49 protein-coding genes and 4 tRNA genes (2 of these 53 only partly in view) are annotated in these 57245 nt (G+C 72.1%); 40 read left to right on the top strand and 13 right to left on the bottom strand.

Going from position 1 to position 57245, the window contains the following annotated elements:
- Nucleotides 1-524, bottom strand: the 5' portion of a protein-coding gene (locus tag ACH0BZ_RS01080; protein WP_406896007.1) for a DUF664 domain-containing protein. 94 nt of this gene lie to the left of the window's left edge; only the first 524 of its 618 coding nucleotides appear in the window; its start codon is at nt 522-524; the stop codon falls past the left edge of the window.
- Between the two features lie 67 nt (nt 525-591).
- Complete coding sequence (locus tag ACH0BZ_RS01085) at nt 592-1155, bottom strand: DinB family protein (protein WP_406896008.1); 564 nt, start codon at nt 1153-1155, stop codon at nt 592-594.
- 145 nt (nt 1156-1300) lie between these two features.
- On the opposite strand from ACH0BZ_RS01085, the gene ACH0BZ_RS01090 reads away from it, so the two are divergent.
- From ACH0BZ_RS01090 to ACH0BZ_RS01115, 6 genes are all read left to right on the top strand, one after another.
- On the top strand, nt 1301-2695 hold the full coding sequence (locus tag ACH0BZ_RS01090) for a lipase family protein (RefSeq protein ID WP_406896009.1): 1395 nt from the start codon (nt 1301-1303) through the stop codon (nt 2693-2695).
- 72 nt (nt 2696-2767) lie between these two features.
- Nucleotides 2768-3763 (top strand): helix-turn-helix transcriptional regulator, encoded by a 996-nt coding sequence (locus ACH0BZ_RS01095; RefSeq protein WP_406896010.1) that lies wholly within the window; start codon nt 2768-2770, stop codon nt 3761-3763.
- Entirely contained in the window at nt 3760-5487 is a 1728-nt protein-coding gene (gene menD, locus ACH0BZ_RS01100; RefSeq protein WP_406896012.1) for a 2-succinyl-5-enolpyruvyl-6-hydroxy-3-cyclohexene-1-carboxylic-acid synthase, read from the top strand. Before ACH0BZ_RS01095 ends, menD begins: the two co-directional genes overlap by 4 nt.
- On the top strand, nt 5484-5945 hold the full coding sequence (locus ACH0BZ_RS01105) for a hypothetical protein (protein WP_406896013.1): 462 nt from the start codon (nt 5484-5486) through the stop codon (nt 5943-5945). Before menD ends, ACH0BZ_RS01105 begins: the two co-directional genes overlap by 4 nt.
- Nucleotides 5946-5982: 37 nt before the next feature.
- Nucleotides 5983-7233 carry a glycosyltransferase family 4 protein gene (locus ACH0BZ_RS01110; RefSeq protein WP_406896015.1) on the top strand — a complete coding sequence of 417 codons (1251 nt, stop codon included), beginning with the start codon at nt 5983-5985 and terminating at the stop codon, nt 7231-7233.
- A gap of 39 nt (nt 7234-7272) precedes the next feature.
- Nucleotides 7273-7962, top strand: coding sequence for a demethylmenaquinone methyltransferase (locus ACH0BZ_RS01115; protein ID WP_406896016.1), 690 nt, complete (start codon nt 7273-7275; stop codon nt 7960-7962).
- Between the two features lie 293 nt (nt 7963-8255).
- Here ACH0BZ_RS01115 and ACH0BZ_RS01120 read toward each other — a convergent pair whose 3' ends face one another.
- Complete coding sequence (locus tag ACH0BZ_RS01120) at nt 8256-9542, bottom strand: geranylgeranyl reductase family protein (RefSeq protein WP_406896017.1); 1287 nt, start codon at nt 9540-9542, stop codon at nt 8256-8258.
- Between the two features lie 170 nt (nt 9543-9712).
- Here ACH0BZ_RS01120 and ACH0BZ_RS01125 point away from each other — a divergent pair, with 170 nt between their 5' ends.
- Nucleotides 9713-10774 carry a polyprenyl synthetase family protein gene (locus ACH0BZ_RS01125; protein ID WP_406896018.1) on the top strand — a complete coding sequence of 354 codons (1062 nt, stop codon included), beginning with the start codon at nt 9713-9715 and terminating at the stop codon, nt 10772-10774.
- A gap of 312 nt (nt 10775-11086) precedes the next feature.
- On the opposite strand, the gene ACH0BZ_RS01130 is transcribed toward ACH0BZ_RS01125, so the two are convergent.
- From ACH0BZ_RS01130 to ACH0BZ_RS01150, 5 genes are all read right to left on the bottom strand, one after another.
- Entirely contained in the window at nt 11087-12241 is a 1155-nt protein-coding gene (locus ACH0BZ_RS01130; RefSeq protein WP_406896019.1) for a sulfate/molybdate ABC transporter ATP-binding protein, read from the bottom strand.
- On the bottom strand, nt 12238-13026 hold the full coding sequence (locus ACH0BZ_RS01135) for an ABC transporter permease (protein ID WP_406896020.1): 789 nt from the start codon (nt 13024-13026) through the stop codon (nt 12238-12240). The genes ACH0BZ_RS01130 and ACH0BZ_RS01135 overlap by 4 nt, the downstream gene beginning before the upstream one ends.
- Complete coding sequence (gene modA / locus ACH0BZ_RS01140) at nt 13023-13823, bottom strand: molybdate ABC transporter substrate-binding protein (protein WP_406896021.1); 801 nt, start codon at nt 13821-13823, stop codon at nt 13023-13025. The genes ACH0BZ_RS01135 and modA overlap by 4 nt, the downstream gene beginning before the upstream one ends.
- Nucleotides 13820-14212, bottom strand: a complete 393-nt coding sequence (locus ACH0BZ_RS01145) for a molybdopterin-binding protein (RefSeq protein ID WP_406896023.1) — start codon at nt 14210-14212, stop codon at nt 13820-13822. The genes modA and ACH0BZ_RS01145 overlap by 4 nt, the downstream gene beginning before the upstream one ends.
- Nucleotides 14213-14370: 158 nt before the next feature.
- Complete coding sequence (locus ACH0BZ_RS01150) at nt 14371-14865, bottom strand: YajQ family cyclic di-GMP-binding protein (protein WP_406896024.1); 495 nt, start codon at nt 14863-14865, stop codon at nt 14371-14373.
- A gap of 111 nt (nt 14866-14976) precedes the next feature.
- Here ACH0BZ_RS01150 and ACH0BZ_RS01155 point away from each other — a divergent pair.
- The 6 genes from ACH0BZ_RS01155 to ACH0BZ_RS01180 all read left to right on the top strand — a co-directional run bounded on the left by ACH0BZ_RS01155 (nt 14977) and on the right by ACH0BZ_RS01180 (nt 20405).
- Nucleotides 14977-15058: transfer RNA gene (locus tag ACH0BZ_RS01155), tRNA-Tyr, on the top strand.
- A 206-nt stretch (nt 15059-15264) separates the two neighbouring features.
- On the top strand, nt 15265-16317 hold the full coding sequence (locus ACH0BZ_RS01160; RefSeq protein ID WP_406896025.1) for a polyprenyl synthetase family protein: 1053 nt from the start codon (nt 15265-15267) through the stop codon (nt 16315-16317).
- Nucleotides 16314-17174, top strand: coding sequence for a phytoene/squalene synthase family protein (locus ACH0BZ_RS01165; RefSeq protein ID WP_406896026.1), 861 nt, complete (start codon nt 16314-16316; stop codon nt 17172-17174). The genes ACH0BZ_RS01160 and ACH0BZ_RS01165 overlap by 4 nt, the downstream gene beginning before the upstream one ends.
- Nucleotides 17171-18823 carry a phytoene desaturase family protein gene (crtI, locus tag ACH0BZ_RS01170; protein WP_406896027.1) on the top strand — a complete coding sequence of 551 codons (1653 nt, stop codon included), beginning with the start codon at nt 17171-17173 and terminating at the stop codon, nt 18821-18823. The genes ACH0BZ_RS01165 and crtI overlap by 4 nt, the downstream gene beginning before the upstream one ends.
- Complete coding sequence (locus ACH0BZ_RS01175; RefSeq protein ID WP_406896028.1) at nt 18820-19155, top strand: lycopene cyclase domain-containing protein; 336 nt, start codon at nt 18820-18822, stop codon at nt 19153-19155. Before crtI ends, ACH0BZ_RS01175 begins: the two co-directional genes overlap by 4 nt.
- The gene (locus tag ACH0BZ_RS01180) at nt 19152-20405 is read left to right on the top strand and encodes a prenyltransferase (RefSeq protein ID WP_406896029.1); all 1254 of its coding nucleotides are present in this window, start codon (nt 19152-19154) and stop codon (nt 20403-20405) included. The genes ACH0BZ_RS01175 and ACH0BZ_RS01180 overlap by 4 nt, the downstream gene beginning before the upstream one ends.
- Nucleotides 20406-20411: 6 nt before the next feature.
- On the opposite strand, the gene ACH0BZ_RS01185 is transcribed toward ACH0BZ_RS01180, so the two are convergent.
- A complete protein-coding gene (locus tag ACH0BZ_RS01185; protein WP_406896031.1) occupies nt 20412-21134 on the bottom strand; it encodes a glycosyltransferase family 2 protein in 723 nt (240 codons plus the stop codon).
- Between the two features lie 117 nt (nt 21135-21251).
- On the opposite strand from ACH0BZ_RS01185, the gene ACH0BZ_RS01190 reads away from it, so the two are divergent.
- Nucleotides 21252-21324: transfer RNA gene (locus ACH0BZ_RS01190), tRNA-Thr, on the top strand.
- Nucleotides 21325-21344: 20 nt separating this feature from the next.
- Nucleotides 21345-21418, top strand: a tRNA-Met gene (locus tag ACH0BZ_RS01195).
- Nucleotides 21419-21731: 313 nt separating this feature from the next.
- Here ACH0BZ_RS01195 and ACH0BZ_RS01200 read toward each other — a convergent pair.
- Nucleotides 21732-23816, bottom strand: a complete 2085-nt coding sequence (locus ACH0BZ_RS01200; protein ID WP_406896032.1) for a bifunctional metallophosphatase/5'-nucleotidase — start codon at nt 23814-23816, stop codon at nt 21732-21734.
- A 290-nt stretch (nt 23817-24106) separates the two neighbouring features.
- Between ACH0BZ_RS01200 and ACH0BZ_RS01205 the strand changes: the two genes are divergently transcribed.
- On the top strand, nt 24107-25420 hold the full coding sequence (locus ACH0BZ_RS01205; RefSeq protein ID WP_406896033.1) for a glycosyltransferase 87 family protein: 1314 nt from the start codon (nt 24107-24109) through the stop codon (nt 25418-25420).
- Between the two features lie 318 nt (nt 25421-25738).
- On the opposite strand, the gene ACH0BZ_RS01210 is transcribed toward ACH0BZ_RS01205, so the two are convergent.
- Nucleotides 25739-27445, bottom strand: coding sequence for an acetolactate synthase (locus ACH0BZ_RS01210; RefSeq protein WP_406896034.1), 1707 nt, complete (start codon nt 27443-27445; stop codon nt 25739-25741).
- Nucleotides 27446-27550: 105 nt separating this feature from the next.
- Between ACH0BZ_RS01210 and hadA the strand changes: the two genes are divergently transcribed.
- The 7 genes from hadA to rplA all read left to right on the top strand — a co-directional run bounded on the left by hadA (nt 27551) and on the right by rplA (nt 31480).
- Nucleotides 27551-27988 (top strand): (3R)-hydroxyacyl-ACP dehydratase subunit HadA, encoded by a 438-nt coding sequence (hadA, locus tag ACH0BZ_RS01215; RefSeq protein WP_406896035.1) that lies wholly within the window; start codon nt 27551-27553, stop codon nt 27986-27988.
- Entirely contained in the window at nt 27985-28398 is a 414-nt protein-coding gene (locus ACH0BZ_RS01220) for a MaoC/PaaZ C-terminal domain-containing protein (protein WP_406896037.1), read from the top strand. Before hadA ends, ACH0BZ_RS01220 begins: the two co-directional genes overlap by 4 nt.
- A 165-nt stretch (nt 28399-28563) precedes the next feature.
- Nucleotides 28564-28636: transfer RNA gene (locus ACH0BZ_RS01225), tRNA-Trp, on the top strand.
- A gap of 34 nt (nt 28637-28670) precedes the next feature.
- Nucleotides 28671-29012 carry a preprotein translocase subunit SecE gene (secE, locus tag ACH0BZ_RS01230; protein WP_406896038.1) on the top strand — a complete coding sequence of 114 codons (342 nt, stop codon included), beginning with the start codon at nt 28671-28673 and terminating at the stop codon, nt 29010-29012.
- 112 nt (nt 29013-29124) lie between these two features.
- Nucleotides 29125-29973 carry a transcription termination/antitermination protein NusG gene (gene nusG, locus ACH0BZ_RS01235; RefSeq protein ID WP_406896329.1) on the top strand — a complete coding sequence of 283 codons (849 nt, stop codon included), beginning with the start codon at nt 29125-29127 and terminating at the stop codon, nt 29971-29973.
- A gap of 215 nt (nt 29974-30188) precedes the next feature.
- The gene (gene rplK / locus ACH0BZ_RS01240) at nt 30189-30623 is read left to right on the top strand and encodes a 50S ribosomal protein L11 (protein WP_406896039.1); all 435 of its coding nucleotides are present in this window, start codon (nt 30189-30191) and stop codon (nt 30621-30623) included.
- Between the two features lie 131 nt (nt 30624-30754).
- The gene (gene rplA, locus ACH0BZ_RS01245) at nt 30755-31480 is read left to right on the top strand and encodes a 50S ribosomal protein L1 (protein WP_406896040.1); all 726 of its coding nucleotides are present in this window, start codon (nt 30755-30757) and stop codon (nt 31478-31480) included.
- 174 nt (nt 31481-31654) lie between these two features.
- Here rplA and ACH0BZ_RS01250 read toward each other — a convergent pair whose 3' ends face one another.
- Nucleotides 31655-32638, bottom strand: coding sequence for a type IV toxin-antitoxin system AbiEi family antitoxin domain-containing protein (locus ACH0BZ_RS01250; RefSeq protein ID WP_406896041.1), 984 nt, complete (start codon nt 32636-32638; stop codon nt 31655-31657).
- Between the two features lie 308 nt (nt 32639-32946).
- On the opposite strand from ACH0BZ_RS01250, the gene ACH0BZ_RS01255 reads away from it, so the two are divergent.
- Nucleotides 32947-33780 (top strand): 1-acyl-sn-glycerol-3-phosphate acyltransferase, encoded by an 834-nt coding sequence (locus ACH0BZ_RS01255; RefSeq protein ID WP_406896042.1) that lies wholly within the window; start codon nt 32947-32949, stop codon nt 33778-33780.
- On the opposite strand, the gene ACH0BZ_RS01260 is transcribed toward ACH0BZ_RS01255, so the two are convergent.
- A complete protein-coding gene (locus tag ACH0BZ_RS01260) occupies nt 33743-34723 on the bottom strand; it encodes a diacylglycerol/lipid kinase family protein (RefSeq protein WP_406896043.1) in 981 nt (326 codons plus the stop codon). The genes ACH0BZ_RS01255 and ACH0BZ_RS01260 overlap by 38 nt on opposite strands.
- Before the next feature lie 358 nt (nt 34724-35081).
- Between ACH0BZ_RS01260 and rplJ the strand changes: the two genes are divergently transcribed.
- The 16 genes from rplJ to ACH0BZ_RS01340 all read left to right on the top strand — a co-directional run.
- Complete coding sequence (gene rplJ, locus ACH0BZ_RS01265; RefSeq protein ID WP_406896044.1) at nt 35082-35594, top strand: 50S ribosomal protein L10; 513 nt, start codon at nt 35082-35084, stop codon at nt 35592-35594.
- A gap of 61 nt (nt 35595-35655) precedes the next feature.
- Nucleotides 35656-36048 (top strand): 50S ribosomal protein L7/L12, encoded by a 393-nt coding sequence (gene rplL, locus ACH0BZ_RS01270; protein ID WP_406896046.1) that lies wholly within the window; start codon nt 35656-35658, stop codon nt 36046-36048.
- A gap of 213 nt (nt 36049-36261) precedes the next feature.
- Entirely contained in the window at nt 36262-37368 is a 1107-nt protein-coding gene (locus ACH0BZ_RS01275; RefSeq protein ID WP_406896047.1) for an ABC transporter ATP-binding protein, read from the top strand.
- 27 nt (nt 37369-37395) lie between these two features.
- Nucleotides 37396-38226 (top strand): MlaE family ABC transporter permease, encoded by an 831-nt coding sequence (locus ACH0BZ_RS01280; protein WP_406896048.1) that lies wholly within the window; start codon nt 37396-37398, stop codon nt 38224-38226.
- A complete protein-coding gene (locus tag ACH0BZ_RS01285) occupies nt 38226-39083 on the top strand; it encodes an MlaE family ABC transporter permease (protein WP_406896049.1) in 858 nt (285 codons plus the stop codon). Before ACH0BZ_RS01280 ends, ACH0BZ_RS01285 begins: the two co-directional genes overlap by 1 nt.
- The gene (locus tag ACH0BZ_RS01290; protein WP_406896050.1) at nt 39080-40516 is read left to right on the top strand and encodes an MCE family protein; all 1437 of its coding nucleotides are present in this window, start codon (nt 39080-39082) and stop codon (nt 40514-40516) included. Before ACH0BZ_RS01285 ends, ACH0BZ_RS01290 begins: the two co-directional genes overlap by 4 nt.
- Complete coding sequence (locus ACH0BZ_RS01295) at nt 40513-41604, top strand: MCE family protein (protein ID WP_406896051.1); 1092 nt, start codon at nt 40513-40515, stop codon at nt 41602-41604. Before ACH0BZ_RS01290 ends, ACH0BZ_RS01295 begins: the two co-directional genes overlap by 4 nt.
- Nucleotides 41601-42623 (top strand): MCE family protein, encoded by a 1023-nt coding sequence (locus ACH0BZ_RS01300; RefSeq protein ID WP_406896052.1) that lies wholly within the window; start codon nt 41601-41603, stop codon nt 42621-42623. The genes ACH0BZ_RS01295 and ACH0BZ_RS01300 overlap by 4 nt, the downstream gene beginning before the upstream one ends.
- Nucleotides 42623-43861 carry an MCE family protein gene (locus tag ACH0BZ_RS01305; RefSeq protein ID WP_406896053.1) on the top strand — a complete coding sequence of 413 codons (1239 nt, stop codon included), beginning with the start codon at nt 42623-42625 and terminating at the stop codon, nt 43859-43861. The genes ACH0BZ_RS01300 and ACH0BZ_RS01305 overlap by 1 nt, the downstream gene beginning before the upstream one ends.
- Nucleotides 43858-45111, top strand: coding sequence for an MCE family protein (locus tag ACH0BZ_RS01310; RefSeq protein WP_406896054.1), 1254 nt, complete (start codon nt 43858-43860; stop codon nt 45109-45111). The genes ACH0BZ_RS01305 and ACH0BZ_RS01310 overlap by 4 nt, the downstream gene beginning before the upstream one ends.
- Nucleotides 45108-46352 carry an MCE family protein gene (locus tag ACH0BZ_RS01315; protein ID WP_406896056.1) on the top strand — a complete coding sequence of 415 codons (1245 nt, stop codon included), beginning with the start codon at nt 45108-45110 and terminating at the stop codon, nt 46350-46352. Before ACH0BZ_RS01310 ends, ACH0BZ_RS01315 begins: the two co-directional genes overlap by 4 nt.
- A 53-nt stretch (nt 46353-46405) precedes the next feature.
- A complete protein-coding gene (locus ACH0BZ_RS01320) occupies nt 46406-47092 on the top strand; it encodes a hypothetical protein (RefSeq protein WP_406896058.1) in 687 nt (228 codons plus the stop codon).
- Nucleotides 47093-47110: 18 nt separating this feature from the next.
- The gene (locus ACH0BZ_RS01325; RefSeq protein WP_406896059.1) at nt 47111-47833 is read left to right on the top strand and encodes a hypothetical protein; all 723 of its coding nucleotides are present in this window, start codon (nt 47111-47113) and stop codon (nt 47831-47833) included.
- A 437-nt stretch (nt 47834-48270) separates the two neighbouring features.
- On the top strand, nt 48271-51783 hold the full coding sequence (locus tag ACH0BZ_RS01330; protein ID WP_406896060.1) for a DNA-directed RNA polymerase subunit beta: 3513 nt from the start codon (nt 48271-48273) through the stop codon (nt 51781-51783).
- Between the two features lie 128 nt (nt 51784-51911).
- On the top strand, nt 51912-55871 hold the full coding sequence (locus ACH0BZ_RS01335; protein WP_406896061.1) for a DNA-directed RNA polymerase subunit beta': 3960 nt from the start codon (nt 51912-51914) through the stop codon (nt 55869-55871).
- Between the two features lie 441 nt (nt 55872-56312).
- Nucleotides 56313-57245, top strand: the 5' portion of a protein-coding gene (locus ACH0BZ_RS01340; protein WP_406896062.1) for a glycosyltransferase family 4 protein. 456 nt of this gene lie beyond the right edge of the window; 933 of the gene's 1389 nt are visible here — the first part of the coding sequence; the start codon lies at nt 56313-56315; its stop codon lies off the right edge, out of view.

Consider the following 57245-nt stretch of genomic DNA (forward strand, 5'->3'; position numbering starts at 1 on the left):
ATCGTCCGGCCGTCGAGGGCCTCGCGGAGGATGTCGGCGTGGCCCGAGTGACGCGAGATCTCGGTGAGGACGTGCTCGACCACCCAGCGCCCCGTGACTTCGAGGAGGTCCGGCGGGAACCAGGGCATGTCGTCCGGCACGGGGATCGGGGCGTCGAGGTCGGCCCCGCGGAGATGGTCGAGCCCGGCGGCGCACCGACGGTCGAACTCGGCGAGGACGTCGTGGGCCGTGGCGTCCGGCGCGACGTCGTTGATCGTCTCGGCGCGCTGCCAGCGCTCGAGGAGGGACGTGCCGGTGTCGTATCCCGCGGGACCGGCGGCGGCCCGGCCCAGCCAGTGCTCGGCGACCTCGCCGATGTGGAGCAGCAGCCAGCCCAGGGTGAGCTCGCTGGAGGGAATCGGTCGGGCGCGTAGCTGGTCGGCGGTGAGGCCGTGCACGGTCGAGCGGGCGTTGGCCAGCGTGTGCTCGACCCAGGCGACGAGGTGCTCGGACTCGGTGGGGGCGACGGGAGCGAAGAACGACATGACGGGACCTCTCTGGGTGGTGGAGCGACTGTGCGGTGGGGTGGTGGAGCGGTGGCGGGCGGGGGCGTCAGCGGGTGGTGGCGTACAGGTCGCGGAGCAGGCACATCTCGGCGCCGTGGTGGATCACCTCGCGGTGGATGTGCAGGACGAGCGTGGCCATGGGGGCGTCGGCCCACGGGCCCTCCGCGGGGCCGACCGGGGCGGCGAGCGCGTCGTCGTCGAGACCCCGGACGCCCGCCGTCCACGCGGCGTAGGCCTCGTCGAGCTGGGCGAGGCCGCCGGCGGCGTCGCCGGCGTAGTCGAACGTCATGTAGTCCACCGGCGGGCCGCCGAAGTGGGAGTGGACGCGCGCGCCGAAGACGCCCACCACGACGTGCGCCAGGCGCCACGCGATGGTCGAGAACGGCGCCGGGGAGGGCTCGGGAAAGGCGAAGTCGATCGTGTGGTCGCCGACCCCGGCCTGCACCGGCGCGGTGCCCGTGCCCCGCGGGCGCACATCCCAGGTGAGCTCGGCGGGGGCGGGGGAGAAGTGGTACTCGGCGTCGGTGAGTCCCTCCAGACGCGGGCGCAACTGCCTCGTCCAGTGGAACTCGAGCTGGTCGGCGAGCCGAGCGGTCCAGTCGATGGTCATGGTGTCCTCCTCGGGGAGGCCTGTGATCCGTGTCGGGCACAGCGTCGCACCCGATGCGGACGATTTCGGTCCGCTGAGCCACCGGAGTCCGCCGCGGCGTGTGTTCCGCGTCACATCCGATGAGTGTCGGGTGTACACATGGACCATGAGCCTCCGCCTGCCGCGTGCGGCTGCACGCGTCGTCGTCACCGCCCTCGTCCTTCCCGCGGCCCTGGCCGCGCAGGCGGTCTCCGCACCCGCCACGCCCACGTCGTCCGCCGCCACCGCGTCCGCTGCCACCGCGCCGCCGTCGACGCCGGGGATCGGGGGTGCGGTCCACGACCTGGTCCCCGCGCCGGACATGCCGGACGCGGCGCCGGGGGCCACGGACGAGGCGTCGCTCGAGGCACTGCGGCGGGCCACGCTGCCGGAACCGACCGGGGACGCCTTCTTCGACGCGGTCCCGCCCGGGACGACCGCGGCGGCACCGGGCGAGGTGCTCGCGACACGCGACGTCACGGCCACGGCCGGTGCCCTCGCGGGCGCGCCGATCGCGCGGGCGGACCAGTTCGTCGTCCGCTCCACCGAACCGGACGGCGACCCGACCCGCGCCACCGCGACCCTGCTGCACCCCGCGGCGCCGTGGACGGGGAAGGGGCCGCGGCCGGTGCTCGTCAACGCGATCGCGATCGACTCACTCGGCACCCGCTGCACCCCGGGCTACTCGCTGGCCCACGGCCCCGGCCCCTACACGAGCCTCACGGACAACCTGCCGCCCACCACCGCGGTCGCGCTCGACCACGGCTACGCGGTCCTCGTCCCCGATCACCAGGGACCCGAGATGGCGTACGCCGACCCGATCGTGGCCGGCCACGCGATCCTCGACACGATCCGCGGCATGCGCGCGGTCGCGCCCGAGTACGCGGACTCGGGCGTGGGGATGACCGGCTACTCGGGAGGGGCGATCGCCGCGCTGGGCGCCGCCAAGCTCGCCGACTCCTACGCCCCCGATCTGGCCGACACGCTCGCGGCGGTGGCGATCGGGGGCGTGCCCGCCGACTTCGAGATGCTGCTCGACTCGATGAGCGGCAACCTCGCCGTGGGGCTGCTCACCGCGGCGGTGTTCGGGCTCTCGCGGCACAACCCGGAGCTGCTCGGCCTGGCCAACAATCTGGCCCTGCACATGGCGACGTCCCCGCTCAAGGACCAGTGCCTGGCGCCGCTGGCAGCCATGGGCGCGACGCTCGCCCCCATCGAGGCCCTGGCCCGCGGTGACGACGCGCTCACCTCGCCCGAGGCCCGGGCGCTTTTCGCCCGCACCCGCATGGCCGACGTCCCGGTGACCCGGCCGCTGCTCGTCTACCAGGGCGCCCACGAGTTCTGGGTGCCCACCGCCGGCACCCGCGCCCTCGTGGCCGAGCAGTGTGCGCTGGGTGCGACCGTGGACTACCGGGAGGTGCCCGGCGAGCATCTCGTGGCCATGGCCACCGGCTTTGGCGACTCCCTGACGTGGCTCGACCGCACCCTCCGCGGCGAACCGCCGGCCTCGAGCTGCGCATAGCGGCCGGGGCGAGGCGGGGCGGCCGGGGCGAAGCGGACGGTTCCTGTCCGCTGTGGGTGGGAGACTCGCCCCATGGACGGCGACCGCACCCCCACGACGCAGCGCGTGCTGAGCCTGCTCGACCTGCTGCAGCGGCGCGCGGTGTGGTCCGGCGCCGAACTGGCGGCCGAGCTCGGTGTGACGACGAGGTCCGTCCGCCGCGACGTCGACCGCCTCCGGGACCTCGGCTATCCCGTCGAGTCCGAGCGCGGTGCGGGCGGCGGCTACCGGCTCGGCTCGGGCCGCCGCCTGCCGCCGCTGCTGCTCGATGACGCCGAGGCCGTGGCCGTCGCGATCGCGCTGCGGCTGGCCGCCGGGGGCGCGGTCGCGGGGGTCGGCGAGCACGCGCTGCACGCGCTCACCAAGCTCGACCAGGTGATGCCCGGGCGGCTCAGGGAGAAGGTGGCCGCTGTCACCGAGTCCACCGTCGCCGTGGCCGGGCACGACGCGCCCGTGGACCCCGCGCTCCTGCTGGAGCTGGGGCACGCGGTCCGCGGCACCGAGCGCGTCCGCCTGGACTACCGCGACCGCCTGGGGCGAGAGACCGAGCGGCGGGTGGAGCCGTACCGGATCGTCGTCCTGGGCCGCCGCTGGTACCTGCTGGCCCACGACCTCGACCGCGACGACTGGCGCACCTTCCGCCTCGACCGGATCGGCGCCGCCCACCGCACCGGATGGCGGTTCGCGCCCCGCGCGGACGTGCCGGACCCGGGCGAGCACGTCCAGCGCTCGGTCACCGGCACGCAGTACGCGCACCTCGCGCGGGTGGTGGTGGAGGCACCGATTACGGAGGTCGCCGAGCTGTTCCCGCCGGCCTACGCCACGCTCACCGAGGTGCGCCCGGCCGGGCACCCGGACGGCCCGGCGTGTCTGCTCGAGTCCGGCGCCGACGACCTCGACGTGCTCGCCTGGTACCTCGCGCGGCTGCCGGCGCCGTTCCGGGTGGAGTCCCCGCCCGGGCTCACCGACCGGCTCGCGGCGCTGGCGGACCGACTGGCCGGGGCGGCCGGACTACCCTGGGCACGATGACCCCGAGCGCCCCCAACCCGAGCACCGCCCAGGCGCGCGTCGTGGTGGACGAACTGATCCGCCACGACGTGCGCGACGTCGTGCTGTGCCCGGGCTCCCGCAGCGCCCCCCTCGCGCTCGCGCTGGCGGCCGCCGAGCGGGCCGGCCGGATCCGGCTGCACGTCCGGATCGACGAGCGCGGGGCGGGCTTCCTCGCGCTGGGCCTGGCGCTCGCGTCGCGGCGGCCGGTCCCCGTCGTCGTCACCTCCGGCACCGCCGTGGCCAACCTCCACCCGGCGATGGTCGAGGCCGCGCACTCCGGGGTGCCGGTGCTCGCGCTCACCGCCAACCGGCCGCCCGAGCTGCGCGGCACCGGCGCCAACCAGACCATCGACCAGGTGGGGATCTTCGGCCCCCACGCCCGCGCCGTGGTCGAGCTGGGGGTGGCGGGCGACGCCGACGTCGAGCACCGGCACTGGCGCGCGGCGATCGGCCGGGCCGTGCTCACCGCCACCGCCCCGACCGACCCGGGGCCGGTCCAGGTGGACCTGGCGTTCCGGGAGCCCCTGGTGCCCGAGCCGGGCGACGAGGGATCCGGGGGCGCCGGGGGTGACGACGACGAGGCGGACCGCGGCGGGCGGGCCGGCGGCATCCCGGAGGGCCGGCCGGACGGGCGCCCGTGGGTCAACCGCGCCGGGGCCGGCGTCGACTCCGTGCCCGCGGACTCCGCCGTCGCCGTCGACCTCACCCGGCCCACCCTCGTCGTGGCCGGCGCCGGCGCGCAGCCCGTCGCCGGCCTCATGGGCGTGCCGACCGTCGCCGAGCCCGGTGCGCCCGCGCCGCTGCACCCGGTCCACCCGCTGGCGGTGCCGGCGCTGCGCCCGGAGCAGGTGGTGGTGCTGGGACGGCCCACGCTGCACCGGGCCGTCTCGCGCCTCATGGCGGACCCGGACGTGGACCTCGTGGTCCTCGACGCCGGCCCGCGCTCGCCCAACCCCACCGGCAGCGCCGCCGAGTTGGCCGACTCGGTGCTCACCGGCTGGGGCGTGGACGAGGCGTGGACCGCCCGCACCGGCGACGCCGACGCGCGCGCCCGCGCCGCCGTGGACCTCCGGCTCGACCAGCACCTCGCCGACGGCGGCCCGACCGGCCTGCACGTGGCCCGCGCGGTGGCCCGCGGTGTGGCGCCCGGCGACCGCCTGGTGGTGGGCGCGTCCAACGCGATCCGCGACCTGTCCTTCGTGGGCCCGCTCGACCCCGACGTCACCGTGTACGCCAACCGCGGCGCCTCGGGGATCGACGGCACGGTGTCCACCGCGGTCGGGGTCGCGCTGGCGTCGAGCGGTCGCACCGTCGCCCTGCTCGGCGACCTGACCTTCCTCCACGACGTCGTGGGCCTGTGCACGGGCCCGCTCGAGTCCCGGCCCGAGGACCTGACGATCGTCGTGGCCGACGACGACGGCAGCGGCATCTTCGCCCTCCTCGAGCAGGGCGATCCCCGCTTCGCCACCGACTTCGACCGCGTCTTCGGCACCCCGCACGGCGCCGACCTCGCCGCCCTCTGCGCGGGCTTCGGGGCCGAGTTCGCCGACGTGGACCTGCCCGGCCTCGAGTCGCTGCTCGCCGACCGCGCACCCGCCGGGCTCCGCGTGGTGCGCGTGGCCACGAGCCGCGCCGGCCTGCGGGACCTGCACGCGGCGCTTCGGGCCGACGCCGTTGACGCGGCGCCGGAGGGCGGTCGGTGAGCCGGCCGCCGAAAGCGGCGCTCGCGCGTCGCGTCGTGCGGATCGTGGCCGTCGTCCTGGCGGGGTTCTCGGTCGTATCGTCGGCGCTCATCCTCCTCGCCTGCGTGGTCAACGACCTGCGGATCGACCAGGACATGGGCAGCGCCACCGCCACCGTCGCCGAGGTCACCGACCGCCGCGCCGCGGTGGTGTTCGACGCCGGGGACGGACACCTCGTGCGCCCCATGACCGGGGTGTTCTACCCGGTGGGCCTCGCCGAGGGGCAGCGCGTCCAGGTGGAGTTCCGGCGCGCCAACCCCGACCTGGTCCGCGTGTCCGGGCGGAGCTGGACCCTGGCCGTGATCCCCGCGCTGAGTGTCCCGGCCGTCGTCGTGCCCCTGGCCGCGCTCGCGTACGCCGCCGCGTCACCGAGGGTTCACCAGCCGTCACCGCGAATTGCCCCCGCCGACGTGCGGTGATCACCGGCCGGTGACCCGCGCCGGAGACAGTGGTCGCGTGCGCGTAGCCATCGTCACCGAATCGTTCCTGCCGAACGTCAACGGCGTCACCAACTCGGTCCTGCGGGTCCTCGAGTACGCGCGACGCCACGGCCACGACTGCCTCGTGGTGGCCCCCAGCGGCACCGTCGGCTTCTGGCAGGGCGCCGCCGACGCCGTCAAGGCGCATCCGCTGGTCAGCGCCGTCGCCCCGCTGCTCGGTACCCCCGACTCCCTCACCGTGGAGCGTGACCACCACCTCGGCTACCCCGTCCACCGCGTCACCGCGGTCAAGGTGCCGATGGTCTCCTCGCTGCCGGTCGGCGCGCCCAGCCCCAGCGTGTACAACGCGCTCAAGGCGTTCGGTCCCGACGTCGTCCACCTCGCCTCGCCGTTCGTCCTCGGCGCCGCCGGTGCCGCCGCCGCACGCGCGCTCGACGTGCCCTGCGTGGCCGTCTACCAGACCGACGTGGCCGGCTTCTCCGAGTCCTACGGCGCCGGCGTCCTGGCCGAGGCCGCCTGGGCGTGGACCCGCACCCTGCACGCCTCGTGCGCACGGACCCTCGCGCCGTCCACCGCCGCCATGGAGGACCTCGCCGCCCACGGCATCCCGCGCCTGCACCGCTGGGGCCGCGGCGTCGACGCGGTCCGCTTCGCCCCCTCCCGCCGTAGCGCGGCGCTGCATTCGCTGTGGTCGCCCGAGGGGCGGCCGGTGGTCGGGTTCGTCGGCCGCCTCGCCCCGGAGAAGCACGTCGAGCGCCTGCAGGCGCTGGCCGACCGCTCCGGCCCGGGCGGGGACCTGCAGCTCGTCCTGGTGGGTGACGGCCCCGAACGCCCCGCGCTCCAGCGGGCCATGCCCCACGCGATCTTCACCGGCGAACTCCACGGCGAGCAGCTCGCCCAGGCGTACGCCACCCTCGACGTGTTCTGCCACGCCGGTGAGTTCGAGACCTTCTGCCAGGCCATCCAGGAGGCGCAGGCCTCCGGCGTGCCCGTCGTGGGCCCGGACCAGGGCGGGCCGCGCGACCTCGTGCAGCCCGGCGTCAACGGGGTCCTGCTGGCGCCCGAGCGCTACGCCGCCGAGGTCTCCGCCGCGGTGGACGGCCTGCTCGCCGACCGCGACCGCTACTCCCGCGACGCCCGCGCCACCGTGGTGGGCCGCACCTGGGACGCCCTCTGCGGCCAGCTGTTCGACCACTACCACGCCGCCGGTGCCCGCTCCCGCTCCGGCCGCGTGGGCCTGGGACGGGCGTCGCACCGCGTGGCCTGAACGGGAACGCCGCACGCACGAGCGGGTAGCGTCAGGGGCGTGTCCCGCGCCTCCCTCGACAAGCAGCCCCGCGACGTCGCGTCGATGTTCGACGGCGTCGCCCGCCGCTACGACCTGACCAACACTGTCCTGTCCGGCGGCATGGACCACGTGTGGCGGCGCCGCGCCCGCTTACTGCTCGGGCCGCGGCCGGGGGAGAGGATCCTCGACCTGGCCGCCGGCACCGCCGTCTCGACCGTCGAGCTGGCCCGGTCCGGCGCGTGGTGCGTGGCCGCCGACTTCTCGCTGGGCATGCTCCGCGCCGGCGCCGGCCGCGACGTCCCCAAGGTGGCCGGCGACGCCACACGCCTGCCGTTCGCGGACGCCTCCTTCGACGCCGCCACCATCAGCTTCGGCCTGCGCAACGTGCAGGACACCGGGGCGGGTCTGCGCGAGATGGCGCGCGTGGTCCGGCCCGGCGGCCGCCTGGCCGTGGTGGAGTTCTCCACGCCCGTGTTCCCGCCCTTCCGAGCCGTTTACATGAACTACCTCATGAAGGCGCTGCCGAAGATCGCCACCCGCGTCTCGTCCAACCCGGACGCGTACGTCTACCTGGCCGAGTCCATCCGCGAGTGGCCCGACCAGTGGGCGCTCAAGGGGATCATCGAGGCCAACGGCTGGCAGCGGTGCTCGGTCACCAACCTCACCGGCGGGATCGCCGCGATCCACCTGGCCCAGCGCGCGGGCTGACGCGGCCGGGCCCAGCCCGCGGCCTGCGCGCGCCCACGCGTCGGCGCGCTGCGCCCCGGGCGGGTGTGCTCCGGGCGGGTGCGCCCCGGGCATCTGCTCGTGTACCTGCCGTCCGTGTGTGGCAAGTGCTGGAGCAGATGCCGTGGAATCTCGTCGGCGCTCCCTTTAGGGTACGTCTGCACCGGCGCGGGCCGGGGCAGACGGGCGCCAAGGGGTGCGGGGACACCAGGGGACGCCAGGGCCAGGGCTACGTGGCTGCCAGGTGGCGAGGCGGCGCAGACGGCGCGCCCGGCTCAGACCGCGTCGGCGAACATGGGCTGTCGGTCCAGGCGGCGCGCCACGGCGCCGGCCGCTCGCCACGCGCGGGCCACGACGTCGCGATCGGAGTCCGCCACCGTGTTGGACATGCAGCGCACGGCCGCGGTCATGAGCGTCTGCGAGCGCATGCCGACCGGCCCGGCCAGCGGGAGGAACCATGGCACGGTGAGCAGGCGGGCCGCGTCGCGGGCGATCGCGAACGCCTCGCCGTAGGTCTCGCGCAGCACCGCAGGCCAGGCGCGTGTCAGGTCCGTGCCGGAGTCGCCGCCCGTGCCGGAGCCGCCCCCGGCCACGATGAGTTCGGCGAGCAGGCGCCCGCCCTCGAGCGCGTAGTCGATTCCCTCGCCGTTGAGCGGGTTGACGCACGCGGCCGCGTCGCCGACCGCCGCCCAGTTGGGGCCCGCGATCCCGGAGACGGCGCCACCCATCGGCAGGAGCGCGGAGGTCACGGCGTGCGGCTCGCCCTCGAGCTCCCACCGGCCCGCGACGCTACGGGCGTAGTGGCGTAGGAGTTCCTTGACGGCTACGTCGGCCGGGCGCCGCGCAGTGGCCAGGGCGCCCACGCCGAGGTTCACCTCGCCGTCGCCCAGCGGGAACACCCAGCCGTAGCCGGGCTGGACCACACCGGACTCGTCGCGCAGTTCTAGGTCCGAGCCGATCCAGGGGTGGTCGTGCCGCCGCGAGCGCACGTACGATCGGGCGGCCACGGCGTACACGGTGTCGCGGTGCCAGGTCCGGCCAAGCAGGCGGCCGACGGGGGAGCGGACGCCGTCGGCGAGGACGAGCGTGCGGCACGCGACGCGGTCGGCCCCCGCCCGGACAGCGCGCACCTCGCCGTCGTCGCCCTTCTCCACCCCCGTCACCCGCATCCCGTCGAGCACCGTGGCCCCGGCCTCGACGGCGGCCTGCCTGAGGCGGTCGTCGAGCACGGTGCGGCGCACGGCCGAGCCGACGCCGCCGTGCTCGCCGGCGGGCCACGGGACCCGCCGGTCGTGTCCGAAGCCACGCAGGTCCAGGCCCTTGATCGTGATGCGGCCCCGCGCCCAGTCGCCCAGGCCGAGGCGGTCCACCTCGAGCATCGCGCGCGGGGTGAGACCGTCGCCGCACGTCTTGTCGCGGGGGAACTCGGCGGCGTCGAGCACCGCCACCTCGCGGCCCGCGCGCGCCAGCCACGTGGCCGTGGCCGCGCCGGCGGGGCCGCAGCCCACCACCACGACGTCGGTCGAGGCGGGCGGTCGCGTGCGGGACTCCATGCGCACCATGGTGGCAGGTCCGCCGCCGGAGACGAGCGCACGCCCCGCGGGTTCCAGAGCGAAGGCACCCGGGTGCGCGCCCGCGCGGGGTGGGGTGCCACGACCGGTGGACGGGGACCGTAGGCTGTCGAGCAGGGTCGGTCGCCGCCGGCCCGCCACGCCGACGAGGACGTATGAGGATGCCGAGCGATTCTGTGACGGCCGGGACGACGACCGGCACCGAGGTGACGACTCCGGATCACGTGGTGGCCGGGGTCGACATCGGTGACGCCGCACTCGCCGACACCCTGCGCTCGCGGCTCGCCGAGGTCGAGGAGCTCATCGTGGCGCGCCTCGAGACGGGCGAGGACTTCCTCTCCGACGTGGCGCTGCACCTCGTCACCGCCGGCGGCAAGCGGTTCCGCCCCGTGGTGACGCTGCTCGCCGGGCAGCTCGGCCCGGAGCCCCACCACGAGCGCCTGGTCAAGGCCGCCGTCGTGTGCGAAATGATCCACCTGGCGACCCTGTACCACGACGACGTGATGGACGAGGCCGCCATGCGCCGCGGCGTCGAGTCCGCCAACGCGCGCTGGGACAACTCGGTGGCGATCCTCGCCGGCGACTTCCTCTTCGCCCACTCCTCGATGCTGCTCGCCGAGCTCGGGCCCGAGGCGGTGCAGCTCATCGCGCAGACCTTCGCCGAGCTGGTCACCGGCCAGATGCGGGAGACCGTGGGCCCGGGTGAGGGCGCGGATGACGACGACGAGGCCGGCCACTACCTGCGGGTGATCTGGGAGAAGACCGGGTCGCTCATCGCAGCCGCCGCCCGGTTCGGTGGCATGTACTCGGGCGCCACCGACGAACAGCTCGACCACCTGCGCCGGCTGGGCGACGCGGTGGGGATCGCGTTCCAGATCGCCGACGACATCATCGACATCGCCTCGCCGACCACGGACTCGGGCAAGACCCCCGGGACCGACCTGCGCGAGGGCGTACTCACGCTGCCCATGATCTACGCCGCAGAGTCCGGCTCGCCCGATCCGGACCGTCTGCGGGAGCTGCTGGGGCGCCCCCTGACCGACGACGACGAGGTGGCCGAGGCCCTGGATCTCCTCCGCGCGTCGGACGGCATGCGCCGTGCCCGGGCGGCGCTCGAGGACTACGTGGCGCAGGCGATGGCCGAGCTGGACGCGCTGCCGGCCGGCCCCGCGAACGAGGCGCTGCGCCGGCTGGTGCGCTTCACGGTCGAGCGCGCCGGCTGACTCGTAGGCCGCCGGTCCAGGTCCGGGCATCCGCTCCCGCGCCCGCACGTACTCGCCTGTCCCCGCGCTGCGGTGAGGCGTCCGGATCAGCTGCCCCCTTACACGTACGGCTGCACCGGCTGGCGCCGGTGCGGCTGTGCCTGAAAGGTGGCGAGGACGGCAGTGGCCGGCAGCTGCCGGAGCACGTGTCATCCGTGCCGGCACGGGCACGAGCAGATGCCGCCGATGTGAGCGGTGCCTCCCTGAGCGGTGGCTCCTTGAGCCGGTGGCTCCTTGAGCCGGTGGCTCCCCTGGCGAACCCCTGCGCCCGGATCAGTCACGGGCGAACAGTCGTACTTGCGCGGCCTTGGCGGTGAGCGTCACCGCGGACCCGGGCGTGAGCGCGAGGTCGGCGGCCGAGCGGCTGGTGATCTCGGCCTCGACGTGCTGGCCGTCGCGCAACGCGCAGGTCACGCGCGTGAGGGCACCGGCGGGCGCGAGCGAGGCCACGGTGGCCGGCCAGGCATTGCGCACGCTGGACCCGCCGCCCGCGTCGCCCGCGCCGCCTGCGCCGCCGGCGAGGTGCACGGCCACTGACCGCGGGTCGACGGTCGCGATCGCGCGCGCGCCACGGCGCCATGCCGGTCCGGTCCCGCCGGCCGCGGCGGTCCCGTCGGCGCCAGCCCCCGCCGAGGGTGCGTCGTGGCGGACCCCCGAGACCCGGTCGCCGGCGGGCGTGCGGATCACCTCGTCGTCGTCGACCTCACCGCCCAGCAGGGACACCCCGGCGAGCCGGGCGACGAAGGGCGAGTCGGGCCGGGCGAGCACCTCCCCGAGCGGGCCGGTGCGGACCACGCGGCCGGCATCGAGGACGGCCACGTCTTGCGCCATAGCCCACAGGTCGAGCGGGTCGTGGGTCGCCAGGACGACCGTGCGGCCGGCCAGGCGCTCGGTGAGTAGGCGGCGGATGCCGGGGGCCACCTCCACGTCGAGTGCGGCGAGGGGCTCGTCGAGCAGGACGAGTTCGGGGTCGACGGCCAGGGCCCGCGCGAGCGCCACCCGCTGGGCCTGACCGCCGGAGAGTTCGTGTGGCCGGCGCGCAGCGAGGTCGCCGCAGCCGACGGCGTCGAGCTCGGCGCGGGCCCGTTCCGCGGCCGCCGCTCGGCGCACGCCGCGGGCGCGGGGGCCGAACGCCACGTTGTCCAGCGCGGACAGGTGCGGGAACAGTCCGGCCCGCTGTTCGAGTGCCACCACCCGCCGCCGGTGCGCGGGTACGTGCCGCCGCGGCGAGGTCGCGACCTCACCGTGCAGGCGCACCTCGCCGACGTCGGGGCGCAGGTGCCCGGCCAGCAGGTGCAGCGCGGTGGACTTGCCGCTGCCGTTGGCGCCCACGAGCGCGAGCCGGCGGCCGGCGGGGACGGTGAGGGCGAGCTCGACGTCGCGGTCGGCGACCCCGCAGTCCAGCGCGGCGGCGGGCGGGGCGCTCACGCGGCGGTCCGTCGGCGGGTGAGCAGGGCGCCGGCCGCCATGAGCGCCGCCGCGACCGCGACGAGCAGCAGCGAAAGGGCCAGGGCGACATCGGGGTCGGTCTCGCGGCGTAGGTAGATCTCCAACGGCAGCGTGCGCGTGGTGCCCTGCAGGGAGCCGGCAAAGGTGAGCGTGGCACCGAACTCGCCGAGCGCCCGTGCGAACGACATGGTGGCGCTGGCGACGAGCGCGGGCAGGACGAGCGGCAGCGTGACCCGCGCGAGCACCCGCGTGGGCGAGGCGCCGAGCGAGGCGGCGGTGCGCTCGAGCCGCGCGTCCACCGACCGCAGCGTCCCCTCGAGCGAGACCACGAGGAACGGCATGGCGACGAAGGTCTGGGCGATCACCACGGCGGCCGTGGTGAACCCGATCTCGATCCCCGCCACCGACAGGTGCCGCCCGAGCACGCCCGTCCGCCCCAGCGTGGTGAGCAACGCCAGACCCGCGACCACCGGCGGCAGCACCATCGGTAGCGCGGTGACGGTGCGCGCGAGCGTTGCGGCCCGGCCGCGGGACCGGGAGAGGACGACGGCGAGGGGCGTGCCCAGCAGGACGCACAACACGGTGGTCGCGGCGCACGTGCGCAGGCTCAGCAGGGCGGCCTCCCGCGCGGCCTCGGAGGCGAGCAGCTCCGGGACGCGCGCCCACGGGATCCGGGCGGCCATCCCCAGCAGCGGGATCGCCGCGAACAGCACGGCCAGCGCGGCCGCGACCGGGACCCAACGGGGGAGCGGGGGCCGGGTCATGGCGCGCCGAACCCGTGGCGTTCGAGGACCTCGCGGCCGGGCGGGCCGGTCACGGCGTCGAGGAAGTCGGCGGCGAGGTCGGCGTCGGCGGCACCGGCGAGGGCGGCGATCGGGTAGCGGTTCGGGGAGGCGTCGGCGCCGGCGATCGGGATCTCGTCCACCGCGTCGCCGGCCGCGGCGGCGTCGGTGGTGTAGACGACCCCGGCGTCCGCCTCTCCGGAGGCGACCTTCCCGCGGACGTCGGTGACGCTGGTCTCCTCGCTCACCGGCTCGAGGCCCACGCCGGCCCGCGCGGCGAGTGCGCGCGTCGCGGCGCCGCAGGGGACGGCCTCGGCGCACACGACCAGCCGCGTGCCGTCGAGGGAGCCGTCGAGTCCCGTGACACCGGCCGGGTTGCCCGCGGGCGTGACGAGCGTGAGCACGTTGGTCGCGAACACGCGGGGTGCGCCGGCCACGAATCCGGCGTCCGTGGCGCGGGCCATGGTCTGTTCGTCGGCGGTGGCCAACACGTCCGCGGGCGCACCGCCGACGATCTGGTCCACCAGGCCGGAGGAGCCGTCGAAGGACAGCCGGACGGTGACGCCCGGGTGGGCCTGCTCGACCTCGGCGGCGATCTCGGTGAACGCCTCGGTCAGCGAGGCCGCGGCGAACACGGTGAGGGTCCTGCCGGCCTCGTCGTCGGAACCACCCCCGGCCCCCGAGCAGGCGCCGAGCACGACGACGGCGAGTCCGGCCGCGGCGAGAGCCGGCGCGTCCCGCCTGCGGCGAGGAGCTCGGGGGCGCGGGCGGCCGGTCACGGCGTCTCGATCACGACGTTGGTCGCCTTGACGCGGGCTGTGGCGAGCGATCCCGGCTCGAGCCCGAGCTCGCGGACCGCCTCGGTGGAGACGAGCGAGACCACGCGGAACGGGCCGCACTGGAGGTCGACCTGGCTTATGACGGGGTCCGAGTGCACCGCCGTGACCAGGCCGCGGAAGCTGTTGCGGGCGCTCACCGGGTGGCCGTCGTCGGTGGCGTGGGCGGCGGCGCGCTCCTGGGCCAGCCGTGCGAGCTCGGCGCCGTCGACGGTCTTCCGCCCGGCGGAGTCGGCGTACTCGGACAGCTCGCCACGCTCCACCCAGCGCCGCACCGTGTCGTCGCTGACCCCCATGAGGTTTGCAGCCTCGCCTATCCGCAGGTGCGTCATGAACCGCAGCCTATCGCCGCGGATGCGGCTCGCGGCTCGGCTTCGGCGGGGCGCGGACCTCAGCCGCGCGCTGTTCGTGCGTTCGCGCGCGTTACAACGCGCGCGAACGCACGAACAGCGCGCGAACGTGGGGGAGGGAGGGAGCGGACCCGCCGGCGTCAGCGGTAATTGGTGAACTGCAGCGCGACCTCGAGGTCGGCCTTCTTGAGCAGCGCGATGCACTCCTGCAGGTCGTCGCGCTTCTTGGAGGACACGCGGATCTCCTCGCCCTGGATCTGCGCCTTGACGCCCTTGGGGCCCTCATCCCGCAGGAGCTTGGTGATCTTCTTGGCGTTCTCCTTGTCGATGCCCTGCTTGAGCGAGCCGACCAGGCGGTACGACTTGCCGGAGGCCATGGGCTCGCCGAACTCGACCATCTTCATGGACAGTCCCCGCCGGACGAGCTTCTCGATGAACACGTCCTTGGCGGCCAGCACGCGGTCCTCGGCGTTGGCCGTGATCTCGACGGCCTCCTCGCCCTTCCACTCGACGCCGGCGTCGGTGCCGCGGAAGTCGTAGCGGGTGCCCAGCTCCTTGGCGGCCTGGTTGAGCGCGTTGTCCACCTCCTGGCGGTCGAACTCCGAGACGATGTCGAACGAGGACTCCGAGGCCATGGACGCACTCCTGTCGTAGGGGGACGGGTCTGGCGGCCAGGCTACCCTCCCCCGATTTGGCACCCCGGGACATGACCGGGGTATTGTGTCCTAGCGCCCGTCAGGGTGCACGCCAGATTGCCCGAGCGGCCAAAGGGAGCGGATTGTAAATCCGTCGGCATTGCCTTCGTTGGTTCGAATCCATCATCTGGCACGCGAGACCCCCGCCACAAGCGGGGGTCTTCGTGCATTTGTGCTGCGCTGCAGCGGATGCCGGCCGGCCGGGCTCCGCTAGGCTGGGCGCGTGGAATCGTCGGGGACAGCGGTCACGGAGAACGATCTCGCGGAGCCGGTGGACGTGTCCCCGGGTGGCGGACCGGGCGGGCTGGCGCACGCGCAGTTCGACCCGAGGTGAGACGGATGCGCGACGCCGGGGCCGTCGAACAACCAGGTATGGAGCTGGAACCGGGATCGGCGGCGCGGTGGGTCCGCGGGCGCGGCGTCCCGCGGGGCCTGGGCCCCGCGGTGGACGACTGGATCGGGGATCTGGACCGCACCACGCGGGCGGGCAAGCGCGTGCGCTCGACCCTGTTCGACGCGGTCTACCGCGCCCTCGGAGGTGCCGACGACGAGGTCCGCCTCCCGACCGGGCGGGCGATCGAGGTGTTGCACGAGGCGCTCCTCGTCCACGACGACCTCGCTGACCGGGACGACCGCCGCCGCGGAGCCCCGAACCTGCAGGGCCGGACGGCGGCCCGCGCGGCGGAGCGGGGCGTCGCGGGGGAGGCCGCCGGTCACGTCGGTGTGGTGGGCGGCCTGCTCGGCGGGGACGTCCTGCTGGTCGCGGCGATGGGCCAGGTCGCCCGGCTGCCGGTGCCCGCGCCGACGCTCCACCGGGTGGTGGAGGAGGTCGAGCGCGCGGTGGTGGCCGCTGCCGCGGGCGAGTTCGACGACGTCCACGGTGCCGCCGTCGGGCGGCCGGTGGCGCCGGACCGCGCGCTGGTGATCGGCGAGGCCAAGACCGCCGGGTACTCGGTCACGCTGCCGCTGGTGCTGGCCGGGGTGCTCGCGGGGGCGTCCGAGGAGGCGATCACCGCGTTGCGCGAGACGGGCCGTGCGCTCGGCACCGCCTATCAGGTCGTCGACGACGTCCTGGGCGTGTTCGGTGACCCGGCGGTCACCGGCAAGTCCGTGGAGAGCGACCTGCTCCGGCGCACGCCCACGCTGCTGCTCGCCCACGCGGCCACCACCGACGCGTGGCCGCGGATCGACGCCGCCCTCGATCCTGCGGCCCCCGACCCCGCCGCCGCCCGGCGGCTGCTCGACGAGTGTGGCGCCCGCGCGCACGCCCTGCGGACCGCCGCGGACCTCGTCGCCCGGGCGCGCGCCGCGCTGGACGGCCCGGCCGTGCCGGGGGCCGTGCGGGTCGCGCTCGACCCCCACCTGGAGTCCACGTTGGAGAGGACGCGATGACCCGACCCGCCTCGGACCCGCACGGCGAGTTCACCACCGCCGCCCGGCGCTGCTGCGAGGTGGTGCTGCGCCGGTATTCGACGTCGTTCGCCCTGGCCTGCCGGCTGCTCGCGCCCGCGACCCGGCCGCACGTGGCGGCGATCTACGCGTGGGCGCGCGTGGGCGACGAGGTGGTGGACGGCGCGATGGGCGATGCCGCGGCGGCCCGCGAGCTGCTGGCCGAGACCAGGCAGCGCACCCACCGGGCGATCGCCCGCGGCTTCGACCCCGACCCCGTCACGCACGCCTTCGCCGACACCGCGCGGCGCTTCGGGATCGACGCGCGGCTGGTGGACCCGTTCTACGACTCGATGGAGGCCGATCTCGACGTGCGCACCCACACCGAGGAGTCGCTGCGCCGCTACATCCACGGCTCGGCCGAGGTGATCGGCGAGATGTGCCTACGCACGTTCGCCGGCGGGGGTCTGGGCGACGATCCGGTGCGCGCCGCCGGGGCGCGGGCTATGGGCTCGGCGTTCCAGAAGGTCAACTTCCTGCGTGACGTCCGCGAGGACTTCCACGAGCTCGGCCGCGATTATCTGCCCGGCCGCGATCCGGCGGCGCTGACCGACCGCGACGTGGCCGAGCTCGCCGACGACGTAAACGCCGAGCTGCGGACCGCCCGCGCCACCATCGACGGCATCCCCGGGCGGGACCGTCTGGCGGTGCTGGCCGCGCACGACCTGTTCGCCGAGCTCAACCGCAGGCTGCGGGCCGCCGGCGCCGCCGAGGTGAGCGCGGGCCGGGTGCGGGTGCCCGACACGGTCAAGGCGAAGATCATCGCCCGCGCGGCGCTGGCCGGCCGGGGTGTCCGATGAGCCGCCGGGGCGCCCCTGACGGGCCGGTCGTGGTGGTGGGCGGCGGGATCGCCGGCCTGGCCACCGCCGCTCTGCTCGCGCGTGAGGGGCGGGACGTGACGGTCGTCGAGGCCACCGACACCGTGGGCGGACGCGCCGGTAGTTGGTCCGCCGGCGGGTTCCGTTTCGACACCGGCCCCTCCTGGTACCTGATGCCCGAGGTCTTCGACCACTTCTTCCGCCTGTGCGGCACCACTGCAGCCGAGCAGCTCGACCTGGTGCGGCTCGACCCCGGCTACCGCGTCTACTTCGAGGGCCGGCGCGAGCCGGTGGACGTCCGCTCCGACCGTGGCGCGGCCGCCACGTTGTTCGAGTCGATCGAGCCGGGCGCCGGCCGCGCCCTCGAGCGCTACCTCGACTCCGCCCGGCGGACCTACGACCTCGCGTTGCGTCGGTTCCTCTACACCAACTTCACCTCGTACCCCGCGCTCGTCCGGCGCGACGTGCTGGCCCGCGCCGGGACGCTCGTCGCGCGGCTGGCGCAACCACTGCAGTCGTACGTCGCCCGCCGGTTCCGCGACCGGCGGCTGCAGCAGATCCTCGGATACCCGGCGGTGTTCCTCGGCTCGTCGCCGTACCTGGCGCCGTCGATCTACCACCTCATGAGCCACCTCGACCTCGCCGACGGCGTGCTCTACCCGCGGGGCGGGTTCACCGAGGTCATCGCCGCCGTCCGGCGCGTGGCCGAGGTGCAGGGCGTCCGCATCCACACCGGCACCGAGGCGGTCGAGCTCGTCACCACGCCGTCCGCCGGCGGCTCGGACGGCGGTCGCCGACGCAGCCCGGCGCGGCGCCCGGAGGCCCGCGTGACGGGGGTGCGGGTGCGCGACCGGGCAGGTGCCGAGCGCGTACTGGACGCCGGCCTCGTCGTCGGTGCCGCGGACCTGCACCACCTCGAGACCCGGTGGCTGCCGCCGCACCTTCGTACGTATCCGCAGTCCTACTGGGACCGGCGCACGCCGGGCCCCGGCGCTCTGCTGCTCCTGTTGGGAGTGCGCGGGGAGCTGCCCGAGCTCGAGCACCACACGCTGATGTTCACCAGGCGCTGGGAGGAGGGCTTCGACGCGATCTTCGGCGACGCGCCCCACGTCCCCGATCCCGCCTCGCTCTACGTATGTAAACCCAGCGCGACGGACGGCGAGGGATCCGGCATCGCCCCGGCCGGCGCGCAGAACCTCTTCGTCCTGGTCCCCGTGCCCGCCGACCCGTCGCTGGGGCGCGGCGGTGTCGACGGCACCGGCGACCCGGCGATCGAGGCGGCCGCCGACCGGGTGATCGCGCAGATCGCGCGGTGGACCGGGGTCGACGACCTGGCCGAGCGGATCGTCGTCCGCCGCACCATCGCGCCCGCCGACCTCGAGGCCGAGCTGGGCGCCTGGCGCGGCACCGCCCTCGGCCCGGCGCACACGTTGCGCCAGAGCGCGTTCTTCCGCACCCGCAACATCTCCAAACATGTCGAGGGGCTGTACTACGCGGGCGCGTCCACCATTCCCGGGATCGGCCTGCCCATGTGTCTCATCAGCGCCGAACTCGTGCTCAAGCACGTCCGCGGCGACACCGGCACCGCGCCGGTGCCCGAGCCCGACGGGCATACGGTGTTCGACCGGTGATCGGCCTGGCCTACCTCGCTGTCCTTGCCGTCTCGGCGGCGGGCATCGCGACGATCGACCACCGGTGGAAGCTCGCCGCTTTCCGCGCGCCCGCCGCCACCGGGCTGGCCGTGACCGCCGCCGTCGCCCTGTTTCTCACGTGGGACGTGCTCGGCGTGCGCAGCGGCGTGTTCTTCCGCGGCCAGACCGAGTTCATGACCGGCCTGCTCGTCGCGCCGGAGATCCCGGTCGAGGAGGTCGGCTTCCTCACGTTCCTGTCCTACCTCGCCCTCGTCAGCGCCAACGGCGTCGACCGAATGCTCGAGTCGCGACGGGCGAAGGACCGCCGATGACGGGCCTGTACACCACCCTCAACCTCACCATGTCCATCCCCGTGGTAGCCACGGCGGCCCTCGCCGCGTGGCGCCTGCGCGGGTCGGACCGGCGGCGCTGGCTCGTCGGTGTGGGCGGCGCGCTGGCGATCCTGCTCGTACTCACCGCGGTGTTCGACAACCTCATGATCGCCGCCGGGCTCGTGGCCTACGACACCGCGCTCACCAGCGGCTTCCGCCTGGGCCTGGCGCCGATCGAGGACTTCTCCTACGCCGTGGCCGCGGCCGTGTTCGTCCCGTCCGCGTGGGCGCTGCTCACCGCCGGGGGGCGGGGGACCGGGGAGGACGACGACGAGGGCCACGATCCCGATCCGCCGGCGGCCGCAGGGCGTGCCGCGCCCCCCGGTCTGCTCGCGACGCTCTTCTGGGCCTCCCGGCCGGTGTCGTGGATCAACACGGCCGCGCCGTTCGCCCTGGCGTACCTGTTGGCCAGCGGCGGGTTCGACGTGCGCGGCGTGATCGGCTCCCTGTTCTTCCTCGTGCCGTACAACCTCGCGATGTACGGGATCAACGACGTCTTCGACTACGAATCCGACCTGCGCAACCCCCGCAAGGGCGGCGTCGAGGGCTCGGTTCTCGACCGCTCGCGGCACCGGGCGACGCTCGTCGCCTCGGCGGGCACGACCCTGCCGTTCCTGGCCTATCTGGTGGCGGTGGGCACGCTCGAGTCGTCGCTGTGGCTGGCGGCCAGCGCTTTCGCGGTGATCGCCTACAGCGCCCGGGGGCTGCGGTTCAAGGAGATCCCGTTCCTCGACTCGGTGACCTCAGCGTTCCACTTCGTCTCCCCGGCGATCGTGGGGTGGACCCTCGTCGGCGCCCCGCTCACCGGCGCCGTGTGGGCGTGCCTCGCGGCGTTCCTGCTGTGGGGCGCGGCCTCGCAAGCCTTCGGCGCGGTCCAGGACGTGCGGTTCGACCGGGAGGCGGGGCTGAGTTCCGTCGCGACCGTTCTCGGGGCGCGGGCGACCGTGCGTTTCGCTCTCGCCTGCTACGCGGCGGCGGTCGTCGTCCTCGTCGTCGCCGCTCCCTGGCCCGCCTCGGGGGCCGCCGCGGCCGTGCTGCCGTACCTCGCCACCGTGGCCGCGTACGCGCGGGTCGGCGACGGCGACGCCGAGCGGACCAACGAGGGCTGGAAGCGGTTCCTCGTGCTCAACGGGCTCGCCGGCTTCTGCGTGACGCAGATCGTCCTGTGGTCCGTGATCGTCTGGAGCTGACCCGGCTCACCGGCGCACGCGCTCGGCCCACCGGCGCGAGGGTGGACTGACGCGCCAGTTGACGGCAATGGTGCGGAACGCGCGGGTGAAGCGGCGGCGCATGCCCGCCGGGTCGTCGAAGGGCCGTGCCGAGATGCCCACCGTGAGCGTGCGGTCGAGCCGCAGGCGGTCGGCGGCGCCGAACTGGAAGGACAGGTCGATGTCGTCGTGCAGCTCCGGGTCGTGGCGGTGCACGCGGTCGCGGACCCGCTCCCAGGCGGACTGCCGCATCGCCAGGTTGGAGCCGAAGAGCGGCGGGTGGGCCATGGCCGAGCCCACGGAGGCGAAGTAGGCGTCCATGTAGAGCAGCCGGGCCGCGCGGGCCCGCCACCCGGTGAGCCCGAGGAACTCACCGGGGCCGGACAGCGCGTCGAGTGCCGGGTCCGCCTCGAACGCGGCGACGATCCGCGCCAGCCAATCCGGACCGGGCCGCGAGTCGGCGTCCAGGCGGGCGATCAGCTCACCCGTCGCGGCGTCGTAGCCCGTCGACGCCGCGGCCGGGATCCCGCGGTGCGGTTCGTCCACCACGCGTGCCCCCACCTCGCGGGCGACGGACGCGCTGGCGTCGCGGCAACCGTTGTCCACCACCACGACCTCGTCGGGAGACCGGGTCTGCGCTGCGAGGGCGGCGAGACAGCCGGCGAGTTCCGCGGCGTCGTCGAGGACGGGGATCACCACGGAGACGCGCATGCGCCCATCCTGCCAGCGGGCCCGCGATCGGGCGATTTGTGCCCGCCGAACCCCGCTGTGTAATCTGCTAGAGGCTTTCACGCCGAGCCGCGGTGATCCCGCGAGGACGCGTGGCCGGCCCCCTTAGCTCAGTCGGCAGAGCGTTTCCATGGTAAGGAAAAGGTCGTCGGTTCGATTCCGACAGGGGGCTCGCACGGTAGCACCGGGCACGGCGATATAGCTCAGATGGTTAGAGCGCACGACTCATAATCGTGAGGTCCCGGGTTCGATCCCCGGTATCGCTACCGAACAGCACCGCAACGAACCGGCACCACAGACGGGGTGCCGGTTTCGTCGTCTCCGGTGGCGTCCGGGGGCGTGTCGTAGGACTCGACTACGCGGGGAGCCCAGGATGTGAGGTCGTGCAGCACCGAAGCGACCCGCTGTGACCAGGTTGCCTACGCCCGCCGCGCTATCACCGCCACTGAACTCGGCGAACGGGTTCCACAGCGGTACAACATCCGGTAGTGGGCGCCGACGAACACCACGGCCCCTCCCGAATCCGATCCGGGAGGGGCCGCGGCGTGTGCTGCGCCGGTGCGGAGCCGGCGTCTGGCGTCAGCCCACCGTCACCGGGATGGTCACGACGGTGCCGGCGTCGGTCGTCACGGTGAGGGTGTGCGCCCCGGCCGTCGCGTCGGCGGGGATCGTCACGGTGACCACGGCCCGGCCGTCGAGCGGGGCCGGGTGGGCGTCGGCGCCGAAGGTGTCGAGGTCCGGGCCGGTCTCGACCGGGAACTCGCCCAGGTCGGTGCCGTCGAAGGCGGCCGTCGCCGTGGTGGCCGCGGGCGTGCCCAGTGAGGTGAGGTCGAGGTCGGTGACGGTGAAGGTGACCTCCCGGCCCGCCGAGACGGTCTCCGGCAGGTCCTTGACCGCCACGGCGTGCCGGCCGAAGTCCGGCGCCAGACCGGCCTCGCGGTTCTCGGTGAGGTAGGCCTGCCACGCCTCGGAGTCCACGAGGCCGGTGTCGGCGATGTTGGCGCCCTCGGCGAAGGTGGCGAAGTTGTCGCCACCACCCGCGAGGAAGCTCGCGGTGGCCACCCGGTAGGTGCCGGCCGGGTCGATCGGCTCGCCATCGAGGGTGATCGAGGTGATGCGGTCGCCGGCGGGGCGGGTGGGATCGTAGGTCCACGTGAAGCCCTTGCTGGTGCCCAGCGCGAGGAAGGGGCGGCCGGCGCCGGCGGGCTGCCACTGCTCCTCGAGGACGTCCTTGACCTGCGCGCCGGTCAGCTCGAGGGTCATGAGCGTGTTGGCGAACGGCAGGACGCCGTTGGCCTCGGCCTTGGTGATGTTGCCGTCCTCGCCGGCGGGCTCGTTCATGAGCTCGGCGCGCACGCCGCCCGGGTTCATGAACCCGATGTCGGCGCCGCCGCGGTCGGCCACGGCGTCCACCATGAAGTCGGCGACAAGGTTGCCCAGCGTCGACTCCGACAGCCGGTCGTCCCGCTTGCCGTCGGAGAAGGCGGTGGTGATGTGGTCGGTGACGGTGCCGACCGGTTCCGAACCCACCACGTCGGCCTCGGCGAGGGTCTCGTCGACGATCCGCTTGACCTCACTGACGACCGGGTTGTTCAGATCGGCGCCGTCGGCGGAGGGCGGGACCGGCACGTTCTCCTTGGTGAAGCCGGTGACGCTCTTGCTCTCCGGGTCCACGGTCAGCGTGACGCGACCGATGTGGCTGCCGTACGAGCCGGACTGGATGATCGGGCGGGTGCCGTCGGCGGGCGCGGCGTCGTCGCCGAGCGAGCCACCCAGGGAACCGCCGAGCGAGCCGGTGGACCCGAGTGCCCGCGTCATCGAGCCGGTCGCCGTGCTCTCGCCGCCGGCCTTGGGGCCCTCCCACGCGTAGAGCTGGTGGGTGTGCGAGGTGAAGATCGCATCAACGTGGCCGCTGGTCTTGCCCACGATGTCCTCGAAGGTGGTGAGCTGGGCCCGTCCGGCCTCGATCGACTCGCTGGTGGGGGATCCGGCGTGGTACTCGGCCACCACGATGTCGGCCTCGCCGTTGGCGGGGTCGCCGTCGGAGAGCTGATCGGCCACGCGGTTGACGGACTCGACGGGGTCCGCGAACTCGACGCCCTGGATCTGGGCCGGGTTGACCAGCGACGGCGTCTCCTGCGTGACGGCGCCGACAACGCCCACGGTGAGGCCGCTGACCTCGACGAGCGTGTACTCCTGCATCTGCTCGCCATCGACCGTCACGTTGGCGCCGAGGTAGTCGAAGTCGGCCGCCGGGATGATCCGGTCCTGCAGGTCGGTGATGCCCTTGTCGAACTCGTGGTTGCCGAGCGCCGACGCGTCCAGGCCCATGGCGTTCAGGACGTCGAGGGTGGGCTGGTCGTCCTTGAACGCCGACGCGAACAGGGACGCGCCCACGTTGTCTCCCGCCGAGAGGAAGGCGGTCTTCTCGGTCCCGCCGTGCTCCGCGCGCAGCTTCTCGAGGGTGTCGGCAAACGCGACGGTCGACGGCCGCGAGGCGGAGATGCGCCCGTGGTAGTCGTTGACGTTGAGGAGCGTGACGTCGACGCCCGCGGGGGCGGTGGTCGGCGCGGCGGTGACGGGCGGAGCGGCCAGCGTACCGACGGCGAGCATGCCGCCGAGGGCCGCGGCCGTCGCGCGACGGGAGTACCGGAGGGTCTGCACTGTGAAGTTTCCGTTTCTCGTGTGAGAGGTGACTGTTGTCCGTCGTCACCCTGATGCCTCCCGGGCCCCGGGGACAGAGCTTTCCCGAGGAGTTCACCGACGCGTCGACCGCCGCGCACCGACGCCTCTCCTGCCGTTGGGGTGCGGCCGCGCACCGCCCCCGAATCCGGGTGGTCTCAGGTGGATCTCCCGCCGGCACACGGCGTTTCCCCCCCGGGGCGGCGGGGGTCGAAGCCTAGAGTCCACTAAGCCGTCGTTCATCACCGAGCGCCGACCGGAGGGGAGTGCGTATGAACGAGAGCGACACGGGGAGGTTCCCCGCGGTCTTCCTGGGGGCCCTGAGCGTGGCCGCGACCGTCGCGGTAGCGCTGCTCTTCCTGTGGCCGCGGGAGACCACCGAGTACTGGGGGCTGCTCGGGAACCTCATCGACGTGAACGTGTACCGCTGGGGCGGCGAGCACATCCGAGCAGGGCGGGAGTTGTACGTCGATCTCCTCCGGCCGCTCGGGGGGGTGGACCCGTGGCGCGCGCCGATGGCGTGGACCTACACTCCGTTCGCCGCCGCGCTGTTCGTCCCGCTGACCTGGCTCAGCGGTCCGATGATGGAGGCGCTGTGGACCCTGGCCACGCTGGCCTCCATGGTGCTGGTGGCGCGCATGATGTGGGTCTGGCTGGGCTACCGGCCCGGCCGCCGGCTCACGATCGCCGCGGTGGCCGTCGCCGCGCTGATGCTGTTCACCGAGCCGTTCCGCATGACCCTGTGGCTGGGTCAGATCAACGTGCTGCTCCTGCTCCTGCTGGTCTGGGACGCCACCCGACCGGCCGGCACCCGCCTCCGGGGCGTGGCCACCGGCATCGCCGCGGGGATCAAGCTCACGCCCGCGTTCCTGTGGTTCCACTACGTGATCACCCGCCAGTGGCGGTGCGTCGCGGTCTCCGTCGGGACCTTCGTCCTCACCGTGGCGGTCGGCGCCGCCATCGCCTGGAGCTCGTCGCTGCACTACTGGACCGGCGGGATGTTCGACGGCCAGCGCATCGGCCACGTGGACGCACCCAGCAACCAGTCCGTGTACGGCGTCCTGGCCTGGTACTTCTACCACGGCCCGGTGCCCACCTGGGCGTGGCTCGTCGGCGCCTCCGCCGCGGCACTCGTCGGGCTCGCGGCCGCGTGGTACCTCCATGAGCGCGGGATGCCGCAGCTGTCGTTCGTCGTCTCCGGCATGACCGGTGCCGTCGCGTCGCCCTTCTCCTGGGGCCACCACTGGGTGTGGTTCCTGCCTCTCATGGTGGTCCTGTTCGACCTGCTGCTGCGGCACGCCCGCACCGGGTGGGCGCGTGTCGCCTGGGTCCTGCCGGCGGTGCTGTACTTCTTCGTGGGGGCCTGGGCGCAGAACTTCCCCGACGCCACCCAGCCCGACGGTCGCTGGGTGGGGACCGGGTGGTTCATGACGTCGGCGGCGCTGGAGGGTCCCCTGGCGCCGCTGCTGCGGGAGCCCTACCTCGTCGTCTGGGCGCTGACCCTCGTCCTCGGTGTGCTCGCGGCGCGCCGCGGCCTCGGCGCCGCGCCGACGGCGGCCAGGCCCGATCGCGTCGCCGCCGGCTGACCGTACCCGTAAGACCGCTCACGCGCGGTGCGATCCACTGGTGAATACCCCGGTCGTCCGGCTGACCGGAGGAGTCCCGATGCGACGGCCGATGACGAATGCGACTGCGCTGTGCGCGGCCCTGGGGCTCGCAGCCCCAGGGTGAGGTGGGCTCGTGGGGTCGGGCATAGGGTCCTGCTGCCGAGGGGAGGCGGACTTCAGGATGAGCGTCGACGCGATCAGGACCGATGCCGGCCCGTGGTCGGATGTCAGTGAGACGGGGATCGGCGTACTCGACCTGTAGAGTTCCGACGCCGCGGCGCCGGGCCAGGGGTGCCGTCACACCCCGAAGGTCGCCCGCGGGTATCCCGCCTCTACATCCGTCACGACGTTGACCAGGTACGGCACCCCGCTCGCGAACGCCCGGTCCAGGGCCGGCCCGATCTGCGCGGGGTCGGTGACCATCTCGCCCGCCCCGCCGAGGGCGCGCACCACCTCGTCGTAGCGCGTCCGCGGCGCGAGGTCGGCGATCACGTCGTAGCCGTAGATCATCTGCATGGGCCCCTTCTCCAGGGCCCACGCCGAGTTGTTACCCATCACCATCACCACGGGCAGGTTGTGCCGCACGAGGGTGTCCACGTCGATCAGGGAGAAGCCGGCCGCGCCGTCGCCGAGCAGCAGCACCACCTGGCTCGACGGCCGGGCGATCCGCGCCGCGATCGCCGCGCCCAGCCCAGCGCCGAGGCAGCCGAAAGGCCCCGGGTCCAGCCAGTTCCCGGGCCGGGAGGGTTCGACGAACTTGCCGGCAAAGGAGACGAAGTCGCCGCCGTCGCCGATCACCACCGCGTCGTCGGCCAGCCGCGGCAGCAGCTCGCCGTAGATCCGTGCCGGGTGGATGGGGTCGGCCGCGGCGCCCAGAAGCTCGAGGTCCGCGGCGTGCGTGGCGTCGGCCTTCTCGCGCAGCGCGCCGGCCCACTCCGACCAGTCGGGCCTCGTGGACTGCCGCTGGACGGCGGCGGTGAGTTCGTCGAGGACCCGCGCGAGGTCGCCCGCCGTGGCCACGGCCGGGTTCGCGTGTCGGCTGAGCTGGCCGTCGGAGTCCTGGATGTGCACCACGGCGGCGGGCTCGGCGCCGTCCTTACCGCCGAAGCCCCCGTACCCGAGGCGGAAGTCGAGCGGAGTCCCCACCACCACGACGAGGTCGGCCCGGCTGAACGCCATCCCGCGCGCCTTGGTGACGAGCAGCGGATGCCCGGCCGGGACGATGCCGCGGCCCATCCCGTTGGGGATGGCCGGCAGCCCGAGCGCCTCCACGCAGCGCAGCGCGGCCTCGTCGGCGAAGTCGGCCCACACGTCCGAGCCCAGCACGAGCACCGGCCGCTCGGCTGAGGCGAGCATCCCGGCGATCCGCTCGATCGCGTCGGTGTCCGGCTCGCGGTCCGGCCCGGCCGCGCCGTCGTCGTCCGGACCGGGGCGCACGGAAGTGCTCTGGTCGAAGAAGTGGTCCATGTGCACGTCGAGGAACGCCGGCCCGCGGTGCGCGGTGCGCGCCGCCCGGAACGCGCGGTGCGTGGCGCCGGCGATGTCGTCCGGCCCGGTGGCGGTCTCGGCGGAGACGGTGATCGGCGCGAGCAGCGGCACGTGGTCGAACTCCTGTAGCGCGCCCGAACCCCAGCGGTTCGCGGGCGCGCGGCCGCCGAGCACGACCATGGGCGCGCCGGAGAAGTGCGCCTGCGTCACGGCGCTCACGCCGTTGGTCACGCCCGGGCCCGCGGTGAGCACGGCCAGCCCGGGGGAGCGGGTGAGCTTGCCGGTGGCCTCGGCGGCGAAGGCGGCGGTCTGCTCGTGCCGCACGTCGAGCAGGGCCACGCCGTGGTCCTCCTTGGCGGCCGCGTCGTACATGGGGAACACGTGCGCGCCGGAGAGGGTGAACATGGTCCGCACCCCGTGGGCGGCGGCGACCGCCGTGGCGTGCGAGCCGCCGTGGCCCTCCACGGGCGCGTGGCCGTCTCCCGGATGCGGATCGGATGGCGTGCTGCTGGTCACTCGACCTCCTGGCGTTCGGCCCGGCAGGGGCGTGGCCTCAGGGTAGGGGCATCGGCGCGGCGGGACCGCCGATTCCGTCGGACCTCTCGGGTAGCGTCCGCAGACGTGAGCACAGCAACCGGAACCGGCCCCGAGAACGCGCACCTCGTCGTCACCGGCGAGCCCGTCACCGTGACCGCCGACCGGGTGGCGCGGTTCGCCGAGGCCGTCGGCGCGCCGGCCGGCGAGGTCCCCGCGACTCTCGCCGCAGCCCTGACCGCCGACGTCCAGCGGGCCGTCATGGCGCACCCCGACCTGCGGATCGACCTGTCGCGCACCCTCCACACCGCGCAGTCCTCCGAGCACCACCGGCCGATCACCGTGGGGGACGTGCTCACCGCCACCGCCACGGTCACCGGGGTCCGCTCGGCGCGCGGCGGCCGCATGATCGGGTTCGACACGGTGTTGCGCGACGCCGCCGGCGAGCCCGTCCAGACACTCACCACCGGACTACTCACCGCCGAGGTCGACGGTGGGAACGGCGACGACGAGGTGACAGCATGAGCCGCACCGCCGCCGCGGGCGAGGCCCTTCCCGCCCGCTCTCTCCCGATCACCCGCGAGGACGTCCGGCGCTACGCCGAGGCCTCCGGGGACCACAACCCCATCCACCTCGAGGACACCGCCGCGCAGGCGCTCGGCCTGCCCGGTGTGGTCGCGCACGGCATGCTCACCTCCGCGCTCGCCATCGGCACGGTCGCCGACTGGGCCGGGGGAGCGGACCGCGTCCGCGCCACGTCGATCCGGTTCGCCGGGCCGGTCGTGGTCCCCGCCGACGCCCCGGCCGAGCTCGAGGTGCAGGGCACGGTCCGGAAGGTCGACGCCGACGCCGGCACCGCCGACGTGGCCCTGACCGTGACCTGCGCCGGCGCCAAGGTCTTCGGCAAGGTGATCGTCACCGTGGCGCTCGCCTGATTTCGGCCCGTCGCCGGGGGTGCCGTACACTGGCACGGCCGACCGCCCGCGGTCGCGCGCCGCGCTGCCCTCGGTCAACCGGGAGCGGAGGCCGACACTGTAGAGTCGAGACGTTCGTGCGGTGCGCAACAGCGGAACGGCACGGGTGGCCGGGAGACCGGCCGAAGGGGCGTAGCTCAATTGGCAGAGCAGCGGTCTCCAAAACCGCAGGTTGCAGGTTCAAGTCCTGTCGCCCCTGCCCTTCACACCGAAAAACGACCCGGAGGTACCGCGTGAGCCAGGATCGCGACGACGACGTCGACACCACCGGCGCGCGCCGTTCCGACCCGGCGAGTGCCGTGCCCACCGGCAAGGCCGGCCGCACCGACGCCGCCGTCGCCAGCCGGGTCCGCACGGACGCTGACCAGCCCGAGGACACCGGGACCAGGCGGGCCAACCCGATCCAGTACCTGAAGCAGGTGGTCGAGGAGCTGCGCAAGGTCATCTGGCCGACGCGCAACCAGATGGTCACCTACACCATCGTGGTGTTCCTCTTCCTCATCTTTATGACGGCGCTGGTGTTCGGCGTCGACCTCGGAGCGGGCGAGCTCGTCGCACTCGTCTTTGACAACTGACGCCCGCCGCTCGGGTCCGGAGCGAGACACGGACCACCGAACGACATTCGAGAGGACCACGATTCCCGTGAGCGAGACCGAGCAGACCCCCGAGGCCGCGGAGCAGGCCGAGATGGACGTCGACGCCGTGCTCGGCGACACCTCCGCGGACCCCGCCGACGCGCCCGTGGCCCCCACCGCGGAGGCCGCCGAGGAGGCCTCGGCCCTCGCCGACGACTCCTCCGAGGACGCCGCGGCTGACGACACGCCGGCTGACGAGGCCCCCGGTGCCTCCGGCGACGAGGCCGGCGCCGACGCGGCCGCGGCCGATGCCGCCGAGGCCGAGGCGGCGCCGCAGATCGACCCGATCGTGGCGTTCAAGCGTCAGCTCCGCAAGCTGCCCGGCGACTGGTTTGTGATCCACTCGTACGCGGGCTACGAGAACAAGGTCAAGGCCAACCTCGAGACCCGCGCCGTGACCCTCGGCGCCGAGGACAAGATCTTCCAGGTCGAGGTCCCGACCGAGGAGTACACCGAGGTCAAGAACGGTCAGAAGAAGACCGCCAACCGCAAGGTGCTCCCCGGCTACGTCCTCGTCCGCATGGACCTCGACGACGAGTCGTGGGGCGTCGTCCGCAACACCCCCGGCGTCACCGGGTTCGTCAGCGCCACCGGCGGCGCCGCCGGCACCCCCACCCCGCTCTCGCTGAGCGACGTGGCCAAGTTCCTCGCGCCCAAGCCGGAGAAGAAGCCCGCCGCTGCGGCCGCGGCCGAGGGTGACGCCGGCCTGGTCCCGCAGGTCGTCGAGGTGGACTTCGAGGTCGGCGAGTCCGTCACCGTCATGGATGGTCCCTTCGCCACGCTGCCCGCCAGCATCTCCGAGGTCGACCCGGCCGCGCAGAAGCTCAAGGTCCTCGTGTCGATCTTCGGCCGCGAGACGCCCGTCGAGCTGGGCTTCAACCAGGTCGAGAAGATCAACTGACCCACCGCGTCGTCGACAAGGGCCCGCCCCCCGCCAGCCGGGAGGTGCGGGCCCTTCCCGATTAGGGTTCCGACGCGCCCCGCGCGTAGACTCTCCGAGGTTGCGCCTGTGCCCCTGCACGCCCGCTCGCGGGCCGAGGTGCCCGGCGCACACGACAGTCGGCCCACCGCGGGTACAGCGCGGAGCCGAACACCAGTCGAAGAATCAGGAAGAAGATGCCTCCCAAGAAGAAGAAGGTCGCAGGGCTCATCAAGCTCCAGATCCAGGCCGGTGCCGCCAACCCGGCCCCGCCGGTCGGCCCGGCTCTGGGTGCCCATGGTGTCAACATCATGGAGTTCTGCAAGGCCTACAACGCCGCCACCGAGAACCAGCGCGGGAACGTCGTGCCGGTCGAGATCACGGTCTACGAGGACCGGTCGTTCGACTTCAAGCTCAAGACGCCGCCCGCCGCCAAGCTCCTCCTCAAGGCCGCAGGCCTGCAGAAGGGCTCCGGCACCCCGCACTCCGCCAAGGTCGGCAAGGTCTCCATGGACCAGGTCAAGGAGATCGCCCAGACCAAGTTGGAGGACCTCAACGCCAACGACATCGACGCCGCCGCGAAGATCGTCGCCGGTACCGCCCGCTCCATGGGCATCACCGTCGAGGGCTGATCCTCTCCGGGCGGGATCCCCGCCCGCCCCGGCGGGGCGCACCCGCCACCTTTCGAACCACCTGTGGAAGGGCGGCTCAGGCCCGCACCACACCCGACCGCCGCGCCCGATGCGGCAGGAATGGACATCTCATGAGCAAGAACAGCAAGGCCTTCAAGGCCGCCGCTGAGAAGGTCGACCGCACCAAGCTGTACTCGCCTCTGGAGGCCATGGCCCTGGCCAAGGACACCTCCTCGACGAAGATGGATGCCACCGTCGAGGTCGCCATGCGACTTGGCGTCGACTCCCGCAAGGCGGACCAGATGGTCCGCGGCACCGTGAATCTTCCGCACGGTACCGGTAAGACCGCCCGCGTCATCGTCTTTGCGGCCGGCGAGAAGGCCACCGAGGCCGAGGCCGCCGGCGCCGACGCCGTGGGCTCCGAGGACCTCATCGAGAAGATCCAGGGCGGCTGGCTGGACTTCGACGCCGCGATCGCCACCCCGGACCAGATGGCCAAGGTCGGCCGCGTCGCCCGCGTGCTCGGTCCGCGTGGCCTCATGCCCAACCCCAAGACGGGCACCGTCACCATGGACGTGACCAAGGCCGTGGCCGACATCAAGGGTGGCAAGGTCACCTTCCGCACCGACAAGGCCAACAACCTGCACTTCATCGTGGGTAAGGCGTCCTTCACCGCCGAGCAGCTCACGGAGAACTACGGCGCCGCGATGGACGAGGTCATGCGCCTCAAGCCGTCCTCTGCCAAGGGCAAGTACCTCAAGAAGATCACCGTCTCCACCACGACCGGCCCCGGCATCCCGGTCGACACCTCGGCGATCTCCAAGCTCCTCGAGGGTGGCGCCGCCGACTCGGAGTGAGCTGACCACGCGGTGGGCTGACCACGCGGTGGGCTGACCGCGCGGTGGGCTGACGCTCGCCCCGCGCTCGGATCGGGCCCCGTGTCCCTCGTGCAGAGGGCGCGGGGCCCGTCTGCATGTCGGGCCTTGCTACCCGTCCGTTCTCGCGCGCGCTTCGTGCGGCCGCGCGTGTAGCTACGCGCGCGTGAGCACCCTGCGCGCGCGGATAGGGCCCGGCTGATGTTCCAGCAGGCGCAGGCCCTCGCGCAGGATGCGCCGCAGGCGCCCGGGGGCAAGGATGTCTGACCAGATCCACCGCACGACCTGGATCCCCAGGGCGCGGATCTCGTCCTCGCGCACCTTCTCGCGCCACGCGACCTCACCCGGGTCCTCGCCCTCGGCTGCGCGACCGGTGTACTTCGTCTTTCCGTCGAACTCGCCGACCAGTCGACCGTCCCAGTCGAAGTCGGTGCGGGCGACGAACACCCCGTCCGGACGGAAGAACGTCGTCTGCAACTCGGGCGGTTCGAACTCCGGGAAACGCGCGATCACGCAGCGGGAGAGCGATTCCCCGGGGTTCGCGGACCGGCCGTCGGCAAAGTCGGCGACCCTACGGAGACTGAGCGCGCCGTGTCGGCCTCGATGCCGTTCCGCCTCGTCGCGGAGTTCGTCGAGGGTGAGCATGCCCACGCGTAACGCATGATCCGCCGCGCAGACCCCGGTGTCGAACCCGTTGGTCCGGGCAAGGTCGGCGATCGTCCGGGCGACACCGGTCACCGGCATCCCGTCGATCGTCGTGGCTCCCGGGTCGGCGATCGGCGCGGGATGGATGACCACGTTCGGTGTGCGTCGACCTCCTGACCTGCGCGGGACGGTCAGGTGCGCGGGGCGGACACCCACCTTGGCGTCGTGGAGAAGCGGGAGCCGATGAAGGGCGGCGGCGGTCCGGTGACTCACGATCGCGCCGTCGGGCCCTTCCGCCAGCGCCACCGTGGCCGCACGGACGTGCGCCGCCCGTCTACCCGACTCGCTGCCGGGGACGTGATACCAGCCGCGGTGGGTTCGGACCAGGCGTCCCTCCGCCACGGCGGTCGAGAGCTGCCGGGCCGAGATCCCGACGCGGTGGGCGTCCGCGGCGGAGAAGGATGCCCCTGGTGTGAAGGGGAACTCTGTGGTCATGACGACGAGGTTGTCAGGCCCGGTGGGGCGTGCAGGCTCCGAAGCGGTGCCGACGGACAGCTCCTGTGGAGACGCCCGAGGGCTGTGGACAACGGGGTGGGAGTCCGCTCCGAGCACCGGCACCGCAGGCCCCGGCGCGCGCACCACGCGGACGCGCGTGGTCCTACGCGCGCGGATGCACGAACGGCGCGCGGGGCAGGGCAGGGTAGGGGTGGGCGGATGCACGAACGGCGCGCGGGGCAGGGGAACGGGGGCGTGGAGGTCGGCCGGAACCGCACGCGCGGCGTGGAGGCGTTACGCTCCGGAGGATGACCAGTTCGGAGCCCGCGACGCTGCTGATGTGGGCCCTCGAGCGGCTGGGGATCGAGGGCGTGCGCCTCTACCACCGCCTGGACCTCACCGTCTCGCGCGAGGCGCTCACCGAGCCCGGGGCCGTGATGTACGTGTCCAACCACGGCTTCGGTGGGATCGTCGACCTCAATGTGCTGGCCGCGCTGGCGGCGCTCGACGACATGGGGCGGCTGCCGTGGACCACCGTCCTCACCCATCAGATCGCCTGGACCCTGGGCGTGGGCCGGCTGCTCGAGGTGATCGGCGCGCGGCCCGCCACCCGCGAGAGCGCTGACGAGGCGCGCGACGCCGGGCGCGACGTCCTGGTCATGCCGGGCGGCGACGCCGAGTGCTTCAGGCCCTGGTCCGAGCGCAACCGCGTCGTCTTTGACGACCGCTCCGGATTCGCCGACTGGGCGATCGAACGCGACGTGCCGGTCGTGCCGATCGTCTCGTCCGGGGCGGGGGAGTCCCTGCTGGTCCTGCCCGGTGGCCGCCGCCTCGCGCGGATCACCGGCGCCAACCGGTTCCTGCGCGTCAGGGCGCTGCCCGTCACCGTCTCGATCCCCTGGGGGCTCAACGTGGGGCTCGTCGGCTTCCTGCCCTACCTGCCGTTGCCCACCAAGATGCGCACGACCGTGCTCGACCCGATGCGCCCGCGGGAGGGCGAGGACGCGGTCGCCTTCGCGTGGCGGATCCGGACCGCCATGCAGGAGGCGCTCGACCGCGACACGCGGCACCGTCTGCCCGTCCTGGGCTGGCGACTCCCCGCGATCAGATCCCGACCCGCACCGTCAGCCCTCGACGCTTGATCCACGCCGAGAACTCGGTGACGTCGCCGGCGTCCTCGCCGTCGATCTGGAACGGCGCGGGCTTCTCGAGCACCGTGGCCCGCATCGTGTTGCCCTGGAGGAAATCCACCGGACGGGTCACGTGCCGCTCGCGCCCGAGCGCGTCGACACGCTTGCGGATGGCCGGCAGGCGGTGGAGGAACGTGTGCTCGGCGAGTACGTATACCGCCTGCGTCCAACCGAGGACGCCCTTCGCGCGCAGGGCGAGGACGTCGAGCAGCCCGTCGTCGATCACCGCGTCGGGCAGCAGCACCATGCCGGCCTGCAGCATCCCGCAGTTGGCGACGAGCAGGGTGCGCGCCTTGGTGTAGGTGGTCTCGCCCTCGTCGAGGGAGTACTCCACCTTGATCCGGTGACCGCGCAGGAGCGTGTTGGCGAACGAGCCGACGTAGGCGAGCCAACCGACCCGGGCCTTGAGGTCGTCGTCGGTGCCCGCGATCATGTCGGCGTCCATGCCGGCACCGAGCATCACGAGGAAGACGTCCTCGTGGGTCGCACCCTCGCCGTCGGTGTAGCGGACCTCGCCGAGGTCGACCGATCGGCTCCGGCCGCCCATCGCCACCCGCAGGGCGCCGTCGACGTCGTCCAACGGGATGTCGAGGTTCCGGGCCAGCAGGTTGCCGGTGCCGAGCGGCACCACGCCCATCGGGATGGTGGTGCCGAGCAGCCCCTGGGCGACCGAGCGGACGGTGCCGTCGCCGCCGCACGCGATCACCAGGCCGGCGCCGGCCTCCGCGGCGGCCCGGGCCTGGCCGACGCCAGGGTCCTCCTCGGTGGTTTCGACGAAGACGGGGTCGGTCCAGCCGTGCTGCTCGGCGCGGACGACCGCCCGCCGCTTGAGCTCGTCGACCCCCGACTTGATCGGGTTGTAGATCAGGACGACGCGGGAGGAGGCTGTGGACACGACGACCACAGTGTCAGAAAGCGCCGCGGCCCGCCATTCGGTGGACGACCGGCGCGATTTGGTCTCGCCCGCGCCCGGCCGATATCCTGATCGGGAAGTTTGACGCACGTGGGGCCCGCCTCGAGTGGACCCCGTCCGTGCACCTGATCAAGTTTCACCGAAGACCGCAGGTCGCCGCCCCCGCCGGGGGCGGTCGAAGGGTCCGGGAGCGCCCGGACGGCCCGCGCAGGAGAACACCGGTCAGCGTCGGAAGTGTCGCGGGTCCCAGGGGCCCGAGTCCGCCTCCTCCACGCCCCGTGCCTGCGCGCGGGGCGTTCGTGTTCTCTCCGGGCGAGACGAACCAGAAAGGAGGCGAAACATGGCAAAGCCCGCCAAGGTCCAGGCCGTTGCGGAGATCAAGGAGCAGTTCGAGAACTCCACCACCGCCGTGGTCACCGAGTACCGCGGCCTCTCCGTGCCCGAGGTCACCGAACTGCGTAAGGCGCTGGGCGACGCGGCCACCTATACCGTGGCCAAGAACACCCTGGTCAAGCGCGCGGCGCAGGAAGCCGGGGTCGAGGGTCTCGACGACCTCCTCACCGGCCCCACCGCCATCGCGTTCGTCACCGGCGAGGTCGTGGACGCTGCCAAGGCGCTCAAGACCTTCGCCAAGGACAACAAGGCGCTCGTCATCAAGGGCGGTGTCATGGACGGTCAGCCGCTGTCCACCACCGACCTCGAGAAGATCGCCGATCTCGAGTCCCGCGAGGTCCTGCTCGCGAAGCTGGCCGGTGCCCTCAAGGGCAACCAGACCAAGGCCGCCGGCCTGTTCAACGCGCCCGCCTCGCAGCTGGCGCGCCTGTTCGGCGCCCTCCAGGACAAGAAGAACTGACACACCCCACACGCTTCCGGGCCGCTGAGGCGGCGCCGGGACCAACAGAAAGGACGCCACCATGGCGAAGCTCAGCAACGACGAGCTCCTCGAGGCCTTCAAGGAGATGACCCTTCTCGAGCTCTCCGAGTTCGTGAAGCTGTTCGAGGAGACCTTCGAGGTCACCGCCGCCGCTCCGGTCGCCGTCGCGGCCGCCGGTGCCCCGGCTGCCGGCGGCGACGCCGGCGGTGCTGCCGAGCAGGACGAGTTCGACGTCGTGCTCGAGTCGGCCGGCGACAAGAAGATCGGCGTGATCAAGGTCGTGCGCGAGATCGTCTCGGGCCTGGGCCTCAAGGAGGCCAAGGACCTCGTCGAGTCCGCCCCCAAGCCGATCCTCGAGAAGGCCGACAAGGAGGCCGCCGAGGCTGCCAAGGCCAAGCTCGAGGAGGCCGGCGCCACCGTCTCGCTCAAGTGAGCTGACGGGCACAACTGCCCACAGGGGCGGTCCCGCGAATCCCGCGGGATCGCCCCTGTGGCGTGTGACGGGTGTTACGGTGCTACCCCGAGCCGCACGGGATGAGGATCCGTTGTCGGAGAAGTCCGTCGTGGCCGTAACGAATTGCCGGGACCCGTCGGTACATTAGGGTGACCGTGGCCACATCCTGTGGTCGAAGTGAGGAGTGGTGTCGTGGGTGTCGAGGTATCCGTCGAGGGTCTGACCAAGTCGTTCGGGTCCCAGAAGATCTGGGAGGACGTGACCTTCACGCTCCCGGAGGGCGAGGTCAGCGCGCTCCTGGGCCCGTCCGGTACCGGTAAGTCGGTCTTCCTCAAGTCGCTCATCGGCCTGCTGCGGCCCGAGCAGGGCAAGATCATCATCGACGGCACGGACATCCTCCAGTGCACCGCCAAGGAGCTCTACGAGATCCGCAAGCTGTTCGGCGTCCTCTTCCAGGACGGCGCGCTGTTCGGCTCCATGGACCTGTTCGACAACGTGGCGTTCCCGCTGCGCGAGCACACCAAGAAGTCCGAGTCCGAAATCCGGGACATCGTCATGGAGAAGCTCGAGCTCACCGGCCTCACCGGCGCCGAGGGGAAGCTGCCCGGCGAGATCTCCGGCGGTATGCGCAAGCGCGCCGGCCTCGCCCGCGCTCTCGTGCTGGACCCCGAGATCATCCTCGTGGACGAGCCGGACTCCGGCCTCGACCCCGTGCGCACCACCTACCTCGCGCAGCTCCTCATCGACATCAACGCGCAGATCGACGCCACGATCCTCATCGTGACGCACAACATCAACCTCGCCCGCACCGTGCCGGACAACCTCGGCATGCTCTACCGCAAGAAGCTCGTCATGTTCGGCCCCCGCGAGGTCCTCCTCACGAGCGAGGAGCCGGCCGTACGCCAGTTCCTCCGCGGCTCCAAGCTCGGGCCGATCGGTATGTCCGAGGAAAAGGACGACGCGCAGATGCGCCAGGAGATGAAGCACGCCGAGCAGGGCCACAACGACGGCTCGCCCGGCGACGACGAGCTCAAGGGCGTCCCGCCGCAGATGCAACCGACCCCCGGCAGCCCCGAGCGCAAGGGGGAGATCCGCCGCGAGAAGCGCGTGGCCGAGATGATGGACGACCTGCCTGTGGAGGCCCAGAAGGCGATCCGCGAGGAGTGGGCGTCGCGCGGCCACGGCAACGGCGGCTCCACCGTCCCGGCGGCGGCTACCGCGACCGCCGGCGCCACGACGTCCGGCGACGCCGCCTCCACGGCCGGCGTCGACGACCACTACGGATCCGACGAGAACTGACGGACCGGACGGGTCGGGGGACAGACGATGGCAGAGGGCGAGGCCCCACAGGCGCAGTCGACACCGGGAGTGTCGGCTGCGTCGGTCGGAGGTGCCGTCAGCGGCGCCTTCGGGGAGGCCGGCAAGATCTTCCGGCTCTTCCTCGATGTGATGCGCGGTCTGTTCAAGCGCCCCTTCCAGTTCCGCGAGTTCATCGAGCAGTCCTGGTTCATCGCCTCGGTGACGATTCTGCCCTCGGCGCTGGTGGCGATCCCCTTCGGCGCCGTCGTGGCCATGCAGACGGGCTCGCTCGTCCAGCAGCTCGGCGCGGAGGCCTACACCGGTGCGACCGGAGTCCTCGCCGTCGTCCAGCAGGGTGCCCCGCTCGTCACCTCGCTCCTCATCGCCGGCGCCGCGGGCTCGGCGGTGGCGGCCGACCTCGGCGCCCGCACCATCCGTGAGGAGCTCGACGCCATGCGGGTCCTGGGCATCGACCCGGTCCAGCGGCTCGTCGTGCCCCGGGTGCTCGGCATGATGCTCGTCGCCGTCCTGCTCAACGGGCTGGTGTCGATCGTCGGTATCTCCGGCGGCTACGTCTTCAACATCCTCCTCCAGGGCGGCACCCCGGGCGCCTACCTCATGTCGTTCGGCGCGCTCGCCCAGCTGCCGGACTTCATCATGTCCTCCATCAAGGCGCTGGTCTTCGGCCTCATCGCCGGGGTCGTGGCCGCCCATTGCGGGATGAACCCCAAGGGCGGACCCAAGGGCGTCGGCGACGCCGTCAACCTCGGTGTGGTCCTCACCTTCCTCCTGCTCTTCTTCGCCAACCTCATCCTCACGGCGATGTACCTGCAGATCGTCCCGCCGAAGGGGTCGTGATGGCGATCTTCACCGACGTGGGGCCCCGGCGGGCCAGGCTCCGCGCCGCCGTCCGCAAGCCGGTCGCGGCCTTCGACGACCTGGGCGACCAGCTCGCCTTCCACCTCAGCGCGATCCGCTGGATCCCGCAGACCTTCCTCCACTTCCGGCACGAGGTGCTGCGGCTCATCGCCGAGGTGACCTTCGGTGTCGGCGTCCTCGCCGTCCTCGGCGGCACCATCGGCGTCATCGTCATGATGAGCGGGTTCACCGGCGTCGTCGTGGGACTCCAGGGCTACGCGGCCCTCGACCAGATCGGCAGCTCGGTCCTCACCGGCTTCCTCTCCGCCTACGTCAACACCCGCGAGGTCGCGCCGGTCGTGGCTTCGCTGGCCCTGTCGGCGACCGTCGGGTGCGGCTTCACCGCCCAGCTCGGCGCCATGCGCATCTCCGAGGAGATCGACGCCCTCGAGGTCATGGCGATCCCCAGCGTGCCCTACCTCGTCACCACTCGGATGCTCGCGGGCTTCATCGCCGTCATCCCGCTCTACGTGGTGGGCCTGCTCTCCTCCTACCTGGCCACACGGTCCGTCAACACAATGTTCCAGGGGCAGTCCACAGGGTCGTTCGACCACTACTTCCACCTGTTCCTGCCACCGGAAGACGTCATCTACTCGTTCATCAAGGTGATGATCTTCGCCTTTGTCCTGGTGATGATCCACTGCTACTACGGCTTCACGGCCACCGGCGGGCCCGCCGGCGTGGGCGTGGCGGTGGGTCGCGCGGTCCGCACGACCATCGTCGTGGTGGCGATCCTCAACTTCTTTGTGGGCCTCGCGCTGTGGGGCACCACCACGACCGTGCGGGTGGCGGGATGAGCGAGCTCTCGAACACCGCCAAGCGGCTCCTCGCCGTGCTGTTCCTCGTCATCGCGCTGGCGTTCGTCTCCACCTCCATCGCGATCTACAATCGAGCGTTCAGCTCCTCGGACAGCGTCACGCTGATGGCCGACGAGATGGCCTACGCCCTGCCCAACGACGCCGACGTCAAGGCGCGCGGCGTCCTCGTGGGCCGGGTGGCCAGCGTGGAGCCCGCCGGCGACAAGGTGCAGGTGAACCTCGAGTTCGACCCCGCCTTCGCGGAGCGACTCCCCGCCAACATCTCCGGCCGGCTCCTGCCCAAGACGCTCTTCGGCGAGCGCTACGTGGACCTCGGCTTCCCCGACGACCCGCAGGGCACCCTCGAGCCCGGCACCACGATCTACCAGGACACCCGCGGCAACGCCGTCGAGCTCGGCCGCGTGCTCGACGGGCTCCTGCCCGTCCTCGAGGCCGTGCCGCCGGAGAAGCTCGCCGGCACGCTGGGCGCCCTCAACCAGGCGCTGTCGGGCAAGGGCGACGAGCTCGGCGCGAGTCTCGTGGAGATCGGCCGGGTCTTCGACGGCATCTCCGAGGAGATGCCCGCCCTCGAGTCCGGGCTGCGGGACCTGTCCACCTTCTCGCAGACCTACTCCGAGGCGCTGCCCGACCTCATCCACGCGCTCGACGCCCTGCGCACCACCGGCAACACCGTCGTGGAACGCCGGACCGACATCGCCGACGGCCTGCGCCGGGTGAGCGAGTCCTCCGAGGTCCTCACCGGCTTCCTCGCCACCAACCGCGACGACCTCATCGCGCTGGCCGCGGACTCGCGCCAATCCCTGGAATACCTCGCCGAGTACTCGCCGTCGCTGCCGTGCACCGTCGAGCAGTTCATGACCGCCCTCGACCGGTCGGACGACATCCTCGGCGTGGGCACCGCCAACCCCGGCATCCGGGTGACCATCGAGGTGATCAACCCCAAGGGTCGGTACCTGCCCAACCAGGACGAGCCCCGCTTCTTCGACGCCCGCGGCGCGCGCTGCTACGAACCCGCGCAGCCGCCGTACTACTTCGGCAACGCCCCCGGCGGCGCGATCGCGGACGGCGCGTACCAGCCGCCCACGCGCAACCCGGGCCCGCAGTTCATGCCGACCCTGCCCAACCCGCTCCTCGAGGACGGCCCCGTGCCCGGCCTGCGTACCCGCGGGTCCGTCCCGCCCGCGCCGGGTCGCGCGGTGCCGGAGCGCGCCAACGACCCGTTCCCCTCCACCGTCACCGCCGGTCGCCCGGCCGGCGAGCTCGCCATGGCCTACGCGGGGTCCCCGCTCGAGGCCGACACCGTGCGCACCGTGTACGGCGTGGCCACCGATCGTGACGCCGACGAGATCCCGGCCTGGGTCGGCGGGCTCGGCGCTCCCGCGCTCCGCGGTACGGAGGTGAGTTTCCGATGAACACCAAGCTCAGGGCCCTCTTCCGCGGTGGGCTCCTCGGCTCCTTCGTCAAACTCGTCGTCTTTGTGATCGTCACCGTGGTCCTCAGCTCGATCCTCGCCACGACGATCCGCGGTGGGACCCGGGAGGACGGCACCGAGTACTCGGCGATCTTCTCCGACGTCACCATGCTCGAGGAGGGCGACGATGTCCGCATCGCCGGCGTCGTGGTGGGCCACGTGACCGGCTTCGAGATCCACGAGCGCGACCAGGCCAAGGTGTACTTCACGATGTCCGGGGACCGCACCCTGCCGGCCAACGTTCACGCCTCGCTGCGGTTCCGCAACATGATCGGCCAGCGCTACATGAACCTCGCGCTCGAGCCGGGCCCCGTCCAGGCGGCCATGCCGGAGGGCACCACGATCGGCATCGAGAACACCTCGCCGGCGGTCGACCTCACCGCGCTGTTCAACGGCTTCCGCCCCCTGTTCACCACGCTCCAGCCGGACGACGTCAACGCGCTGTCCGAGTCGCTCGTCCGCGTCCTGCAGGGTGAGGGAGGGACCGTCACCAACCTCGTCCGTCAGACCGGCCAGCTCACCAACCACCTCGCCGACCGGGACCGCGTCATCGGCGAGGTGATCGACAACCTCACCCGGGTGCTGCAGACCATCAACGAGCGGGACGTGCAGTTCCAGCAACTCGTCGTGACCACCCGCATGCTCATGGAGGGCCTGGCCGCCGAGCGCGACGCGGTGGGCGGCTCGCTCGACTCCCTCGCCGACCTCACCTCGTCGGCCGAGAACGTCGTGACGGCCACCCGCCCGCAGGTCACCGAGTCGCTCGACCACCTCAAGGTGGTGTCCGACGCGCTCGTGGACAACCGTGACCGGGCGTCCGAGGTGCTCACCAACTTGCCGGTCAAGACCGACAACCTCATCCGGATGGGCTCGTTCGGCTCCTGGTTCCAGTTCTACCTGTGCGGCGCCGACGTGGTGAAGGGCGAAGGCACGAACGTGCCCAACCTCCTCCCGAACGGCGGCGGCACGATCAACCACGTGGTGTACACGAACGCCGCGCCGCGATGCCACGCAGGGGGGATCCCGTGAGCAAGCGTAAGCCCGGCGAGACCAGGTTCTCCAACGCGACCGTCGGCATCGCCGGCGTCGTGGTGATCCTCGCGCTCACCGCCAGCTCCTTTCTGCTGGACTCCCTGCCCTTCGTGGGTGCGGGCCCCAAGTACACCGCCTACTTCTCCGAGGCGGCCGGGCTCCAGGACGGCAACGAGGTCCGCGTGGCCGGCGTCAAGGTGGGCGTGGTGACCGACGTCGACCTCGACGGCGACCGCGTCGAGGTGGGCTTCCGCGCCAAGGACGCCTGGCTGGGCGACGACACCCGCGCGAGCATCCAGATCAAGACCGTCCTGGGCCAGAAGTACCTGGCGCTCGAGCCCGCGGGCACGGAGGAGCTGGACACCTCCGATCCCATCCCTCTCGAGCGGACCGTCGCCCCCTACGACGTGGTGACCGCCTTCTCCTCGGCCGCCGAGACCCTCGAGGCGATCGACGACCGGAAGCTGGCCGAGAGCCTGGACACCCTCACCGACGCGATGCAGGCCTCGCCCGACGAGTTCCGGGGCGCGGTCGACGGCGTCGCGCGCCTGTCCCAGACCCTGTCCAGCCGCGACGCCGAGCTGCGCGAGCTCCTCGAGGCCACGCGGACCAGCTCGCGGATCCTCGCCGAGCGCAACGACGACTTCCGGCGCCTCATCGTGGGCACCGGGCAGCTCCTCGGCGAGCTCAACTCCCGGTCCGAGGCGCTCGAGCTGGTCCTGGCCTCCACCCGTGGCCTGTCCGTGGAACTGCGCCGCTTCGTCGCCGACAACGAGGCGGAGTTCGGGCCGACGCTCGAGAGCCTGGACAGTGCGCTGGAGGTCCTCACCGACCACGAGGCCGAGCTGCGCAGGTCGATCCACAACCTGGCGCCGTTCTACCGGCTCTACGCCAACATGCTCGGCTCCGGCAGGTGGTTCGACTCCGTCGTCACCAACCTCGTCCCGCCCGGCGCCCCCGAACCGCCGTTCCATCCCGGTGCCCGTCCGCCCCTCCGACTGAGCGGGGTGAACTGATGTCCCTGGCCCGCAAGAAGCTGCCGTACTGGCTCGTCGCGCTGCTGCTCGTCGTGGTGGTGGCGGTTGTCGCCGTCACCTACCTCGCCGTGACGCGGCTGGGGCGCACCACGATCACCGCCACGTTCCCCTCTGCTGTCGGTGTGTCCGAGGGAACCGATGTGCGGATCCTCGGCGTGACCGTGGGCTCGGTGGACGAGGTGACGCCGCAGGGCGACACCGTCGAGGTGAAACTCCACGTGCGCCGCGGGGTCGACGTGCCCGCCGACGCCAAGGCCGTCCAGGTGACCCCGTCGGTCGTCCCGGACCGCAACATCCAGCTCGTTCCCGCCTACTCGGGCGGGCCGAGGATGGAGTCCGGCGCGCACATCCCGCTCGAGCGCACCGCGACCCCGGTCGAGGTGGACAAGCTCTACGCGTCGGTCAAGGACCTCACGGAGGCGCTCGGGCCCCGGGGCGCGAACGCGGACGGCGCCGTCGACCGGTTCGTCTCCGCCTCCGCCGAGCAACTCGGTGACAACGGGGCGGCGCTCGGCCGCTCGATCGACGAGCTCTCGCGAGCGGCCACGACCCTCGCCGACTCTAGCCAGGACATCAGCGAGACCGTGATCAACCTGCAGTCCTTCGTCACCATGCTCGCGCGCAACGACGCCCAGGTGCGCGAATTCAACACGCAGATGGCGACGTTCAACAGCACGGTGGCCGGCCAGCGGGAGGACCTGCAGGCGGGGCTGCGCGAGCTGAGCTTTGCCCTCGCCGAGGTGGCCCGGCTCGTCCGCGACAACCAGGACGTCATCCGGCGCAACGCCGACCGGCTCACCACGATCAGCCAGATCACGGTGGACCAGCGGGACAACGTCGAGGAGATCCTCAAGGTGGCCCCGCTGGTCCTGTCCAACCTCATCAACGCCTACGACCCCGAGTCAGGGACGCTGAGTATGCGCGCCAACATTCCCGAGTTGCAGAATCCGGCCGGGACCCTGTGCCAGATGATGAAGCTCAGCCGCCTCAACCCGGGCTCGGAGTTGTTCCGCGAGCTCGACGACATGCGTCGGGCCGACATCCGGGCGTGCGAGGAACTGGCCCCCGAGCGCAACAGCGAGATTCGGACCGAGAACCCGAACCTGCCCCTCGGCATCCTCGCCGCAGAGCTCAAGCAGTCGATCCCCGTACCCGGCACTGTCGAGGGCAACCGCGGTTGGCCCATGACGCCCACCTCCGAGAAGGGGACGCGATGAGCAGGATGCCCCGGCCCCTCCACCGGGCCGCGCGTGCGGGCGGCGCCACAGTCCTGGTGGCCGCGCTCGCGGCCGGCTGCTCGATGAACCTCGAGGACTACACGCTGCCCGGCGGCGCCGACGTGGGCGAGGACCCGATGAACGTCGCGGTGCAGTTCGACGACGTCCTGGACCTGGTGGTCCAGTCCTCGGTCAAGGTCAACGGCCTCGACGCCGGCCGCGTCACCGGGGTGTCGCTAGCCGACGACGGCTGGACGGCGCAGGTGGACCTCGTGCTGCGGGACGACCTGAACCTGCCCGCCAACGTCGAGGCATCGATCCAACAGACCAACCTCCTCGGCGAAAAGTTCGTCCAGCTCACCCCGCCCGAGGGCGAGGCTCCGACAGGTCGCCTGCAGGACGGGGCCGTCATCACCACCTCCCACACCCGGACGGCCACGGACATCGAGCAGGTTCTCGGCGCTCTCTCCCTGCTACTCAACGGCGGCGGCGTGGACCAGCTGCAACCGATCGTCCATGAGCTGCGCGAACTCACCGACGGCCGGGAGGGGGAGCTCACACAGACGCTGCGGTCGGCGGACGAGCTCATCGCCGGCCTCAACCGGCAGCGCGACAGCATCTCCGCCGCCCTCGAGGGCGTGAACCTGATGACGGCGCGCGCCAACGACCAGCGGCAGCAGATCCAGGCGGCGCTTGACCAGCTGCCCGCCGGGATCGCGGTCCTCGAGGAGCAGCGCCCGCAGCTCGTCGAGATGCTCCGCCGGGTCGACGCGCTGGGCCAGGTGGGCTCGGACATCCTCCTCACCAGCCGGGAGGACCTCATCGCCGACCTGCGTGCCCTGCGCCCGGTGCTGCAGCGGCTCGCGGAGAAGGCGCCCGACCTCATCGACCTCGTGGGTTTCGTCCCCACCTTCCCGTTCCCGGACGCCTCCATCCAGTCGACCGTCGGCAACGCGGCCAACGTGTTCCTCTCCGTGGACATCACCATCTCCGAGACGCTCCGCAACCTCGGCGCCAACCAGGGCGACCCGATCGCGGTCTACCCGGTGGACACCGCCGGGCCGTACGTCGTGGACCCGGACAACCCCTGGGTGGACGGCAACGGCCCGGACCGGCGCACGACCATCGTCCTGCCGCTGCTGCCGATCCCGCCGATCATGGACCGCGCCGTCACCCCGAAGTCGGCGCCGGGCACCGCGGACTTCTCCGAGAAGTACCTGCCAGAGCCGGGGGAGCCGGGATACCGATGAGTCGACTACTGCGCATCCAGCTCATCGCCTTCTGCGTGATCGCCGCGCTGGGGATCGTCTACGTGGGCGGCAAATACGTCCGCCTGCCGTCGCTGGTCGGCATCGGGCAGTACCAGGTGTACCTGGACCTGCCCGACACCGGCGGCGTGTTCACCAACGCCGCCGTCAACTACCGCGGCACGCCCGTCGGCCGGGTCGGCGAGCTCGACCTCACCGACGGCGGCGTCCGCGTGACGCTCGACCTCGACTCGAGCGCCCCGGACATCCCCGCGGACACCGTCGCGGTGGTGGCCAACCGGTCGGCGATCGGCGAACAGTACGTGGACCTGCGGCCCCGGAGCCTCAGCGAGCCTCATCTGCAGGACGGCGACGTGATCAGCGGCGGCCGCGAGGCCCTGCCCGTGCGGGTCGAGGACCTGCTCAAGTCCGTCGACGAACTCGCCCGATCGGTGCCGCTGGACGACCTCGAGGTGACGGTCGACGAGCTGGGCAAGGCGATCGAGGGGCGCGGCCCGCAGCTGCGCCGGCTCTCCGACGCGCTCACCCGGATCTCCGACGAGGGGATCAGGACGATGCCGCAGCTGCAGGCCCTCATCCGGGACGGCGCCACGGTGCTCGACACCCAGGCAGACCAGTCGCAGGAGATCATCGACTTCTCATCCGACCTGCGGGTCGTCACCGAGGCCCTCAGGGACTCCGACTCGGACCTCGAGCGGCTCATCGAGACCGGCCCCGAGTTCGCCGACGAGACGCGATACCTGGTGGAGAACTCCGGCGAGCCACTCACGCGGACGATCAGCAACCTGTCCACCACCATGAAGACGGTCGACCCGATCGCCCCGTCGTTCAAGTTCCTCTTCCAGCTGCTCCCCGCGTTGTCCGCGGGCGGGCTCTCCGTGGCGCCGGGCGACGGCACCATCCACTTCGGCCTCGTGCTCGAGAAGGACAACCCGGTGACCTGCACGCAGGGCTACGAGGGCACCAAGGAGATCATCGACCAGATCAAGGCGCAAGATCCCGGCTTCGACCCGCTGGAACAGAACTTCCCGCCGAACTACGACGCGCGCTGCACCGTGCCGTTCGGCAGCCCCGCGGCCGTGCGCGGTGCCGACCGCGTCGAGTACGGGCACCCGGACGTCCCGCAGCCGTGGGACACCAAGCCCAAGGTGGACCCGGACCGGCTCAATCTGGCCACGGCGGCCGAGCAGCTCGCTGTCCTGCAGGGGCTGATCCCACGGTGACGCGGCGACCGGGCACCGATCCCGCTCGCCGCCCGTCCGGTAGCGTCGCCGCCATGAGTTCGCAGGAACCCGCCACCGGGGGAGCGGGCGTACGCGCCGGCGTGCCGCGGTGGCTGTACGTCGTGGCCCCACTCGTCCTCGTCGTGGGCCTGGCCCTCGCGGTGGTCGGCTGGATGCTCTACTCGGACGCCCGGGCGGAGTCGGACGTCGCCGCCCAGCGGGACGAGGTCACGGATGTGGCCTCGCAGGTGATCATCAACGCCTTCAGCTTCGACCACCGCAACGTGGACCAGTCCCTGGAGAACCTGTCCGGCGTGTCCACCGGCGACTTCCTCGCCGAGCAGGAGCAGTGGTCGGCCGAGGTGCGGGATCGCGTCGTGGAACAGAAGGCCGTGACCACCGCCACCGTCTCCAACACCGCGGTGTCCGCGCTCGACCTCGACGCCGGCGAGGCGTCCGTCCTCGTCGTCTTCACCGCCCACTCCGAGCGCGAGGGCCAGGACACCATCACGGGCCGCCAGGCCATGCGCGTGGACCTGCTCCGAGTGGAGGACGCCTGGAAGGCGTCCGCGGTCGAGCAGGTGGGTGTGACGGTGCCCGTCGGCGAGTCGAGCCGATCCGTGCAGGAGCTGCAGGATCCGGGAGCCGGCTCCGGCCCGGCCGAGGACGCGGACCCGGCCGAGGACGCCGGGGGAGCGGACGAGCCCACCGAGCCCGCGCCGTCGCGCGGCGGACGCTGAGGAAGGCGGGAACAGCCGATGCCCCCTATCAAGAGGAACCAGAAGCCGGCCACGCCGCCCCGCCGCCGGGTCGCCGGGCGGCCCGCCGGCACGCCCACCGGACCGGCCGACACCGCCGGGCAGCCGGCCCGCGGGGCCCGGCGGGAGCCCGCGGGCGCGGAGGCGGGACCCGCCGTCGGCGGCCACCCGCCTGGGGCTCCGACCACCCGGGAGGCGGGGGAGCGGCGGGGCCGGGGTCTGCCCGTCGGTCTGGTGCTCGCGGTCCTCGCCGTCGTCGTGGGCGTGGTGGCCGGGGCGGCGGGGATCACCGGCATCGTGCTCGCGCGGACCGGCGACGACACGCCCAACCGGGCGTTCGTGGACCGGGGGGCCACCGACGAGGTGCTCACCGCGGCCTCCACCAACGTCCAGCGCCTCGTGTCGATCGACCACGAGGAGCTCGACGCCTACCACGACTCCCTCGACGAGTTCCTCACCCCGGACCTCGTGGCCAAGCTCGACGAGAACTGGGCGACGCTCAAGGACACCTACGAACAGACCGAGACCGAGGTCGACGCCCAGGTGCGCGAGGCGGGCGTGACGCACCTGTCCGGCGACAGCGCCGAAGTGCTGCTCGTGCAGGACGTCTCGATGACCCGCGGGGGCCAGGCGGCCGGCAGCACGATCGGCACCTACCTCGTCGGCCTCGACCGGATCGACGGCGTCTGGAAGCTCTCGAGGATCCCCGACCTGCCCTCCTGACACCCGGTTCGCGGGACACGATCCCGGCGGTTCCGCCACAAATCCTTGACGAACGGCGCGAGAGGCGTCACTCTTTAGGTGCGTCGGGCAGGTCACAACGCCCGAGACGCGTCGCCCCGGCGATCGGGGGCCGAGGAGGGGATCCCCGGAGGGATCACCCACGAGGGCCGCCAGCGCAGAGGTCGGGACCGACGCGCGCACACGCGCACAGCCTCCGGGGCGCCGCCCCGTCGACGGCTGGACTTCCGCGCCGCCATCACGTAGATTCGGACGTTGCGCTGGCTGCTATTTGCCCTCTCGTCCGTCCCGTGACGGCTCGTCCCCGGCCTCCCGTCGGGTCTTCAACGAGCTCTCACACCTCTCGGACCTGGGGCGATACCCGTCGGCGGACCGCTCGCAGATACATCTGTGGTCGCCGTCCGAGGCGATCACGTGAGGTGCTGGAAGGACCCATCTTGGCAGTCTCCCGCCAGACCACGTCAGTCTCCACCGTCCCCGGTGCGCCCAGGAGGGTCTCGTTCGCGAAGCTCTCCGAGCCGCTGCCGGTTCCGGGACTGCTCGACCTCCAGACGGAGTCGTTCGAGTGGTTCATCGGATCGGACGCGTGGACCCAGGAGGCCGCCGCGCGCGGCGTCACCAACCTCGAGGGGGGCCTGGAGGCGATCCTCAAGGAGATCTCCCCGATCGAGGACTTCTCCGGCTCCATGTCGCTCTCCTTCTCGGAGCCGTACTTCGAAGAGGTCAAGGCGTCCATCGAGGACTGCCGCGAGAAGGACCGCACCTACGAGGCGCCGCTGTTCGTCACGGCGGAGTTCGAGAACACGGAGACGGGCGAGATCAAGTCGCAGACCGTCTTCATGGGTGACTTCCCGATGATGACCGACAAGGGCACGTTCATCATCAACGGCACCGAGCGCGTCGTCGTCTCGCAGCTCGTTCGTTCGCCGGGCGTGTACTTCGACCGGTCGCGCGACAAGTCCACGGAGAAGGACGTCCACTCCGTCAAGGTGATCCCGTCTCGCGGCGCGTGGCTCGAGTTCGACGTGGACAAGCGCGACACGGTCGGCGTCCGTATCGACCGCAAGCGTCGCCAGTCCGTCACCGTGCTCCTCAAGGCGCTCGGCTGGACCACCACCGAGATCAAGGAGCGCTACGGCTTCTCCGAGATCATGATGTCCACCCTCGAGAAGGACACGGTCGAGGACACCGACCAGGCGCTGCTCGAGATCTACCGCAAGCTCCGTCCGGGCGAGCCGCCGACCCGCGAGTCGGCCGAGGCGCTGCTCGACAACCTGTTCTTCAAGGAGAAGCGCTACGACCTGGCCCGCGTCGGCCGCTACAAGGTCAACCGCAAGCTCGGGCTGCCGGACCCCGAGGGCGACGCCACCACCACGCTCACGCGTGAGGACATCGCCGCGACCATCGAGTACCTGGTGCGTCTGCACGCGGGGGAGACCTCGATGCAGGTCGAGGGCGGACGCGAGGTGCCGGTCGAGGTCGACGACATCGACCACTTCGGCAACCGCCGCCTGCGCACCGTCGGCGAGCTCATCCAGAACCAGGTCCGCGTGGGCCTGTCCCGGATGGAGCGCGTCGTGCGCGAGCGCATGACCACGCAGGACTCCGAGGCCATCACCCCGCAGTCCCTCATCAACATCCGGCCCATCACGGCGGCACTCAAGGAGTTCTTCGGGACCTCCCAGATGTCGCAGTTCATGGACCAGAACAACCCGCTGTCGGGCCTCACGCACAAGCGTCGCCTCTCGGCGCTCGGGCCCGGCGGCCTCTCGCGTGAGCGCGCCGGCCTCGAGGTCCGCGACGTCCACGCCTCGCACTACGGCCGCATGTGCCCGATCGAGACCCCCGAGGGCCCGAACATCGGCCTCATCGGCTCGCTCTCGGTATACGCGCGGATCAACCCGTTCGGCTTCATCGAGACCCCGTACCGTCGGGTCGTCGACGGCATGGTCACGGACGAGGTGGACTACCTCACCGCCGACGAGGAGGACCGCCACGTCGTGGCACAGGCGAACTCCACGCTGACCGACGACATGCGGTTCGCCCACGAGACCGTCCTCGTGCGCAAACGCCACGGCGACGTCGAGCGGGTCCCTGCCGACGAGGTCGACTACATGGACGTCTCGCCGCGCCAGATGGTCTCCGTGGCCACCGCGATGATCCCGTTCCTCGAGCACGACGACGCCAACCGTGCCCTCATGGGTGCCAACATGCAGCGCCAGGCGGTGCCGCTGGTCCGCTCGGAGGCCCCGCTCGTGGGCACCGGCATGGAGCTGCGTGCCGCCGTCGACGCCGGCGACGTCATCGTCAACGGCTCGGCGGGCGTCGTGGAGGAGGTCTCGGCCGACTTCATCACCGTCATGGACGACGACGGGGGCCGCCAGACCTACCGCCTGGCCAAGTTCGCGCGCTCCAACCAGGGCACGTGCGCCAACCAGAAGCCGATCGTGGACGAGGGGCAGCGCGTCGAGGCGGGCCAGGTGCTGGCCGACGGGCCGAGCACCGAGGACGGCGAGATGGCGCTCGGTAAGAACCTCCTCGTGGCGATCATGCCGTGGGAGGGCCACAACTACGAGGACGCCATCATCCTCTCGCAGCGTCTCGTGGAGGAGGACGTGCTCACGTCCATCCACATCGAGGAGCACGAGATCGACGCCCGCGACACCAAGCTGGGCGCCGAGGAGATCACCCGCGACATCCCCAACGTCTCCGACGAGGTCCTTGCGGACCTCGACGACCGCGGCATCGTGCGCATCGGCGCCGAGGTCCGCGACGGCGACGTGCTGGTCGGCAAGGTCACGCCCAAGGGCGAGACCGAGCTGACCCCCGAGGAGCGCCTGCTCCGCGCGATCTTCGGCGAGAAGGCGCGCGAGGTGCGCGACACCTCCCTCAAGGTGCCGCACGGCGAGTCCGGCAAGGTGATCGGCGTCCGCGTGTTCTCGCGCGAGGACGACGACGATGACCTGCCACCCGGCGTCAACGAGTTGGTCCGCGTGTACGTGGCGCAGAAGCGCAAGATCCAGGACGGCGACAAGCTCGCCGGCCGCCACGGCAACAAGGGCGTCATCGGCAAGATCCTCCCGCAGGAGGACATGCCGTTCCTGCCCGACGGCACGCCGGTCGACATCATCCTCAACACGCACGGCATCCCGCGTCGTATGAACATCGGCCAGATCATGGAGACCCACCTCGGCTGGCTGGCCAAGGCCGGCTGGGAGGTCCCCAAGGAGGCCGACGGCTCGATGCCGGAGTGGGCGCAGCAGCTGCCGGAGCAGCTCCACCGCGTGGAGGCCGACACCAACACGGCGACCCCCGTGTTCGACGGCGCGTCGGACGACGAGATCACCGGGTTGCTCGGCTGCACGCTGCCCAACCGCGACGGCGAGCGCATGGTGGCCGGCGACGGCAAGGCCACGCTCATCGACGGCCGGTCGGGTGAGCCGTTCCCGTACCCGGTGTCCGTGGGTTACATGTACATCCTCAAGCTGCACCACTTGGTGGACGACAAGATCCACGCTCGCTCGACGGGTCCGTACTCGATGATCACCCAGCAGCCGCTCGGCGGTAAGGCCCAGTTCGGTGGCCAGCGCTTCGGTGAGATGGAGTGCTGGGCGATGCAGGCCTACGGCGCCGCGTACACCCTGCAGGAGCTGCTCACGATCAAGTCCGACGACGTCGTGGGCCGCGTCAAGGTGTACGAGGCGATCGTCAAGGGCGAGAACATCCCCGAGCCCGGCATCCCGGAGTCGTTCAAGGTGCTGCTCAAGGAGCTGCAGTCGCTGTGCCTCAACGTCGAGGTGCTCTCCAGTGACGGCCAGGCCGTCTCGCTCGGCGAGGGTGCCGAGGACGACGACCTCGACCGCACCGCCGCGAACCTCGGGATCAACCTGTCCCGCGACGAGTCCTCGGCGGCCGACGAGCTGGCCCAGTAGTAGGCGGCGGGGGCGCCCGGCGCCCCTGCCCGCACCCGCAGAATTTCAGTTCCACCATGGCGGGCCCCACACCGGCCCCACCGCCCCCGAGGGGCCCGCCACCATCCCACCCGGGAAAGGACGCCTACGTGCAGGACGTCAACTACTTCGACGAGCTGGTCATCAGCCTCGCCACCGCCGAGGACATCCGTAACTGGTCCTACGGCGAGGTCAAGAAGCCGGAGACCATCAACTACCGCACCCTCAAGCCGGAGAAGGAGGGCCTGTTCTGCGAGAAGATCTTCGGCCCCACCCGGGACTGGGAGTGCTACTGCGGCAAGTACAAGCGCGTGCGCTTCAAGGGGATCATCTGTGAGCGCTGTGGCGTCGAGGTGACCCGCGCCAAGGTGCGCCGCGAGCGGATGGGCCACATCGAGCTCGCCGCCCCGGTCACGCACATCTGGTACTTCAAGGGTGTGCCGTCGCGCCTGGGCTACCTGCTCGACATCGCGCCCAAGGACCTCGACAAGATCATCTACTTCGCGGCCTACGTCATCACGGAGGTCGACGACGAGCTGCGCCACAACGAGCTGAGCACCCTCGAGGCGCAGATGCTCGAGGAGCGCAAGATCATCGAGGACGAGCGCGACTCGGATATCGAGGCGCGCGCCAAGAAGCTCGAGGCCGATCTCGCCGAGCTCGAGGCCGAGGGCGCCAAGGCCGACGCGCGCCGCAAGGTCAAGGACGGCGGCGAGAAGGAGATGAAGAAGCTCCGCGAGGCCGCCCAGCGCGAGCTGGACCGCCTCGAGGAGATCTGGAACACCTTCACCAAGCTGGAGCCCAACCAGATCGTCGTCGACGAGAGCATCTACCGCGAGCTCGACGACCGCTTCGGGGAGTACTTCTCCGGCGGCATGGGCGCCGAGGCGATCCAGGCACTGCTGGAGAACTTCGACCTCGACGCCGAGGCCGAGTCCCTGCGCGAGGTGATCCGTAACGGCAAGGGCCAGAAGAAGATCCGTGCCCTCAAGCGCCTCAAGGTGGTCTCCGCCTTCCTGCAGTCGGGCAACAACCCGGCCGCGATGGTGCTCGGGGCCGTCCCGGTGATCCCGCCGGAGCTGCGTCCGATGGTCCAGCTCGACGGTGGCCGCTTCGCCACCTCGGACCTCAATGACCTGTACCGTCGCGTCATCAACCGGAACAACCGCCTCAAGCGGCTGATGGACCTCGGCGCGCCCGAGATCATCGTCAACAACGAGAAGCGGATGCTCCAGGAGTCCGTCGACGCGCTGTTCGACAACGGTCGCCGCGGCCGGCCCGTCACGGGCCCGGGCAACCGCCCGCTCAAGTCGCTCTCGGACCTCCTCAAGGGCAAGCAGGGCCGGTTCCGCCAGAACCTGCTCGGCAAGCGCGTCGACTACTCGGGTCGCTCCGTGATCGTCGTGGGTCCGCAGCTCCAGCTGCACCAGTGCGGCCTGCCCAAGCTCATGGCGCTCGAGCTGTTCAAGCCGTTCGTCATGAAGCGTCTCGTGGACCTCAACCACGCGCAGAACATCAAGTCCGCCAAGCGCATGGTCGAGCGTCAGCGCGACCAGGTGTGGGACGTGCTCGAAGAGGTCATCGCCGAGCACCCGGTGATGCTCAACCGCGCGCCCACGCTGCACCGCCTCGGTATCCAGGCGTTCGAGCCGCAGCTCGTCGAGGGCAAGGCCATCCAGCTCCACCCGCTGGTGTGTGAGGCGTTCAACGCCGACTTCGACGGCGACCAGATGGCCGTGCACCTCCCGCTGTCCGCGGAGGCGCAGGCCGAGGCCCGCATCCTCATGCTGGCCTCGAACAACATCCTCTCGCCCGCCTCGGGGCGCCCACTGGCCATGCCGCGACTGGACATGGTCACCGGGCTGTACTACCTGACCCGGGGCGACGAGGGCGCGACCGGCGAGTACACCGAGGCCGCGACGGACGCGCCGGCCACCGGCGTGTACTCGACCCCGGCCGAGGCCATCATGGCCGTCGATCTGGGTCTGCTCGACATCCACGCCACCATCCGGGTGCGGATGACGCAGCAGCGTCCGACCGCCGAGGTCGAGGCCGAGCAGTTCCCCGAGGGCTGGACCCCCGGCCAGGAGTGGACCTGCGAGACCACGCTCGGCCGCGTGCTGTTCAACGAGCTGCTCCCGGTGGACTACCCGTTCGTCAACGAGCAGATGCCCAAGAAGCGTCAGGCCGTGATCATCAACGACCTGGCCGAGCGCTACCCGATGGTCGTCGTGGCGCAGACCGTGGACAAGCTCAAGGACGCGGGCTTCTACTGGGCCACCCGCTCGGGTGTCACCATCGCCATGTCCGACGTGCTCGTGCCGCCGCAGAAGCAGGAGATCCTGTCGTCCTACGACGCCAAGGCCAGCCGCCTGGAGTCGCAGTTCTCGCTCGGCAAGATCACCGACGAGGAGCGCAAGGCCGACCTGGTCAAGCTGTGGCAGGAGGCCACGGAGGAGATCGGGCAGGCCATGGAGGCCCACTACCCGGACACCAACCCGATCCCGACGATCGTCAAGTCGGGCGCGGCGGGCAACATGGTCCAGATCCGCTCGCTGGCCGGCATGAAGGGCCTGGTGACGCGCCCGAACGGCGAGTTCATCCCGCAGCCCGTCAAGTCGTCGTTCCGCGAGGGCCTGACGGTGCTCGAGTACTTCATGAACACGCACGGTGCGCGTAAGGGTCTGGCCGACACGGCGCTCCGTACGGCCGACTCGGGCTACCTCACGCGTCGTCTGGTGGACGTGTCGCAGGACGTCATCGTCCGCGAGACCGACTGTGGCACCACCAAGGGCATCGAGACGGTCATCGCCCGGCCCGTCGTGGACGCCCAGGGCGTGCCGACCGGTGCGCTCGAGCGCGACGAGCACGTCGAGACCTCGACGTTCGCGCGCACGCTCGCGGAGGACGCGCTCGACGCTTCCGGCGAGGTGATCGTGGCCGCCGGGACCGATCTCGGCGACCCGACCATCGAGGCGCTCATCGCCGCCGGCGTGGAGAAGGTCAAGGTCCGTTCGGTCCTCACCTGCACCACCGGCACCGGCGTGTGCGCGACCTGTTACGGCCGCTCCATGGCGACCGGCCAGCTCGTGGACATCGGCGAGGCCGTCGGCATCGTCGCCGCCCAGTCCATCGGTGAGCCCGGTACGCAGCTCACGATGCGCACCTTCCACCAGGGTGGCGTCGGTGACGACATCACCGGTGGTCTGCCGCGCGTCCAGGAGCTCTTCGAGGCCCGCGTTCCCAAGGGTAAGGCGCCCATCGCCGAGGAGGCGGGCCGTATCCGCCTCGAGGAGGAGGAGCGGTTCTACACGATCACGATCGTGCCGGACAACGGCGCGGACGAGATCGTCTACGAGAAGCTCTCCAAGCGTCAGGGCCTTGCCTACATGGACCTCGAGGACGGCTCGTCCCGGCCGCTGGTCGACGGCGACCACGTCGAGCGCGGCCAGGCCCTGCTCGAGGGTCCGGCGGACCCGCACGAGGTGCTGGCGATCCTCGGTCCGAACGGGGTTCAGAAGCATCTCGTGGACGAGGTGCAGAAGGTCTACCGCTCGCAGGGTGTGTCGATCCACGACAAGCACATCGAGGTGATCGTCCGCCAGATGATGCGCCGCGTCGCGATCAACGAGTCCAACAGCACCGAGTTCCTGCCCGGTGCCCTGGTCGAGCGCGCCGAGCTCACCGCCGAGAACAAGCGGGTCCTCACCGAGGGCGGCTCGCCGGCCTCGGCCCGCCCGGTGCTCATGGGCATCACCAAGGCCTCGCTCGCCACGGACTCGTGGCTCTCGGCGGCCTCCTTCCAGGAGACCACCCGCGTGCTCACCGACGCCGCGATCAACAAGCGTTCGGACAAGCTCGTGGGTCTCAAGGAGAACGTCATCATCGGTAAGCTCATCCCGGCCGGCACCGGAATCAACCGGTACCGCAACGCCACGGTCGAGCCCACCGAGGAGGCCCGCGCTGCCGCGTACTCCATCCCGGACTACGGCGACGGCTTCTACGGCCCGGACGACGGCTTCGGCGACACCACCGGTGCGTCGGTCCGCCTGGACGACCTGGGTTACTGATCGCCGGAGCGGGCGCCAGCGCCCCGCGCCTGCCGGCCCGGCATCGCCCCCGGACCCCCGCCCGCCTCGCGCGGGCGGGGGTCCGGCCGATTTCGGACCACCGTCCGGCCCCGCCCATCCCTATGCTGCTCACGTGGACACCACCAGCCCCGGTACCCGCGGAACCGGCCTCACGGGCGGATCGACCTCCCGGTACACGCGGGCGGCGTCGTCGTCACCACCCCCTTCGCCGAGCGGAGGGACGCCTCGATCGCGGCGGAGATCGACCCCGACTCACGTCGCCACTCGTGCTCACCCGCCGTCGCCGGGAGCTGCAGCGCCGCGGTGACCTGCCAGATCGTTTCCCGTCCTGAACGTGTTCTAGACTTGCACAGATGTGCCCGGGGCGCCGCGTGCGCGGACGGCGCCGAGCCCGAGAAGGCGGAAGGAGGAGATCGAACGGTGCGGATAGCGTTGCTCTCCTACAGGAGTAAGCCCCACGGCGGTGGGCAGGGTGTCTACGTCCGGCACCTGAGCCGCGAGCTGGCGGCGCTCGGCCACACCGTCGAGGTCTTCTCCGGCCAGCCCTACCCGGAACTCGACCCGGGCCCCACGCTCACCAAGATCCCCAGCCTCGACCTGTACAACGACGCCGACCCGTTCCGCACCCCGCACCCGCGCGAGATCCGCGACTGGATCGACGTGCTCGAGGTGATCACCATGTGGTCGGCCGGGTTCCCGGAGCCACGCACCTTCAGCCTCCGTGCGGCGCGCGAGTTGACAAAGCGCCTCGGCGACTTCGACGTGGTTCACGACAACCAGTGCCTCGGCTCCGGGCTGCTCACGCTCGAGGAGGCGGGCTTCCCGGTGGTGGCCACCGTGCACCACCCCATTACGCGCGACCGCGAGCTGGCGATGGCCGAGGCGCCGCTGCGCAAGAAGATCACCACCTGGCGCTGGTTCGGGTTCCTCGGCATGCAGAAGCGGGTCTCGCGCAAGCTCGAGGAGATCATCACGGTCTCGAGCAACTCGGCCGCCGACATCGCGAGCGACTTCGGTGTGGACCCGGACCGGATCGTCACCATCCCGCTGGGCGTGGACACCGACCGCTTCCACGCCGGGCGCGAGCGCGAGCCCGGTCGCCTGGTCTGTGTGGCCAGCGCCGACCAGCCGCTCAAGGGCGTCCCGGTCCTGCTGCGCGCGCTGGCCAGGGTGCGCGAGGAGCACCCCGGCGTGCGGCTCACGCTGGTGTCCAAGCTCAAGGAGAAGGGCGAGGCCGCCAAGCTGCTGGACACCCTCCGCCTGCGGGACGCCGTGGACCTGGTGTCGGGGGTGGATGACGACGAGTTGGCCGATCTGGTCGGCTCGGCCGAGATCGCGGTGGTGCCGAGTATG

The sequence above is a fragment of the Dietzia sp. 179-F 9C3 NHS genome (assembly GCF_045369825.1).
Classification (GTDB): domain Bacteria; phylum Actinomycetota; class Actinomycetes; order Mycobacteriales; family Mycobacteriaceae; genus Dietzia.

Coding starts and splice junctions, on each gene's coding strand:
- ACH0BZ_RS01085 (WP_406896008.1), bottom strand. CDS start 1,155: ATGACCATCGACTGGACCGCTCGGCTCGCCGACCAGCTCGAGTTCCAC.
- ACH0BZ_RS01090 (WP_406896009.1), top strand. CDS start 1,301: ATGAGCCTCCGCCTGCCGCGTGCGGCTGCACGCGTCGTCGTCACCGCC.
- ACH0BZ_RS01095 (WP_406896010.1), top strand. CDS start 2,768: ATGGACGGCGACCGCACCCCCACGACGCAGCGCGTGCTGAGCCTGCTC.
- menD (WP_406896012.1), top strand. CDS start 3,760: ATGACCCCGAGCGCCCCCAACCCGAGCACCGCCCAGGCGCGCGTCGTG.
- ACH0BZ_RS01120 (WP_406896017.1), bottom strand. CDS start 9,542: ATGGTGCGCATGGAGTCCCGCACGCGACCGCCCGCCTCGACCGACGTC.
- ACH0BZ_RS01125 (WP_406896018.1), top strand. CDS start 9,713: ATGCCGAGCGATTCTGTGACGGCCGGGACGACGACCGGCACCGAGGTG.
- ACH0BZ_RS01135 (WP_406896020.1), bottom strand. CDS start 13,026: ATGACCCGGCCCCCGCTCCCCCGTTGGGTCCCGGTCGCGGCCGCGCTG.
- ACH0BZ_RS01145 (WP_406896023.1), bottom strand. CDS start 14,212: ATGACGCACCTGCGGATAGGCGAGGCTGCAAACCTCATGGGGGTCAGC.
- ACH0BZ_RS01150 (WP_406896024.1), bottom strand. CDS start 14,865: ATGGCCTCGGAGTCCTCGTTCGACATCGTCTCGGAGTTCGACCGCCAG.
- ACH0BZ_RS01160 (WP_406896025.1), top strand. CDS start 15,265: ATGCGCGACGCCGGGGCCGTCGAACAACCAGGTATGGAGCTGGAACCG.
- ACH0BZ_RS01165 (WP_406896026.1), top strand. CDS start 16,314: ATGACCCGACCCGCCTCGGACCCGCACGGCGAGTTCACCACCGCCGCC.
- crtI (WP_406896027.1), top strand. CDS start 17,171: ATGAGCCGCCGGGGCGCCCCTGACGGGCCGGTCGTGGTGGTGGGCGGC.
- ACH0BZ_RS01180 (WP_406896029.1), top strand. CDS start 19,152: ATGACGGGCCTGTACACCACCCTCAACCTCACCATGTCCATCCCCGTG.
- ACH0BZ_RS01185 (WP_406896031.1), bottom strand. CDS start 21,134: ATGCGCGTCTCCGTGGTGATCCCCGTCCTCGACGACGCCGCGGAACTC.
- ACH0BZ_RS01205 (WP_406896033.1), top strand. CDS start 24,107: ATGAACGAGAGCGACACGGGGAGGTTCCCCGCGGTCTTCCTGGGGGCC.
- ACH0BZ_RS01220 (WP_406896037.1), top strand. CDS start 27,985: ATGAGCCGCACCGCCGCCGCGGGCGAGGCCCTTCCCGCCCGCTCTCTC.
- nusG (WP_406896329.1), top strand. CDS start 29,125: ATGGACGTCGACGCCGTGCTCGGCGACACCTCCGCGGACCCCGCCGAC.
- rplK (WP_406896039.1), top strand. CDS start 30,189: ATGCCTCCCAAGAAGAAGAAGGTCGCAGGGCTCATCAAGCTCCAGATC.
- rplA (WP_406896040.1), top strand. CDS start 30,755: ATGAGCAAGAACAGCAAGGCCTTCAAGGCCGCCGCTGAGAAGGTCGAC.
- ACH0BZ_RS01250 (WP_406896041.1), bottom strand. CDS start 32,638: ATGACCACAGAGTTCCCCTTCACACCAGGGGCATCCTTCTCCGCCGCG.
- ACH0BZ_RS01255 (WP_406896042.1), top strand. CDS start 32,947: ATGACCAGTTCGGAGCCCGCGACGCTGCTGATGTGGGCCCTCGAGCGG.
- rplJ (WP_406896044.1), top strand. CDS start 35,082: ATGGCAAAGCCCGCCAAGGTCCAGGCCGTTGCGGAGATCAAGGAGCAG.
- rplL (WP_406896046.1), top strand. CDS start 35,656: ATGGCGAAGCTCAGCAACGACGAGCTCCTCGAGGCCTTCAAGGAGATG.
- ACH0BZ_RS01280 (WP_406896048.1), top strand. CDS start 37,396: ATGGCAGAGGGCGAGGCCCCACAGGCGCAGTCGACACCGGGAGTGTCG.
- ACH0BZ_RS01285 (WP_406896049.1), top strand. CDS start 38,226: ATGGCGATCTTCACCGACGTGGGGCCCCGGCGGGCCAGGCTCCGCGCC.
- ACH0BZ_RS01290 (WP_406896050.1), top strand. CDS start 39,080: ATGAGCGAGCTCTCGAACACCGCCAAGCGGCTCCTCGCCGTGCTGTTC.
- ACH0BZ_RS01295 (WP_406896051.1), top strand. CDS start 40,513: ATGAACACCAAGCTCAGGGCCCTCTTCCGCGGTGGGCTCCTCGGCTCC.
- ACH0BZ_RS01305 (WP_406896053.1), top strand. CDS start 42,623: ATGTCCCTGGCCCGCAAGAAGCTGCCGTACTGGCTCGTCGCGCTGCTG.
- ACH0BZ_RS01310 (WP_406896054.1), top strand. CDS start 43,858: ATGAGCAGGATGCCCCGGCCCCTCCACCGGGCCGCGCGTGCGGGCGGC.
- ACH0BZ_RS01315 (WP_406896056.1), top strand. CDS start 45,108: ATGAGTCGACTACTGCGCATCCAGCTCATCGCCTTCTGCGTGATCGCC.
- ACH0BZ_RS01320 (WP_406896058.1), top strand. CDS start 46,406: ATGAGTTCGCAGGAACCCGCCACCGGGGGAGCGGGCGTACGCGCCGGC.
- ACH0BZ_RS01325 (WP_406896059.1), top strand. CDS start 47,111: ATGCCCCCTATCAAGAGGAACCAGAAGCCGGCCACGCCGCCCCGCCGC.